This window comes from Paenilisteria newyorkensis (assembly GCF_000766145.1).
GTDB lineage: Bacteria > Bacillota > Bacilli > Lactobacillales > Listeriaceae > Listeria_A > Listeria_A newyorkensis.
This window is the reverse complement of the sequence record NZ_JNFB01000044.1, coordinates 1-57,671: the sequence shown is the minus strand read 5'-3', so window position 1 is coordinate 57,671 and position 57,671 is coordinate 1. Positions and strand designations below refer to the sequence as shown.

Below are 57,671 nucleotides of genomic sequence, written 5' to 3'. Positions count from 1 at the left end.
AAACCGATCATCATCATGATTGTTTTACAGTTTATTTTAGGATTTATCTTGCTGAACACGAGCGCAGGGAACTGGCTTATCGGCGGGATTGCAGACGGTTTCGGTAAATTATTATCGTACGCTGCAGAAGGTGTGAATTTTGTGTTCGGGGGAATTGTGAACACCGGTCAAATGTCCTTTTTCCTAAGTGTGTTATTGCCGATTGTCTTTATTTCGGCACTCATCGGGATCTTGCAACATTGGCGCATCCTTCCGTTTATCATCAAATATATTGGTCTCGCGCTGAGTAAAATCAATGGAATGGGGAAATTAGAATCCTATAACGCTGTTGCATCCGCGATTCTTGGTCAATCCGAAGTTTTTATTTCCGTGAAAAAAGAACTTGGTTTACTGCCAAAACATCGTCTATATACGCTTTGTGCTTCCGCGATGTCAACCGTTTCTATGAGCATCGTCGGCTCTTATATGGTACTCTTAAAGCCAGAGTATGTCGTCACTGCGCTAGTTCTTAACCTATTCGGTGGCTTCATTATCGCTTCGATTGTCAATCCATATGAAGTCACTGAACAAGAAGATATTCTCGAAGTCAAAGAAGAAGCGAAACAGAGCTTTTTCGAAGTGTTAGGCGAGTACATTATGGACGGTTTCAAAGTAGCGGTCACGGTTGCTGCGATGCTGATCGGATTCGTCGCAATTATCGCGATGATCAACGCGATTTTCAGTGGTATTTTCGGACTTTCATTCCAAGAATTACTCGGTTATGTTTTTGCACCATTTGCCTTCCTAGTCGGCGTACCGTGGGATGAAGCGGTCAAAGCGGGAAGCATTATGGCAACGAAAATGGTATCCAATGAATTTGTCGCGATGACTGATTTGAAGAATGGTAATTTCAACTTCTCAGGCAGAACAACCGCGATTGTATCCGTATTCCTAGTATCTTTCGCAAACTTTTCATCAATCGGCATTATCGCTGGAGCAGTCAAAAGCTTGAACGACAAACAAGGTATCGTTGTTGCCAGATTCGGCTTAAAACTGTTATTCGGCGCCACATTAGTTAGTTTTTTAACAGCCACAATCGTTGGCTTAATCTATTAAGGAGGTTTTTGAAAATGGCATTTAAAAGAATTCACGTTGTAGTTATGGACTCGGTAGGTATTGGGGAAGCGCCAGACGCGGCACAATTTGACGATTTCGACGTTGATACGTTAGGTCATATCGCACGCGAAAAAGGAGGGCTAAAAATGCCGAATATGGCGATGCTTGGCCTCTCGAATATTCGCGAAATCGAAGGCGTACCAGTTGCAGACAAGCCACAAGCCTACTTCACAAAAATGCAAGAAACGTCCGCAGGGAAAGACACGATGACAGGGCATTGGGAAATCATGGGGCTCTATATTGACACACCATTCCGCGTTTTCCCAGACGGATTTCCAGATGAATTGATCCAAAAAATTGAGGACTTCTCTGGTCGCAAAGTGATCGGGAATAAACCGGCGAGCGGTACGGAAATCATGGAAGAGCTTGGTGAAGAACAATTGGAAACAGGTGCTTTGATTGTCTACACGTCGGCGGATTCTGTTTTGCAAATTGCGGCGAACGAAGAACTGATTCCACTCGAAGAATTGTATCGTATTTGTGAGTATTGCCGAGAAATTACGCGCGATGAGCCTTATATGCTAGGCCGCATTATCGCTCGTCCTTTTGTTGGTAAAACGGCGAAAACATTCGAACGTACTTCCAATCGTCACGATTACGCGCTAAAACCATTCGACAAAACGGTGATGGATCACTTGAAAGATGGCGGTTTAGACTCGATCGCAATCGGAAAAATTTCAGATATCTTTGATGATGAAGGCGTTACGAGATCGATTCGCACGAAATCAAATATGGACGGTATGGATAAATTTATCGACCTGCTGACCGAAGATTTTCACGGCATGAGTTTCCTAAATCTAGTTGATTTTGACGCGTTGTTTGGACATCGTCGCGACCCAATCGGTTACGGTGACGCGCTAGAAGCATTCGACGCAAGACTTCCAGAAGTGTTCGCGAACATGCAAGAAGACGATTTGCTACTTATCACGGCCGATCACGGAAACGATCCAACATACCGCGGCACTGACCACACACGCGAATACGTGCCACTTTTAGCTTATTCGAAACAATTCAAAGACGGCGGCAAAGAACTTGATTTGCGCAAAACATTCTCAGATTTAGGCGCGACCGTCGCAGATAATTTTAAAGTGAAAATGCCTGAATACGGCACAAGTTTCCTAAACGACTTAAAATAAAAAAGGATTGGTGAACTAAAATGAGAATGGTAGACGTAATTTCGAAAAAGCGTGATGGTAAAGAGTTAACGACAGAGGAAATCCAATTTGTAGTCGATGGTTATACGGCTGGCAAGATTCCTGATTATCAAGTCAGCGCTTTGGCTATGGCGATTTTCTTTCAAGATATGACGGACCGTGAGCGCGCGGATCTAACGATGGCGATGGTCAATTCCGGCGAAACGATTGATTTGTCCGCGATTGAAGGCATCAAGGTAGATAAGCACTCGACTGGAGGTGTGGGCGACACGACGACGCTTGTATTGGCGCCACTTGTTGCAGCGCTTGACGTGCCCGTTGCGAAAATGTCTGGACGCGGATTGGGCCATACGGGAGGCACGATTGATAAATTAGAGGCGATCGAAGGTTTCCATGTGGAGATCACGAAAGAGCAGTTTATAGATTTGGTAAACCGTGATAAAGTCGCGGTTATCGGCCAATCGGGGAACTTAACTCCCGCTGATAAAAAATTGTATGCGTTGCGCGATGTAACTGGTACGGTCAACTCGATTCCACTTATTGCAAGCTCGATTATGAGTAAAAAAATTGCAGCAGGCGCCGACGCGATTGTGTTGGATGTTAAAACGGGCGCTGGTGCGTTCATGAAAACCGACAAAGATGCGGAAAACTTGGCGCACGCGATGGTTCGGATTGGGAATAATGTAGGTCGCCAAACGATGGCGGTTATTTCCGACATGTCGCAGCCACTAGGTTTTGCGATTGGGAACGCTTTGGAAGTACAAGAAGCGATTGATACGCTAAAAGGCGAAGGACCGGAAGATTTGACGGAATTAGTTTTAATTTTAGGAAGTCAAATGGTTGTTTTGGCTAAGAAAGCGAAGGACTTGGATGAAGCTCGCGAGATGTTGAAAGAAGTGATGGCGAACGGGAAAGCTTTGGCGAAGTTCAAGGACTTCTTGAATAATCAAGGCGGCGACGGTTCGATTGTGGATGATCCAAGTAAATTGCCGCAAGCGAAGTTCAAAATCGATGTGCCAGCGAAGGAAAGCGGCGTTGTGTCTGAGATTGTGGCGGATGAGATTGGCATTGCTGCGATGCTTTTAGGAGCTGGGCGCGCGACGAAAGAGGACGAAATCGACTTGGCAGTGGGCATCATGTTGCGTAAGAAAGTCGGGGATAAGGTGGCAGCAGGTGAGCCGCTTGTGACGATTTACGCGAATAAGGAAGATGTGAAAGCTGTTGAGGCGAAGATTTACGAGAATATTCGAGTGAGCGATAAGGCTGAGGCGCCGAAGTTGATTCATACGATTATTACGGAATAGTAGGAATGAGAAAAACCACCGATTGCAAAATTTGAATCGGTGGTTTTGCTTATTTAGGAGCTCAGTGTGTAGTGGAATGTAATGAGACTGCCTTCCTTGCTCTGCGTCATACTCCGGCGCCTTCGGATCTGGCTTCAACAGCCAGCCTCTCGGAAATTTCGTGGCCTCCGCAAAAACCAAAAGAGGGTTTTCGCTGCGCCCCCTAACAATTTCTGTCGAGGCTAACGGGCTGTTTCAGCACTTCGTCTATACAACATAAAATATAATGCAATCATCGCTCTGTGCGACTTTATTAAAAAATGTTCGCAAGGCTTGGAAATTTATTCGTAGTTCTTTCTCTAGCTTCTCTTTTTTGGTCCGCCAAGTTATCCCGTATAAACCGGCTTTTTTCAGTTCTTTAAAGCTGTATGTTGCGACGAATTCTTCTTCGGTGATGCTGAATAAGGCGTCTTTTGCCATGCGCACTTGTTCTGGATAGATGAAGTAAACGGTTGCTAGAGAGTCGCGAATTTCATTTTCGATTTTAAGTGGGACGATGTAGCCCCACGGAGATTTGCCGTTTTTGGTTTTCCCGCAAAAAATATAATGAATAATCTCCCAATATTCATCTAGTGACAGAAGCATCGGTAGCGTAAACACGGACTCATATCCCGCTTTTATTTCGCGCATTCCCGGCTCGTCAATATAATAGTAGTACCCATGTAATGCCATTTTGTCATTCCCCTTTCAAGTTGTCCCTTGTCTGTTTTATTGCTTGATAAAGAGTTACTTCACTGTGATAAAGTTTATTATGCGCAATTTTAGTTGATTTGTCAACGAAATGCTTAACTGTGTAATTTTGTAGTCGATAGTGGTAGAATTAAGAACAAATGTTTCTAGTTTTGAAAATTAGGGTAAGATAATAAACATGTTTTTAATGACAAAATGGAAGGGAAAGTGACCCATGATACGCTTCGAAAATGTAACGAAACAATATCAAAATGGTGAACATGCCGTCAAAAATATCGATTTAGACATAAAAGATGGCGAGTTTTTCGTATTGATTGGACCAAGTGGTTGCGGTAAAACGACGACGCTGAAAATGATTAATCGGCTTATTCCACTGACAACGGGCACAATTTATATCGATGAAAAGCGAATTAGTGATTATAACATTCATGAATTGCGCTGGAATATTGGCTATGTACTGCAACAAATTGCGCTTTTTCCACATATGACGATTGAGGAAAATATCGCGGTCGTGCCAGAACTGAAGAAATGGGAGAAGGAAAAAACGCATGATCGGATTACCGAATTGCTGAATAGCGTTGGACTAGACGCGGAAAGTTATCGGAATCGGAAACCGTCTGAGCTCTCCGGTGGGGAACAGCAACGTGTTGGCGTCGTTCGTGCTTTAGCGGCGGATCCTGAAATCATTTTAATGGATGAACCGTTCAGCGCGCTTGACCCGATTAGTCGCCAGAAACTGCAACAAGACATCATCGTTTTACAACGCCAAATCAAAAAAACCATCGTGTTCGTCACGCATGACATGCAAGAAGCGCTGATGCTAGGCGACCGAATTTGTATCATGAAAGATGGGGAAGTCGTGCAATGCGACACGCCAAACGAAATTTTGCAAAACCCAGCGAATGAATTTGTGCAGAATTTCTTGGAATCAGGCAACGTGAACAAACACGTATTGTCGTCTAAATTCACCGTACAAGACATGGTGGAACAAGGCTATTTCGAGGCGCAATCTATAGATGGAGAAGCCGATTTTGCAGAACGCATCGCGGTGGAAGTGTTACTACAACAACTAGCAAACCAGGCGTACGTATCCGTTGCGCGAGACGGCAAGCCAGTTGGAACCATCACACAGCAACACGTCATCCAATTCTTGGCGAAGCAACTAGAAAGGGAGGCTGAGCGCGTATGAGTCAATTAATCGATACGTTTCAGATACGACAGGACGCTCTCTGGGCCGCTTTAGTCCAGCACATTGAATTATCCTTTGTGTCGCTATTTATCGCCGTATTCATCGCTGTACCGCTTGGAATCTACCTAACGAGTCACAAGCGCGCGGCAGAACCAATCATCCAAGTGACCGCTATTTTACAAACAATTCCATCACTTGCCTTGCTCGGTTTACTTATTCCACTAGTCGGAATCGGCACAGTACCAGCGATTATCGCGCTTGTTATCTATGCCTTACTACCAATTTTGCGGAATACATATACTGGTATTAAAGAAATTGATCCAGTTTTGATGGAAGCCGCCGAAGCAATGGGAATGAACAAATGGAAAAAATTATATAAAGTCCAATTACCGCTTGCGATGCCAGTCATTATGGCCGGAATCCGTACAGCGATGGTCTTAATCATCGGAACTGCGACACTGGCTGCCCTCATCGGAGCCGGCGGACTAGGGGATCTGATTCTACTCGGAATCGACCGCAACGACAACAGCTTAATCCTACTCGGAGCTATTCCAGCAGCACTACTCGCGATCCTGTTCGACGTCATTTTGCGCTATATGGAAAAAGCAACGTTCAAACGCACACTCATCACGATTACCGGCGCACTCGTTATCACCGCGAGCATCATCATCGTGCCTTACTTCACCGGCCCGCAAAAAGAGCTTGTTATCGCCGGAAAACTAGGTTCTGAGCCCGAAATCCTAATCAATATGTACAAACAACTCATCGAAAATGATACCGACTTAAGCGTCACCGTCAAGCCAAATCTCGGTAAAACCAGCTTCGTTTACAACGCCTTAAAATCAGGCGACGTCGACATTTATCCAGAGTTCACAGGAACCGTTTTAGAAACCTTCCTCAAAGAACCAGCGAAAAATCACGACCCACAAGCCGTGTATGAACAAGCGCGCGACGGATTGGCGAAAGAGAATATGGCGTTCCTAAAACCGATGAAATACAACAACACATACGCCGTCGCGGTCGCACCAGAATTCGCAAAAGCCTACAACCTGAAAACTATTTCCGATTTAAAAGCCGTGCAAAACTCCGTCAAAGCAGGATTCACACTCGAATTTTCCGATCGTGACGATGGCTACAAAGGCTTGCAAAAACGATACGGTTTGCAATTCGACTCCCTAAAAACAATGGAGCCAAAACTGCGCTATTCCGCACTGAAAGCAGGCGACATCAACACACTCGACGCCTATTCCACAGACAGCGAAATCGCCCAATACAAACTCAAAGTACTAAAAGACGACAAACAACTATTCCCGCCATACCAAGGCGCACCACTCATGCTCAAGTCAACCTTAGAAAAATACCCAGAATTAAAAGCACCACTAGAGAAACTAGCAGGCAAAATCACCGACCAAGAAATGAGTGAAATGAACTACGAAGTCAACGTCCAAGGCAAATCAGCAGAAGAAGTAGCCAAAAACTACCTCCAAAAAGAAGGTTTGCTGAACTAAGCAAAAAGGAAGGCAGGAACTGGTGATAACTCACCGGTTTCTGCCTTCCTTTTTTGAATTAAAAGCCAGTTTCGACGGATGCATTCACGATATACATCAAATCATTCTTATCCGCTTTATCTGCAAGAAAAATCCCGCTCGTCGTCAACATTCCACCCGGCATCGTTTCCACCGTGACCGTCCCATAAGGAATAATCGCTCGAATCGCGTTCTCATCAAGCAATTCCGCGTCCGTCGGCAAAGCAAGCTTCACGTTGACAACCATATTATTCAAATCCTTACCCGGCAACAAATCCTCAATACCAGGCATCGAATTCGTAAAAATGGCATTTCTCACCGCTCGAATCGCGGCTTTCGTAATATCTTGGCCATGCACATCCACACCAAAACCAGTTTGGATAAACAATATTTTCTCCATCTCATCACGCTCCTATTTAAAGAATGCTAATCCTGGTCGTTCCTTTGCATACTGCTCTAAAATATGCGTCCAAACCTTACCTTCTGGATCATCACTCGCCGATAACGCAGCCGCCATCTGACGCCGTTGAGCCTCCCCAAGCTCAGCCTCAATCGCAGCTCCTGCCTCCGTCAAAAACACGCAACGCACACGCTTGTCCTTGGCAGACGGCTCCATGGTAATGTATCCCTTTTCCTTCAATTCTAACAACGGCTGATGTAGCGCCTGCTTCGAAACCTCGAGCAACGTCAACAACTCATTCATCTTAACACCCGGCGAATGCGCCACAAAAAATAAAATTCGGTGATGCGTCCGCGTAATGCCATACTTTCCAATGAGCCGATCCGCCGTTTCAACAAACGTCTTGTAAGCAAAATAAAATAGAGCGATCTGTTGATTTAATCGATCCTCTTTATCCATAATGTATCCCCTTTTTACTAAAATATAGATTCAGTATAGCACAGATTGCGCAAAGTAGGAATACACGAAACAGCGCCAGCTAACATCTCAAAACGATGCATAAAAACTGTAGTTTGCGGGTATTGTCGTAAGGAAGGAGTGGATGATGATGGGAAATAAATATCAACGTATTTTAGTAGCTTTAGATGGGTCAACACAAGCCGAAATCGCCTTTTTAAAAGCCGTAGAACTAGCCAAAGCAACAGATTCAGAACTTGGAATTGCAAGCATTGTAGACATCCGGTCATTCTCGCCGAACATCTCATACGATGGCGGACTAGAAAAAGCAGCACACGAAGAATCCACTGCCAGACTCGCCGAATACAAAAAACTCGCCGAAGAAGCCGGTATCGAGCAAGTACACACGTTCCTAGAAATCGGAAATCCAAAAACCCTACTCGCCCGCGATATTCCCGCCAAATTCGACGCAGATGTCCTCATTTGTGGCGCAACAGGCCTCAACCGTATCGAAAAAATCGTGCTGGGAAGCGTCTCCGCATACGTCCTACAACACGCAATCTGCGACGTCCTAGTCGTCCGCGAGAAGTAAAAAAAGCATGATACCAGCCAGCTCCGAATTTTGAGCTACTGCTATCATGCTTTTTAATCAATGCGTAATCTCTAAATCTTTCATTTTCTCAGGTTCATGTTTGTAGTGGAAGGTGAATTTGAAAACAATTGCCAGAATTAGCGTATAGGCCGCAAAAATCAGCCAGATAGTTTGCCAATCTTTCACGCCATCAATCGTATAATAATCGACAACCATACCGCTCAAAATCGCACCAACGTAGGCACCGACACCGTTTACCATCGTCATAAACAACCCTTGCGCACTCGCCCGAATATCCTTACTCACTTCTTGCTCCACGAAAATCGCGCCAGAAATGTTGAAGAAATCAAACGCACAGCCGTAAACAATCATCGAAAGTAGCAACAATACCGTACCAAATGGAGACGGATCGCCGAATGCAAACAGGCCAAAGCGCAACGTCCACGCAATCATGCTGACCAACATGACCGTTTTGATGCCGTAGCGTTTCAAGAAGAACGGAATCGCCAAGATAAACAGGACTTCCGCCATTTGTGAGACGGACAATAGAATCGACGGATATTTCACGACCAAGCTATCCGCAAACGCCGGATTCAAGCCGAAATCATGCAAGAACGGGTTACCAAACGTATTCGTGATTTGTAAAACCGCCCCAAGCAACATCGCAAATAGGAAAAATACCGCCATTTTTGGCTTCTTAAAAAGAACAAATGCATTCAAGCCGAGCATGCTGACCCAGCCTTGGTTTTTCTTTTTGTTCGCCGTCGGAATCGTAGGCATTGTCAGCGAATAAAGTGCAAGTAGGAGAGACGCGCCAGCCGCGATATAAAGCTGCACATTACTAAGCTCAAGTCCCGCAAAACTGATCGTCCACATCGCGATAATAAAGCCAACCGTTCCAAAAACCCGAATTGGCGGGAAGTTTGTCACCGTATCCATCCCAGCCTTTTCCAAACAATAGTAGGAAACCGTGTTCGACAAAGCCAAAGTAGGCATGAAGAACATCGCGTTCACTAGCATCACCCAGAACATCACAGTCGGATCCGACACAGTAGCCGCGTAAAACAGCGCCCCCGCACAGATAACATGGCAAGCGGTGTACAAATAATTCGCCTTAATCCATTTATCCGCTACAATCCCCATCAAGGTAGGCATAATCACGGCTGCGATTCCTTTAGAACTATAAACAATTCCAACCTCGACGCCCGAAAAGCCAAGCGTGTTAATCATATAAGAACCGAGCGTAATCAGCCAGCTCCCCCAAATAAAGTACTGCAAAAATGACATAAAGCGAAGACGCGTTTTAATCCCCATGATGTTCTCCCTCCAAAAACTTATTTTCAATATGATAAAAAGAAACCGTGATTAGAAACGAGAAATAATTTCGGTCACTAATTTTAAGAAAGTAGCTTTGACACGTTCTGCTGTCTCAATAACTTCATCGTGACTAAGCGGCTGATCCAAAATACCACAAGCCATATTCGTCAAACAAGAAATACCAACTGTTTCAATACCAGCATGGCGAGCAATCAAGGCCTCTGGAACCGTCGACATACCAACTGCATCCGCGCCAAAACCACGAATCATCCGAATTTCTGCTGGCGTTTCGTAAGTAGGTCCAGTCCACCAAGCGTAAACACCCTCACGCAAAGTCACATTTTGATCCGTTGCCACGTCTTTTACAATGGCGCGTAACCGCTTACTATACACTTCTGAAACGTCCAAGAAACGCACACCGAGATCTGGATTATTTGGCCCCATCAACGGATTGTTCGCCGTCAAATTAATATGATCCGTAATCAACATCAAATCACCAGGATTAAAGTCTGTATTCACCGCGCCACACGCATTCGTAATAATCAATTTCTCCACGCCAAGCGCTTTCATAACACGCACCGGGAAAGTCACTTCATCCAGCGGGAACCCCTCATAATAGTGGAATCTACCTTTCATCGCGACGATATTTTTGCCACCGATTTGGCCGATAACTAGCTCGTTCGCATGACCAACCGCAGCAGATTTCGCAAAATGAGGAATATCGTTGTACGGAATGTGAATCGCATCCTCAATTGTATCCGCAAAAGGCCCAAGTCCAGATCCTAAAATAATACCAATCGTTGGTTTAACCGCTGTCAACTGTTCAATGTAACGGACAGCCTCATTAATTTGTTCTGTTTTATGCATTGTCATTTCCTCCTCGAAATCATTAGGCATTTACAAAATTATATTGTAAAGCGCTTTCAGGATAATCTTAACACGGATGAAACGGAAAGTAAATAACTTTTTTTCATTTTGATAAAAAGAGTTGGAAATTGCTTTTTTGTTAGGTATTTGATACATTTTTACTATATAAGAGGGGGTCGTGGCCGTGGGAAGCAATATGTTGGAGGCGTTCCGAACAACGCAGAATTCAAAAATTAAGAAGTTGAAGATTTTATATAATTTGATACGAAAGCACGCGTCCATCACGGTAGAAGAATTGCTAGCTGAGACTGGCATGAAGCCGGCTACATGCGCGCGCTTGCTCGATGAACTGAGTAAAAGTGATCTGATTAACAGCGGCGAATTAGGTGCCTCAACAGGAGGAAGAAAACCGATTTTATACCGCATTAATCCCGAAAAAGCGTATTTGATAGGCATCGAAGTCACAAATATTTATTCTACGATTGTGCTTTCTGACCTCAATTTGAAAGAGATTGGACATAAGAAAATTCGCATGGGCACGCCAACCTCGATTTACAGGACGCTCGATATGTTTGTGGAGCAGTTGCTGGATTTGCTAAGCGAACACGAGAAACAGATTGCCGAAATTCTTGGGATTGGGATTTCCATCGATGATTTATTTGATCAGGTGAATCAGAATACGGATGTGACGCCGAGTGATATCGAGCATTATTTAGCCGCGAAAATCCCGACTTATATCATGGTTGGAAGTGGTGTGAATTTTGCGGCGCTCGCGGAATATCGCGTCCATTATTGGCAGACGAGTGAGCGCTTTTTGATGACGACGTGCGATATTGAAATTCGTAGCGCGGAGATTGTGGCAGGCGTTGTGACATCAGGAAGTAACGGCATGACGAACGCATTTGGGCACACGATTATCGACACGAACGGTTCGCGCTGTTATTGCGGCTCTTACGGTTGCCTTCATACATACAGTTCCTTGCCAGCGATTAAGGCAAAAATTCAGCATGATTTGAAGCAGGGAAAGGCATCCATGTTGACGAATCTCGTAGAAAATCCAGATGAAATCGATTACTTCACGATTTTCCAAGCGCTGGAACAGGACGACCCGATGTGCCACGAAATTCTGAAAAATGCGGCTTACTATTATGGTATCGCGCTATCCAATCTGATTTTGACGACCCAACCCGACACCGTTGTCTGCGGCGGAACCCTCGTTCCAAAAGCCACGTTTTTCGAGGACGTTAAAAACACCGTAGAAGAACGACTGAGAGCCTTTCCAAAAATAAAAACCACGATCCATCCAGCGAAAGAGTCCTATGAAATCGTGGCTCAAGGCGCAGGCGGCATGGTTTTAGAAAAATTCTTAAATGAATAGAGAATGGCGCTGCCTCGGATGCAGCGCCCAGCGTGTCGACAAACACTCATTTTCGTCGTTAAAAGCTCCGTTCCAGTGCTCTTGTACTCTAGTACACTCCGCGCTGGTACTCGCTTTTGCCTAGAAACTAAGTATTTGTCGACACGCTGAAGTTTGGAGAAATATCACATTAAGCATTTTTTTAACTGTGAGCAAGTTCGACTTCTTTCTTATCTCCCTTGTACGTATACAAAAACCAAGCCACTTTTTTCTGGATATCGGGGTTTGCAAACATCGTTCTGTGGTCATATTCGGCGCCTTTATAATAGCTTTCTAAGTACACTTTAGCGGTATCTTTAAAAATAAGGCGCGAACCCAAAGCACTCAGAACCGGGACGATATCATCCGAAAAACTCCCATCATCAATATCCGCAGCAATGGACAACACTAGCAAATTAGAATCCATTTTAGCGCGATTATCTTCGTATATTTTCAAAAGAGGCGTCGTCACAGGAACATCGTCAAACGCCAAATCCCCATCATTATCCTCTTCACCCAAATCATTATACGGCGCACCCATCGCAACTAAGCGCTCGAGTGTTGGTGTTGTCTTGGCATACTTCTGCGAGTAAGTCGACAAGACCAGCCCGCCATTCGAATGCCCAACACCATCAAACGTAGTCAAATGATACCGTTTTTCAAGATCCTGCATCGCGATACGAAGCCAATCCGTTTGTTGCTCAATGGACGCATCGATACTATCCTCAAAACCAATTTGAACGATAGGATGTTTGGCATTTTTAGTAAATACGCCATGATAAGTCAGCTTGCCATCCGTCCCAACCTCGAGTTTAATCCGCTCATTCGAAAGTTTGTAATCCTTGATAAACGTGTCGCTAAAGCCATCAAACGTATCGGTGCTACCGCCAGTTCCATGAACGAGAATGAGGGCGGTTTCCCCAGAGAGATTTGGCAAATTTTCGAGTTCTTTTTCCGAGGCCTTCGAATTCCCACATCCCGCCAAAACGAGAAGAAGTAATCCAAGCCCGAGTATCCATTTTTTCATGTGACTAAATCCTTTCTTTGGCGTGTTATTTCGCTTCACTATCCAGTTTTCGCCTGATTTCCCGCGCGATACATTCTACTGTATAAAGCGCCGGAAGTTGGGACGTAATATCAGCGCCTTGATACGTTTCGCGGTGAATATAATACGGGATATTAACGTCCGAAAGTCGCGCCACCGTTGACTTTTCGCTATTTGTGATCGAAAGAATTTTGCATTGGTGGGCGTTGATATGTTGAATGTATTTAATGACTTCACTCGTTTCGCCAGAGACCGAGACCGCGATGATGCACAGTTTCCCGGAAAGTCCTTTAGAAAGGTGATTGAATGGGTGGTTCAGCGGGTCCTCGATGTGCAAAGCGAGCGTGAATAACGAGGAAAAATAGAGCGCACCATACTCGGCGACAATGCCCGACGAGCCAACGCCGACAAATAAAACCAGCTCGGCATCCTTCAACAACTCGGCAGCCTGTGCAATCCGCGACTTAAATTCCGCCTGTGATGTCCGTTTTAAAAAATCAATATATGTTGTTTCATCCGCCAAGTCCACCTGCGTCGCACTCGATTGTTCCGCATACATCCGCAAACGCACCCGAAACTCCGAAAAACCACTGCATTCAAACTTACGGCAAAATCGTAAAATCGTCGCTGTACTAACATGTGTCGCATCCGCTAAATCACGAATCCGCATCAAACTAACCTTGTCCAAATTGGCGGTGACATACTTATAAATCATCATGTCCACATCGCTCAATTCAGGCGTCTTATCCAAAAATAGCACAACGTTTCGACCTCCTCTAGGAATCAACCTATATCAAAAGTCTAGCATATAACATCTAGCGTTACAACCTGTTACTTTCGCGACACAAGTTTCATCTTTGCAAACGCTTTTCTAAATGGCTATGCGCTATATCAATTCCAATGAGCAGCATCTATAATAAAGACAAGAAAGCGCTATCTTTTTTGAGGTCCTGTGAAGGAAACGAATTAGGGCCTCAATATGCAGAGAAACGAAGTGAGTCTGTAGTCATTTCAATTTAAAAAAAGGTGAGGAGAAAAGACAATGAATAAGTTTTACGCATTTTTGGAAAACCGTTTGGCGCCAGTCGCAGCGAAATTATCGGCGCAACGACATTTAGCATCGGTTCGTGACGGTATCATGCTAGCCATGCCATTTTTAATTATTGGTTCTGTTTTTATGATTATTCAATATTTACCGATTCCAGGTTATGAAGACTTTATGGCGAACATTTTTGGTTCCCAGTGGCAAGTGAAACTCGGGTATCCCGTCGAAGCTTCCTACAATATTATGGCGATTCTAGCCTGTTTTGGCGTCGCTTACCGGCTCGCTGAGAAATATAAAACCGCCGATCCCTTGATGAGCGGAGCGGTTGCCCTTGTTAGTTTTATCCTAACGATTCCACAAATCACGTCCTTCACACCAGAAGGTAGCAAAACGGCGTACGATGTTGGCGGTGTCATCCCAACGATTCTTACCGGGAGTCAAGGCCTGTTCGTCGCAATCGTTATAGCCCTAGGTGCCACCGAGATTTTTCGCGTGATTTTCGAGAAAAACTGGGTCATCAAAATGCCGGATGGTGTGCCCGAAGCCGTCGGAAAATCGTTTATTGCCCTGATTCCAGGATTTATCACGATTACAACGGTCTGGATTTTACGCCTGCTCATCGAGTTAACACCATTTTCGAGCATCAATGAAATTATCTCGACAGTCATCGGTATCCCTATGCATTATATTGGAAGCACATTACCTGGCATGATTGTAACCGTTATCATCATTGCTCTACTTTGGAGTATCGGCTTGCACGGCGACGCCATCATCGGCGCCTTCACCAATCCCGTTTGGCTTGCCAACATGGACGAAAATCGCGCCGCATTCCAAGCAGGCAAAGAATTACCGAACGTCGTTACGCAACAATTTTACGAATTATGGATTGTGCCCGGCGGAACTGGCGCCTTGCTTGGCCTCGTTATCCTGCTATTCTGGCGCGCGAAAAGTAAGCAAATGAAGCAACTCGCCAAAATTTCCGGACCAGCGAGCGTATTCAACATCAGCGAACCAATCGTATTCGGTGTCCCAATCGTTTTGAATCCCTATTTCATCATTCCATTCGTGCTCACACCAGTACTTCTCGTAATCATGACCTATTTCGGTATGGAATCCGGCCTTGTCGCAAAACCAGCCGGCATCGCGCTTCCATGGACCACACCGCCAATCATCAGCGGCTTCCTAGCAACCGGTGGCAAAATATCCGGATCGATCATGCAAATCATCAATATCCTCGTTGCCATGCTCATCTACTGGCCATTTTTCAAAGTCTGGGATGCGCAAAAATATAAAGAAGAACAAGCTTTAACAAATGAAGAAGTTGGGAGTCCTAAAGCATGAAAAAATCATTGAAAATCGCAACAATCGGCGGTGGATCAAGCTACACACCCGAACTAATCGAAGGCTTCATCAACCGCTACGACGAATTACCAATCAGCGAACTATGGCTTGTTGATGTTGAAGAAGGCCGCGAAAAACTAGAAATCGTCGGCGCGTTAGCAAAACGAATGGTGGAAAAAGCCGGCGTCCCAATCCAGATTCACCTCACGATGGACCGCGAAGAAGCCTTAAAAAACGCCGACTTTGTAACGACACAATTTCGCGTTGGGCGTCTCGAAGCCCGGATGCTAGATGAAAGCATTCCGCTAAAATACGATGTCATTGGCCAAGAAACAAACGGCCCCGGCGGACTTTTCAAAGGATTGCGGACGATTCCAGTCATCCTCGACATTTGCCGTGACATCGAGCGCCTATGCCCAGACGCCTGGCTTGTCAATTTCACCAATCCAGCAGGAATGGTCACTGAAGCCGTGTTGCGCTACAGCAATATCACGAAAGTCGTCGGATTATGCAACGGTCCAATCGGCATCGAAAAAGGCATCGCCAAAGAACTCGGCGTCGACACATCCCGCATCTACGTAGAATTCGCAGGCCTTAACCACATGGTCTTCGCGAAAAACGTCTATCTCGACGGCAAAAACGTCACGCCCACTGTCATGGAAAAAATGACAAAAAACGAAGACGGCATTTCCCTAAAAAATATCGCAGACGTCGGCTGGGACCCGCTATTCCTAAATACGCTCGGCATGGTCCCAATCGGCTATCTACGCTATTACTACCAAACATCTATCATGCTCGCTGAACAAAAAGCTGCTGTTGCCAAAGAAGGAACCCGAGCAGAAGTCGTGAAGCGCGTCGAAACCGAACTTTTCGAACTATATAAGAATCTTGATTTGGCCGAAAAACCGAAACAACTCGAACAACGCGGAGGTGCCTATTACAGTGAAGCCGCTTGCAATTTAATCCATTCCATTTATAATGATAAGCGAGACATCCAAACCGTCAATACACGCAACAATGGCGCGGTGGCAGGCATTGATCCAGATTCCGCCGTCGAAGTAAACTGTGTCATTACCAGTCAAGGCCCGATTCCGCTAACAACGGGCCCACTTCCAATCGCGGTAAACGGCCTCGTCCAGTCCATCAAGTCCTTCGAGCGCCTAGCTGCAGAAGCCGCCGTGACAGGCGATTACAACACAGCATTACTCGCGATGACCATCAACCCACTCGTGCCAAGTGATGCGGTCGCGCACCAACTTTTAGATGAGCTACTCGAGGCACACCAAGCGTATTTACCACAATTCAATAAATAAAGAGAGGAAGATGGAACCAAGATGAACGCATTAAATTTGAAAGTACTAGCAGATTACGAAACGATGAGCGACGCAGCAACAGCGCTTGTCATCGAAACATTCCAACGCGCACCAGAAGGCCTATACTGTTTTGCCGGAGGAGACACACCAGTTGGCACATTACGCCGACTCGTTGCCGCCCACAAAGCCGGTGAAATCGACTTGCAAAAAGCCTATTTTGTAGAGCTTGACGAATGGGTAGGACTAGACGGAGACGACGAAGGCAGCTGCCTGAACTATCTCGAAACCGAACTCTTCGGCCCAGCACAAATCGACCCGTCCCATTACCACTACTTCCACGCCAAATCCGCCGATCTCGAAGGCGAATGCCGCGCAGCAGACCTATTCATAAAACAACACGGCGGACTCGAACTCATCTTACTCGGCGTAGGCGTCAATGGCCATCTCGGCTTCAATGAACCAGGCGTCAGCTTCGAAAACTACGCCCACATCATCGACCTCGACAGCACAACACAAAACGTCGGCCAAAAATACTTCACAAAAGAAGTCGACCGCACAAAAGGCATTACACTGGGCATAAAACACATACTCGAAGCAAAAACGGCCATTCTAGTCGCAAACGGTGAGAAAAAACAAACTGCAATCACCCATTTAATAGAAGAAAAAGTCACCGCTGAATGGCCAGTAACCGTTCTCAGAGAACACACCAATGCCCACATCTTTATCGATAAACTAGCCCATTCCTAATAAGAGAACCTTGCGCTAATAAAAGCCGGCGCAAGGTTTCTTTATGTAAATATTGAGTATTCTCCTAATATGTAGTATTCTTAAGAAAGAAATGCTACATAAAAGCGTTATCAAATAAACAAATGTGAAAAGGGAGAAAAGATCGAAATGGAGAGAAAAGACAATCTAGATTTGTTAAGGTGTTTATCGATTTTAATGGTCATCGTTATCCACGTATCCGCAACACATCTACTTGGAAATGCTGCTAAAATGAACACAAATTTCGATATCGCCAATTTTTACGATTCGATATCGCGCACAGCTGTGCCATTATTCGTGCTATTAAGCGGCTACTTCACATTACGAAAAAGCAAAAACCTAAAAATGTACTTCAAAAAACTAACATTAGGCTTAATCATCCCGACACTCGTTTGGATGGTGCTCTACGAAGTATTCGAATTCCTAGATGCAGGCGGTTGGAACGGCTTCATTCAATTCGTAAAAGACGGCGGATTATGGGGCTCATTCGATAACCTATTCCTAAACAATCTCGGCAGACATCTCTGGTTTATGCCGATGTTCATCGGGTTACAGATTCTAGCGCCACTACTTATCTTTATCCGAAAACAAATCGGTGAAGTAGCTTTCTTCATTCTCGGTCTATTTTTCCTAGCAGTCGGACTACTCGAAGCCTTTTTCGCATTCCGAGGAACAGACATGATCATCGCCAACGTATTCAGCTGCGTACTCTATCTCGGCTACTTCATCCTTGGCTACAGCTTACCAAAAACCATCCTATCCCGATTAAAAAAAGTAATTTGGTTTGCATTTTTCGCGCTTAGCACAGCAGCCATCTACTTTCTCACCAACTGGGCTATGGAAAATCGCGCAGACATCAGCTTTAAACCACTCTACTTCTACGATTACCTATCAATAGTTGTCGTCATCGCAGCGTTTTCACTCTTCATGCTATTCACCAAGATCCAGATCCGCAACACCGGCTTACAAAAAATATCGCGTAGCATCACACCACACATCTTCTTCATCTATTTCGTACACCTCATCATTCTGCGCTACGTCACACGATTCTTCGCAGAAATAATGCCAGTAGAAGATCACTTATCGTGGGCCATTCCACTTATGAGCATCATCATTTTCATCCTATCCTACCTCATCAGCCTCCTATTCAGCACGCTAAAATCACTATTCGTAAAAAAGAAACAACCGGGACCACTAGATTTTAAAATGACGAACTCCCCGATCGAAAAAGTATAGCAAAAAGAGTTTGAGTATCGTTCCTAATCAGGACGCGTACCCAAACTCTTTGCTATTTCACCGTTACATAAATAGTTTTTTCCGTCGTCAATCCGTAAAAATTCGAAGCCGTATACGTTACGAAATATTTACCAGGAACATCCGAATTCAAATCACTGCTTTTCACGTGTAAGAAAATTCGAATATCGCCAGCAAGTTCATCAAACGCCGATACATTCGTCCAATAATCGAAAAAAGTTCCGCGAGTAATGCTTGCATCCTCCGCTTCGATAATCGGTCTAGCAACAACATTCACTTCGACGCGACGCTCTTTCCAACGACCGTCACCAGCAATGGCGCGATACGTCACGTGATACGTTCCAACTTTATGTGTATCCACATCATTTTCAGTCACGAAAATGGAATTTGTTAAATCCGTGTGATTATCATCATCATACGCAGTTAAAGAAATCGGTGGCATCATTGGGTCAAAATCGCTATGCTTCTCAATGAAATACCGGTGCGCATGCAAAGAAATACCTTTAATACGATCACTGCCAGAAATCGCAAGTTTATTCTTATGCGGAATTGTTTTCGCTTTTGCCGAGTGGTGGGCAAGACTTGCAGGAAGGACAAGCATTAGAGCGGATGTAACGAGGGCAGTTGTGGTCATTTTTTTATACATGTGTGTTCACTCCTAAGTTATCTTATACACTTATTATACAGCAAAATGGTATTAAATAGTGTTAACAAATTAACAAAATTGTGGCGATAATGTGTACTTTTCGACATAAAATAAAGACGCAGCGTTTTTACAAACGCCGCGCCTGGAATCATCTTATTTATTTTGGAAGAACAGTGGTAAATGCTCTTTGTGCGCTTCCAGTAACTCGTCAAGTAAAATACGAGCATCTGTATCGCTTGGTACGAGAGGGTTCACCGTCATAGCTAACAACGCTTTATCGTAATCGCCAGTTACCGCAGCATCGACAGTCAAACGTTCCACTGTCTTGATTTGCTGGATAATCCCGTTAATCGCAACAGGAAGGTGACCGCTTGCGAGTGGAATCGGACCTTGACGCGTAATCACGCAGTTCGTTTCAATCGCAGACTCAGGATCGATATCCAAAATCGCACCATTATTGCGCGTATTCACGATTTGAATATCCCGTTTATCATTATAAATCGAGTTAATCAAGTTACACGCCGCTTCACTATAATAAGCACCGCCACGTTGTTCCAATTGTTTCGGTTTATCCGTCAAATTCACATCTTTATACAACTCGAAAAGTTCCGCTTCGACATTTTTCACGACTTCGGCACGCGTGCCATGTTTTTCATACGCGGCTTGTTGATCTTCCAGCTGCGTACGTGTTTGCCAGTAATAACGCAAGTAATCGATTGGAATCATATTTAAAGTACGTAAGAACGTTGCATCCCAACCAGTTGCGTTAATATTTTTCAGCGTCGAGCCAGATTCGCCTTCCGTCATTTTCGTCACGACCTCAGCCGTTACATCTTCGCCATCTTTATAAACTGTTTTCGCGAAAACCATATGATTCAAGCCGACAAATTCCACATAAATTTCCGTATGATCTACGCCTAGAATATCCGCAATGTTTTTCTCAATGCCGATTGGACCGTTACACAAGCCAACCACTTTATTGATATTACTGTAACGCAACACCGCTTCTGTCACCATTCCCGCAGGATTCGCAAAGTTAATCAGCCACGCGTTCGGGCAAAGACGCTCCATATCCTTACAAATATCAAGAATAACAGGAACCGTCCGGAACGCTTTAAACATCCCACCAGGACCATTCGTTTCTTGACCAACAACACCGTGCGAGTTCGGAATACGCTCATCCTTCACACGCGCATCCAATTGTCCCACACGTAATTGCGTCGTTACGAAATCCGCGCCTTTCAATGCTTCCTCGCGATCCATCGTCAAATGAATTTCCATATCCACGCCAGCTTTTTCAACCATCCGTTTCGCTAAATTACCGACGATTTCGAGCTTTTCCTTACCAGCCGGTACATCCACAAGCCAAAGTTCACGCACTGGGAGTTCCTTTTGACGTTTGATGAAACCTTCAATTAATTCGGGAGTATAACTTGAGCCACCGCCGATTGTAGCGATTTTGATACCTTTAGACATCGATTTTTCCTCCAATATATTTAAGATTTGATTATGTTTTGTATAACGCTTTCTTCTTCCATAGTATAGGCTGAAAATGAAAAAATAGCTATTAATTCGCGAGCATTTGTTAAGGATTTTTGAAGTTGGAAATTGTTCCTTTTGTGTAACGCCTTGTCACATCGGATGGCATCGTGCTAAAATAGTGATATAAAGAAGATCGGGGGCATGAAAATGCTTTTTTTAGATAAAACGATTGAACTGAACGACACCGAAATGACTATTTATAATTATATCGCGACGAATTTAGACACCGTCACGTATATGCGGATTCGTGATTTAGCGGATGCGACACATGTTAGCACCACTACGATTCTGCGTTTTTGTCGCAAGTTTGACTGTAGCGGTTTTTCCGAGTTTCGGGTGAAGTTGCAGATGTATGCGCAAGAGCGGACGAAGATCAACGTCGACATGTCGGACGAAACAACGTATATCGATTTCCTGAAGCGAACGGCGCAACCAGAATTCAAAGCGAACATTGCTGCGACTGCGAAAATTTTGCGCGATGCCGAATTAGTCTTGTTTGTTGGCATCGGCTCATCAGGCATTATCGCGGAGTACGGCGCGCTCTATTTTTCTTCGTTGTTCACGTTGGCGCTCCACATCGAAGACCCGCTAAATCACCCATTTTACCACTTGTCGAGCAAATTATCCGATAAAATATGCATGATCGCGATTTCCGTTTCAGGCGAAAACGAGGACATCATTAAATACATCCACCAACTCAAAATGCAAAAATGCAAAATTATCACAATCACAAATAGCGCGAAGTCAACGATGGCGAAATTATCTGATGCGAATATTGCCTACTATATAAATAAAGAAATGTACCAAGAAGCGGACATCACCTCCCAGCTCCCAGCGATTTACACCGTGGAATGCATCGCGCGCGAAATCCGAACACAACTCGATCGCGAAGGTAAATAAGGGAAAACCCTGAGAGATTCGTGGGACATGGTATGGTATGATAAATGTTGTATACCATTTTTTAGGGGGGATTAAGAATGACGACAATGACAGAGGAACAAAAACAAATCGTGAAATCCACAGCACCAATTTTAAAAGAACATGGGAAAGAGATCACATCGATTTTTTATAAAAAGATGTTTGCGGCGCATCCAGAACTGCTGAATTATTTCAACCTTACGAATCAAGAAATTGGAACGCAGCCGTTAGCGTTGGCGAACACCGTTTATTTAGCAGCAGAAAATATTGAGCAATTAGAAGTGCTACTGCCACAAGTCAAAACCATCGCACACAAACACCGCAGTCTAACGATTAAAGCAGAACACTATCCAATTGTCGGCGAATACTTATTAAAAGGAATCGCGGAATATTTAGGCGACGCTGCAACACCAGAACTCTTGGACGCTTGGGGCGCAGCATACGGCATTATTGCTGACATTTTCATCGAAGTCGAGCAGGAGATGTACGACGCGCTGGGCGACGAGCGAAACCGTGATTTTATCGCCTTCAAAATTATTGAAAAACGCCAGATTGCACCGAATATTTTTACATTAAATCTAGCTCGAAATGATGGTAGCGAACTAGTCGATTTCACGCCAGGGCAATATATATCGCTACGTGTGAAACTGAATGAGTTATTTCACAATCGCCAATACAGTTTGACGAAAGCGTTTGATGGAAAAAGCTATCAAGTCGCGATCAAACAGGAAAATGAGAAAGATCCAGCTGGCGTCGTTTCCAATCATATTTTTGAGAATTACGAAGTTGGAGACACGATACTTGCGACGCTTCCAGCAGGAGATTTCGAATTAGATAAAACGGCGAGTAGCCACGTTTTCATCGCGGGAGGCATTGGGATAACACCGATTGCGGCGATGATTGACAGTTTAGAAGCAGCAAACGAGGCGCAGTTGATACATTGCGTGAGGTCGAAAGAGTACGCCGTATTTGCAGAAGAATTTCGCATGAAGCTAGGCGCGAAATATCACTTATTTTCCAATAGATATGTGACAAAAGCTGATTTAGTTGAAATGGTGAAACAAGGAGCGGCGATTTATTTATGCGGGCCTGTGCCTTTTATGAGTGCAGTTGAAAAGATTTTATTAGAATTAGGGCACAAGCAGTTGGATATTCATTTTGAAGCATTCCAGCCAATGTTGAGTTTAATAAGATAGATAAAATATAAGTCCCAATTTAAGCATTATCAAGCTATGACCTAGGCTGGATAATGCTTTTTTGTGTCTAATATTGTGTCAAGCGCTATGTGCTTTTTAAAGGGTATAGTTCTATACTCATTCATGAAGGTCATATCAATTTAAAGTATAATTGTGGTAATCTTATATTTTGGTCTTAGGGTTATCTTCGTTAAATTGCGGTATAAATTTATAAACAGAATAATTGTCGCTAAAAATACATATTTGAGGTCTCTTAAAGGGAAGTATAGTGTTTTTTGAAAATAGCATTATTGTTATGATTTGTTTATTGATACGAATTGCAAAGATACGTGTCCTGATAAATAAGGAGGAGTAAATAGTAATGAAATTAAAAAAAATAGGGGTAACAACTGTGGTGATGTTAGTATGCACTGTATTACCAATACAGCCTTTTGTTTCGGCATCAGAAAACCTAGCGATATATTCAACAAGAGGAGAGGATAAATTAAAAGAAATACAAAAAGCGGTTTCAAGTGCTACACTTCAAAGCAATCTTACCAAACCTTTAGAAATTCCCAAATTAGCTGCTGATAATGAAACTATTCAATTAGTCAATGGTAGCTTTGAGAATCCTGTTATTGATAAAACTTATGCGCTTTTAGACGCATCTCTAGTACCTGGCTGGAATACGACGGCTGTGAGTAATTTAATAGAGATACAGCGTAATTATGGAGGTGTTAAGGCAGCAGATGGTGATCAACATGCGGAATTAAACTCTGATTCTGTAGCGGCACTATACCAAGATGTAGAAACTATACCAGGAAAAACTATTCGCTGGAAGGTTTCACATAGAGGTAGAAGTGGTATTGACACAGCGGTTGTGAAATTCGGGGCCCCAGATAAAGACCTATCACTGATTACAACGATGAGCTCTGGTAATAAAGCATGGGTCAATTATCAAGGAACATATACAATTCCAGAAGGGCAGACCGTAACTCGCTTTGAATTTGAGGCTATTTCAACAGCTGATGGGAATAAAGGGAGCGGTAATTTTATAGACGACATTGTATTCTCGACGCCATCTGTTCTTAGGATGAGTGATTCAGTGGCACAAGCAAGTATCAAGAAAAATGATACAACAATATATGAGGTTAGTTTAAATAATACAGGTGGCATGGATGCGGGGAATGTCAAACTTGAAATTCCGTTACCAGAGCAACTCGCTTATATTCCAGATTCTGTGTCAGTGGATGGTAATGTGACAAATGACGTGACATATGATGCTTTATCTCATACGGTATCCGTTCATCTAGACAAAGTAAACGTGAATTCTACATCTGTCGTTAGCGTTGGTGTTAAGGCTTTAACCGTAACAAATAATGAAGTTAATATAAAAACAAAAGTTTTATATGAGGACGATGGATTTAAAGATGCAGAGTATTCTGCTAGTTCAACTGGTACAGACTTGATGATTGTTACTGGGGAATTTCCGGTAATCAGATGTTCTGATACGACAATAAAAAAAGGAAAATTATTTAATTCTCTTGCTGGCGTGAGTTCATCTGATTTAGAAGACGGCGATTTGACAAATAAAATCAAGATAGTCGAGAACACAGTTAATACTGCGGTAGTTGGAACGTACTACGTGACTTATAGCGTAACCGATTCAGACGATAACACAACAACAAAAACAATCGCTGTAACGGTGACAAGCAATGATGCGCCTACAATTTCAGCGACAGACAAGACCTTGAAAAAAGGTAGCATGTTTGATCCAAAAGTGGGCGTGACAGCAACCGATACAGAAGATGGCAATCTCACTCCAAAAATTTCAGTGATAGCAAACGATGTCAACACAAGCGAAGTCGGGACATATCACATAACCTATAGTGTCACAGACTCAGACGACAATACGACGACAAAAACAGTCACTGTGACAGTAACAAGTAATGATGCACCTATCATCGAAGCATCCGATGTTGTACAGCACATCCACAAGGCATATAACGTGAAAAAAGGTGTGACAGCATCCGATACAGAAGACGGTGATATCACTAATAAAATCATTGTTACGAGCAACGATGTCGATACAGAAAAAGTGGGTGTGTATCACGTGACGTATAGCGTGACGGATTCAGATGATAATACAACAACGAAGACGATTCAAGTGACCATTTTGACAAATGATGCACCGGTAATTACGACAAACGATGACTATTTGAAAGTTGGGGATATATTTAACCCAATGGTCGGCATCACAGCGAGTGATTTGGAAGATGGCGACTTAACAGATAATATTAGTATTATATCAAACAATGTCAACATGGAATCAGAAGGTCAGTATGCAGTGGTTTATTCTGTCACAGATTCTGATAACAATACAACAAGCGTTACGCGCCATGTCTATGTCAGAACGAACGATAAACCTGAAATTCACGTATCTGATCAGACCATCAAAGCAGGTTTGCCCTTTGACCCAAAAGCCATTGTTTCGGCGAGTGATTTAGAAGACGGAGACGTGACGCACTCTATAGAAATTGTTTCTAATGACGTGAATACAGCTGTTACAGGGACATATCACATTACGTATAGTGTGACAGATTCTGATAAAAACACAACGACCAGAACAATCAAGGTCACCGTTCTGACTAATGAAAAACCAATGATTATCGCCACAAATCGTATTGTCAAAGCACATTTTCCATTTGATCCAATGTTGGGTGTTTCAGCGAGTGATTTGGAAGATGGCGATCTGAGTCCTGCAGTTAAAATCATCGCAAACGATGTGAACATTGATGTACCAGGAGATTATCATATCACGTATAGCGTGCTCGATTCTGATGGCAACACAACGGAACAAACATACACGGTGACCGTTTTGACGAATGAAAAACCAGTCATCCATGCGAACGACATCACGCTAACATTTGGCCAAGCCTTCGATCCAATGGCGGGCATGACGGCAGAAGACTTAGAAGATGGCGACATTACCAGTCAAATCCAAGTCATCAGTAATGACGTCAATCCGAATGTAGCAGGCATCTACCACGTAACGTACAGCGTGACAGACAGCGACGGCAACGAAACACAGTTCACCATCACCGTCCTTGTTGGCGCGCAACCGATCGTACCGGTAGATCCAATCTCACCAGTGGCACCCGCTGTTCCAACAACACCAGCGAAACCAAGCCCAAGCGTGAAACCAGCACCATCCGCAAGCCCAGTTGTCCCAGTGAAAGTGGCACAACCAACGAAAGTAGCACCGACCAACGCATTACCAACAACAGGCGATAGCGACACCACATCCACTGTTCTTTTTGGAGGCTTACTAGCCGCACTTGGCGCGCTTTTCTTGCGTAGAAAAAAATAAGGATATAGCAAAAGTAGCACAAACACGATTCTAGACGTGTTTTGTGCTACTTTTTTGTTATTATAAGAAACCGCAATACACACTCAAGATTTTATTTTCAAAAAATTAGTGAAATTCAGCACGATAAGAAGTATAATAGAATCTATCAACTAAAAAAGGAGCTGGATTTATTGAAAGCAATTTTAACAGTTATCGGGAAAGACAACGTTGGTATCATCGCCGGCGTCAGCAATGAGCTTAGCGAGCTCGAAATCAATATTTTAGATGTATCGCAGACGATTATGGATGGCTATTTCACCATGATGATGATGCTTGACCTCAGCACGACGACAAAGGCATTTGACGAGGTAAAAGAGCAACTTGCAAAAAAAGGCACGGATCTACAAGTCAAAGTCAGCATTCAACGCGAAGAAATATTCAATTCAATGCATAAACTATAAGGAGGTGCGGATATGGAGACGAAACAAATCCTAGAAACAATTCGAATGATTGAAGAAGAAAAACTAGACATTCGAACAATAACGATGGGAATTTCACTGCTTGATTGCATCGATAGTGACGGCGAGAAAGCACGCGCGAAAATATACGAAAAAATCACTACATATGCAGAAAAACTGGTCGAAACAGGCGAACAGATTGAATCTGAATTCGGGATACCAATTATCAATAAACGGATATCTGTGACGCCAATCGCGATTATTGCAGGCGCTTCTGCGGACAAAGATTATGTTGCTTTTGCCAAAACACTAGATGATGCGGCGAAAAAAGTCGGCGTCAATTTTATCGGTGGATTCTCGGCCTTAGTGGAGAAAGGGTACACAAAAGGCGATGCGATTTTGATTGCGTCGATACCTGAGGCGCTTGCACAAACAGAACGTGTTTGCTCTTCGGTAAATATTGGATCCACACGAACAGGAATCAACATGGACGCCGTTCGAGACATGGGCGAAGTCATCAAGAAAACCGCCGAATTGACGATCGATACACAAGGCCTTGGCTGCGCAAAACTAGTCGTGTTCGCAAATGCAGTAGAAGATAATCCCTTCATGGCAGGCGCTTTTCACGGAGTTGGTGAGGCCGATTGCGTCATCAACGTCGGAGTTAGCGGACCCGGAGTTGTCAAGCGAGCGATTGAAAAAGTAAAAGGCGAGAGTTTTGATAAAGTTGCTGAAATGGTCAAACAAACCGCTTTCAAAATCACGCGAATGGGCGAACTCGTTGGACAAGAAGCATCCAAGCGTCTAGGCGTGCCATTTGGCATTGTAGACTTGTCCCTTGCACCAACCCCAGCCGTCGGAGATTCCGTCGCACACGTCTTGGAGGAAATGGGCCTCGAAACCGTTGGGACACACGGAACAACCGCCGCGCTCGCCCTTCTAAACGATGCCGTCAAAAAAGGCGGAGTTATGGCATGCGGTCACGTCGGCGGGCTGAGTGGCGCGTTCATACCCGTTTCAGAAGATATTGGCATGATCGAAGCGGTCAATAATGGCTCACTAAACCTAGAAAAATTAGAAGCGATGACAGCGATTTGCTCCGTAGGCCTTGACATGATTGCGATTCCAGGAGACACACCAGCAACCACCATAGCTGCCATGATTGCCGACGAAGCAGCAATTGGAGTCATCAATAATAAAACAACAGCCGTTCGGATCATTCCCGCAGAAGGAACAAAAGTTGGTGATATGGTCGAATTTGGCGGTTTGCTTGGAACAGCTCCCGTTATGAAAGTAAATAAAAATTCATCCGCCGAATTCATTGCACGTGGTGGGAGGATACCAGCGCCGATCCACTCCTTCAAAAACTGAGGCGGGAGCGAAGCGAGGAATGCTCACCTGCGTCGTTAAAGCCTGTGCTCCGGGGTTCTTCTTCGCAAGTGAGCTACGCATAACTTCTCACATGGTCGGAGATAAGACTTCCTCCCTGTTTTCAGTCAATGTACAAATCGTACGCTCCACTCCGGTGCTCGGCTTTGCCTAGTATCTGAACATTCCTCGCTTCGCTCTGGTTTGGTAGTGTATTCAAAGAATATTGGTTTTTCAATGTACCAAAACTCAAAGGTTGCATCTTATTCTAAAATAGTTCATGATAGAACTATACTGAAAGGAACTAATATTAAAGGAAGTGGTTTTTTGTCGAATTTACAACAAGCAGGAGATGTTATCAAGGCGGTCGTCAGCATCAACAATACACTTGTGCAAATCACAAGACAATATGAATCAGAGCTTGGTTTGACATTTTTGCAGTTGGCGATTGTGAATACCATTCGTTTTCATGAGGGTGGGACGTTGAAGCAAGTAACTGAGCAATTATCGCTGTCAAAAAGTACCGCGAGTACCCAGGTTGATCAGCTTGTCGTAAAGGGTGTGATTCACCGGGAAACTTCAAAAATAGATCGTCGAGAAACCGTGCTCAGCCTCACAGAACGAGGTGCTCATGCGGCGCAAAAAAGTATCACCATTTTACCGTTTTATCAAGTAACTACGGAACAACTTCGGGCAAAAGAGCCTGAGGATGTCCAGAGCCTCATCGAAACATTAGGGCAGCTACTGGAAGAGTTGCAACATTTGAAAGGGGAGAGGAAATAATGGCAATGTTAACTACTATTTTCATTCTAATCGTGGCGCTACTGCATTTCTATATTATGTACTTCGAAATGTTTGCCTTCACGAAACCAAGAACATTGAAAACCTTCAACATGACAAAAGAAAAAGCGGAAAATGGAAAAGAACTTGCGGCAAATCAAGGTTTGTATAATGGTTTTCTAGCGGCTGGCCTCGTTTGGAGTGTGCTATATCCAGACCCAGCTATCGGCCTGCAAATTGCGATTTTCTTCCTAAGTTGTGTCGTCATCGCGGCGCTTTATGGTGCGGCAACCGTGTCCAAACGCATCTTTTTTGCGCAAGGGATGCCAGCGATTATCGCGCTAATTTTGACAATCATCACGATGTGAAAAAAACGACATGAGACCAGCTCTCATGTCGTTTTTCGCGCCACCAATCGAAATTCCAGCTCCTGCAAAGGCTCATCCTTATCATCCAGTCGATTCGAAATAATCCGAAACGCATTCTCAGCCTGCAAATCAATCGGATAATGAATCGTCGTCATATCGAACAAGCGCGCCACATTATTCGTATCATCAAAACCAACGACCGCCACATCCTCAGGAACCCGAATCCCAATCCGCCGCGCCTCCGCAATGAATCCCGACGCCAAATAATCCGTCGGGCACAAAATCGCGTCAGCCTTCACATCCTGCGCCAACCACCAATGCGCAATCTCCTCGCCATGCGTAATCCGCCCCTTATTATAAAAATGCTCCATCTCATTCGCATCCAACCCATACTTCTCGCAAAAATCAGCAAAAGCCCGCATCCGGCCACGCGTATTTTTCCCAGACATCCGTCCATAAATATTCACAATGCGTCGATATCCTCTAGTATACAAATGTTCCAAACCGAGCATATAACCATCATATTGATCCATAAAAACCGACGCCACTTTTTGCAGTTCCACCCGTTCCCACGTCACAATCGGTCCATATTTCGCATAGCCCTCAATCACATCCCAAGGACTCACCCGCAACACAAAAACAAGCGCATCCAACTGCTTATGCCGCAACATTTCAAGTGCTTCCAGTTCCCGCGCCTGATCCCCATTCGTCACAAAAACAGTCACATTATAGCCTTCACTCTGCGCCGCCATCGAGAAACTCCGCAGAAAAACACCCATCGAACTATCAAACGTCAACGCCACAATCCCGAGCATCATCGTTTTTCCCTTTTTGAGAGAAACCGCATTTCGATTCGGCGCATAATCAAGCTGATCCACAATCTTTTGCACCCGCGCCCGCGTCTCATCACTCACATAGCCACGCCCACTCACAACCCGAGAAACAGTTGCGGCAGAAACCCCAGCTAATTTTGCGATATCCTGAATATTTGCCATTCCACCCAACTCCTTACCATCAGTTCCCCTCCAGTATACCGCAAATTTCTCCCTAATCAAAAAGTTTTTAAATAATCCTTGACCTGTAATGCATTACATAAACTACAATGAAGACGAGCAGAAATAAGAAAACGCTTTACAAAATTTCAGGAGGTATGTGTAAATGAAAAAAGGCGTAAAAATCGTTACCATTGGTGGAGGATCAAGCTACACTCCAGAACTAGTAGAAGGATTTATTAAACGTTTCGACGAATTACCAATCAGAGAATTATGGCTAGTCGACATTGAAGCAGGCCGTGAAAAATTAGAAATCGTTGGCGCAATGGCAAAACGTATGGTGGAAGCAGCCGGAATTGACTGCGAAGTACACCTGACACTCGATCGCCGTGCCGCGTTAAAAGATGCAGACTTCGTAACAACACAATTCCGCGTAGGCTTACTTGACGCACGTATTAAAGATGAAAGTATCCCATTAAAACACGGCATTATCGGCCAAGAAACAAACGGAGCAGGAGGCATGTTCAAAGCATTCCGCACAATACCAGTTATCCTAGGCATCGTAGAAGATATGAAAGAACTATGCCCAAACGCGTGGCTTATCAACTTCACCAACCCAGCAGGAATGGTAACAGAAGCCGTTCTTCGCTACGGAAAATGGGAAAAAGTCATCGGTCTATGTAACGTTCCAATCGGCGCCATCAAAAGTGCATCCGACGTCCTCAAAAAACCAGAAGAAGACCTATTCTTCAAATTTGCCGGAATCAATCACTTACACTGGCACCGCATTTTCGATAAAGACGGCACAGAGCTAACAGAACAAGTTATCGACGGCCTATACGCACCAGACGCAAACCCAGACAAAGTCGTAGAAAACATCAAAAATATGCGCTTCCTATATGAACAAGTTCGTAATCTAAAAATGTTGCCATGCCCATATCACCGTTACTACTATATGACAGACGACATGCTGGCAGAAGAACTAGAAGCATTCAAAACAGAAGGAAGTCGCGGCCAAGTCGTAAAACGCTTAGAAGAAAGTCTATTCGAACTTTACAAAGATCCAAATTTAGACCACAAACCAGAAGAATTATCCAAACGCGGCGGCGCCCATTACAGCGATGCAGCCTGCGAAATCATCAACTCAATCTACAATAATAAAGGCACGATGATGGTTGTATCCACACGCAATAACGGAGCAATCGACGACGTACCATACGATAGCGCCATCGAAATCACAAGCGTTATCCGCGCACACGGAGCAGAGCCAGTCAACTTCGGAAAGTTCCCACCAGCACAACGCGGCCTACTGCAAGTCATGAAAGCAATGGAAGAGCTGACAATCGAAGCAGCCGTAACAGGAAGCTACGATACAGCACTCCAGGCATTCACACTAAACCCACTAGTTCCAAGCGGCGACATCGCCCAAACGGTGCTAGACGAGTTACTTGAAGCTCACAAAGAACACCTACCACAATTCTTCACAAAAGTAGAAGCATAAAATAGTCATCAAAAACACACAAGTCATCGCGGCTTGTGTGTTTTTATGCAATTCAATTTCGCCATAAAATCAAGATTGTGAAATTAAATTACAAAATAGAAATATAGGTATCACATTAAAAGTCTATACATACCAAGTGTGTACAGCGTTTTTTCTCTTTACACAGAATGTTCCTATGTGTGTAAACGCTTCATATTCACAAAAGAATCCAGTCATATGAAGCGCTTCCAGTATATTTTATCCCTTTTAAAAACTTGGCACGCTTTTTGCATTATAGTTAAGTGAATCCATAAAACCTTAATCCGAATACGAGAGGAGGACATCCCTAGCCATTCACAGGTCGCATGGAGGTTGTTCGCATTCAGTCGCTAAAAAGCAGACAAAATCAATAAACTCGAAAAGCAAAAAAGGGTAGCAGTTTAAACGAGTTTATTTCGAGGAATGCCGATAAACCACAAATCGTTTCAAAATAGGGAGGATAATTATGAACGGACTAACTAATTTTTTAGAAAAGTATTTCGTACCAGTTGCAGCTAAAATCGGCTCGCAAAAGCATTTAGTCGCGTTACGTGATGCATTCATTTCAACAATGCCTATCACAATGGCCGGCTCAATCGCAGTTCTTTTAAATGCATTTTTCAGGGATTTCCCAACGTCATGGGGTTGGACAGGATTTGTCGAAGCCATGCAGCCACTTATTGGTGTCAATGGATATGTTTGGGCAGCGACTCTTGCAATCGTTTCCTTAGTGTTCTCGGTCTCATTAGGTTATAACTTATCGAAAGTGTATGAAGTTGACCGCTTAGCCGGTGCACTTGTTTCACTTGCAGCATTCGTTATGAACTTGTCACAAACAGTAGCAGTAGATCCAATCAAAAACGCGATCTTAGCAGCTAATCCAAAAGCAGACGTTTCGATGATTCAACCAGTTTGGGGATTCCTTGATTTAAACCAAGTGAACGGTACTGGTTTGTTTACAGCCATGTTATTCGGTTTTATTTCTACTATTATCTACGCAAAATTAATGCGTGCCAACATCACTATCAAAATGCCAGACTCCGTACCGCCAGCAGTAAGTAAAGCATTCGCAGCGATTATTCCTGCATTAGTAGCCCTTTACGTCTGTGCGATCATCGACTGGTCATTTGTAAAACTTACAGGTCTTGACGTTATCACTTGGATTTCTAAAACAATTCAAGAACCGTTACTTGCCTTGTCACAAGGTTACGGCGCAGTATTGTTAGTAACATTCCTAGTTCAATTACTATGGTTCTTCGGTATTCACGGACCAAACGTACTGGCTCCAGTTCTAGAATCACTTTGGGGTACAGCACAACTTAACAACATTAACGAAGCAGCAAAAGGTGTTGCAGGATCAGATCTTCCATACCAATGGGTTCGTGGTTCTTTCGACGCTTACGTATGGATGGGTGGTTCAGGTGGTACACTTGTACTTATCATCGCCCTACTCATGTTCTCTAAACGAGCGGACTCGAGAACCGTCGCAAAACTATCACTCGGGCCTGGTATATTCAATATCAATGAACCGATCATGTTCGGTTTACCGATTGTATTAAACTCTATCTACCTCATTCCATTTATCATTGCACCAATGGTGATGGTAACAGTAGCTTACTTTGCAACAACACTTGGACTCGTTGCCCCAGTTAAAATCGCCGTGGTATGGGTAATGCCACCGCTAATAAACTCATTCCTTGCAACCGGAGGAGACTGGATGGCACCTGTCATATCACTCATAAACATGGTCATAGCCTTCTTAATCTGGGTACCATTCGTTATCACAGCGAACAAGGTTGGTGTCCCCGAAGAAGAAATGAAAGCCTAATGTCTTTCCGCGGAACGACAAACGCTCATCTTCGTCGTTAAAAGTTCCGTTCCGATGCTCTCGTACAAGTCGTACACTCCGCTTCGGTACTCACTTTTGCCTAGAATCTAAGCATTTGTCGTCCCGCTGAGGTTTGGAGGCACGAAGTGGCTTTGTTTAGGAATAAGATCAAATATAAAAGATTAATTTTTAGTGAATTTGAGAATGTTTCAAGTTAGGTCGAAATATGGGAAATCTTGCTTTGAACGAAGAGCCTGAATTTAGACTTACGCAAATCGAGCGAAAGCGTTTGTATTCCGGGAGTTTTGTAGAAGCAGGAAGCGGAGCATACGACTGTATGTGAGAACCGGAAGTCTGCTAAACTCCCGGAATGCGAACGCTTGCCGCCGATTTATTAGGAAGATACTCAAAACTTCACCATTATGTGAAATCGTGTTTAGATGATTCTTTACACTCCACACACCGAAAAGTATAATAAAGGTAATACGTAGAAGGAGGTAATGAAAATGATCGTAATTAGTAGTCCTATGAAACGAGATTTTTTTGTAGAAACATTGGAGAATTATAATGAGAATGGTGTCACTTTTAAAAAGGTGGACGAAAAAGGGATTAAACTATACTTCGAAACGACTGCCGAAGATGAAGAAGCTGCGGTTAGAATCGCGAAGGATGTTATGAAAGCAACGGATATTGGCGCTGTTCTTTACTTCCAGGTTACTGTGGAGTAATGATGAAAAGCGCTGCAAACGGACTATTTATAATGAGCCTTGGCTTAATTATTATCGTGTTCAGTCCTACGATGGGCGGTAACTCGACTAATTTGCCAATGATGTTTACCGGAATTTTAGTAGTTATTCTTGGGGGCCTGATGGTTTTCCTGAAAAAGAAGAAAGACAAGAAATCATAAAAGGGAGATGGCGTTATGAACGTTTCCAAAAAGCTATACATCTCGCAAAAAGAATGTTTTCATACAATCGCAAAGTCTGTTATCTATGACGTCAAGCAAGCAACTGGAAAAAACCTGCCGATGCAAAAGTTAAAAGGGCTGAAGTATCGCAGAACGATGTCCAATGGAGCTGCAGTTGAAACCAAGATTACCGAGTTTCAATTTCCAAATGTCTACCAATTCGAAACAACAAGTCGCGTAAACCTTCATCGGACAACGTATACAGTCACTGAAATTAGTGATCATGTCTGTGAAGTCACTTATAAAGAAGAAATTGAAGCTGAGAAGTGGATGCAGAAAATGAACAATATGCTGGTAGGTACCATTTTCGCATTTTTGAGGAAAAAAAGGGTAACACGTTTGCTGAAAGCCATGGAAGATTCGGTGATTACAGCGAGCAAATAAAAGGGGATCATCAGGCGGTATTACCCCAATAATTGTGGTATCCCAAGTGCCATCAATAAGAAATATCGCTTTTTGATATAGAACAAGAGCAGTGAGGCATGTCTCACTGCTCTTGTTCGTGGCGTTTGTACTCTATTTTTCACTATAGTATAATACGTAAGAAAGATGAAAGCGGAAAAAACATAGCTTTTTAGGCTACAGAGGAGATTTTTTATTATGACTGCACCAGAAAAGAGGAAACAACCAAAGCATCCATATCTAGTTAGATCACTCAGAACACTAGGTCTTGGGCTCATCCTATCCGTTATTTTGCACGTGTTACTAGACGCATCGCTCAGTGGCTTCAACTTATCAGCCACCTTTGACATGATCAAAACCTATCCAATTCCATTTTTGCTAGGAATCTTAGTTCTTATGCTAGTCTACCTATTCCTTATTTCGCTTATCGGAAACGTGTGGGCGAGTAGCACGATTTTTGTCGGTACTTCCATCGTTGTAGCGTTCGCAAACAATCAGAAATTCTTGGAACGTGGTGAACCGCTTTACCCACAGGAATTCGAAATGATCACACAATGGCGTTTTATGCTTTCGATGCTCTCCACCTGGCTCGTGATACTCCTTTTCCTCGGAATCGCTATCATCATCGCCATCGCCTGGATACTCGACCGCTACTCCCGCAAAATTTCAGCCAAGTACTACGGCCGCGATTTCAAATACTGGGATCGGAAAACGCTTATTATTCGCGTAGCAGGGCTCATTTTCAGCGGGGTTCTCCTGTTCTCACTCACGAACTTCCAAAGCTCGGATAATTGGCTCAGAAAGGCGTACAACATCGATGCCCAGTGGAAAGACGTTGATCCGAAAGAAAGCTATCAACAATATGGCTTTGTTGGTGGCCTCATTTACAGTGCAACAGCAAATATTATGGACAAACCTGTCAACTACACCGAATCTCACATCAAAGATATCACGAAAAAATACAGTAAAATAGCAGACCAAATCAATGCAACCCGCAAAAATAAACCAATGGATGACGTCAATATCGTCTACGTTATGAGCGAAAGTTTCAGCGATCCGACACGATTACACGGCGTAACAACCTCATCAGACCCAATCCCAGAAACCCGCAAAATTATGGAGAAATACCCATCCGGATATAGTTTGTCACAAGGATACGGCGGCGGCACAGCCAACATCGAATTCGAAGCCTTAACAGGACTTTCTATGTATAATATTAACCCGCAAATCACATCACCATATCAGATGTTCCTATACCAAAAAGAAAATTTCCCATCCTTGGTGAGTTCGTTAAAACAAAATAACTATGAAACAATCGCGATTCATCCATTTAAACCATCTTTCTACAGGCGCACAGACGTATACAATGCATTAGAATTCAACAAGTTCATCAGTCGAGATGAAATGCAGCACACAGAGACGCTGGACGATAGCGAGTACATTTCAGACGCATCTGCATTTCAAGAAACATTAGACCAACTAAGAGCGCATAAAACATCAACTTTCATCCACCTTGTGACGATGCAAAATCACATGACATACTGGGATAAATACATCAATACAATCGGTGTAGAAGGCGTACCAGAGAAAAACAAGCAAACTGTAGAAACCTATCTTCAAGGCATCAAGTACTCCGATGACGCTCTGAGAGACTTCGTAACGGAACTCGACAACATGAAAGAAAAAACAATGGTCGTGTTCTGGGGAGATCATTTGCCAAGCGTATTTCCAGAAGAAATCGTGAACCAAAATACCGAGCGGACAATGCACGAAACACCGCTATTCATGTACGCAAACTTCGACATACCAAAGGAAGACTACGGTACAATCAGCCCGATTTATTTCGTGCCTAAAATGTTAGAACTGACAGATAGCAAAGTTTCGCCGTACTACGCATTACTGACAGAAATGAGCAAAGAAGTCCAAGGTTTAGAGAAGAATGTTTTAATTAACGGCGATAACCAAACCATCATTGAAGACCAATTATCCCCGAAAGCGAAAGAATATCTGGAAGACTACAAGCTAATCGAATATGATTTAGTAAGTGGAAAAGGCTACTCTAAGCCAGCTCTATTTAAAGATAAATAAACGAAAAGGGGATTTCAGTCTGAAATCCCCTTTTCGTTTACACAAAAAAAGAGACTCACAAAAGTGAGTCTCTTTTATCAGCTAAAATTACGCTTTTTCAACGTTAGCAGCTTGAGGTCCACGTTGACCTTCTTCTACGTCAAAAGTAACTTTTTGGCCTTCGTCTAAAGATTTGAAGCCTTCACCTTGGATAGCGCTGAAATGTACGAATACATCGTCACCGTTTTCGCGTTCGATAAAACCAAAACCTTTTTCGCCGTTAAACCATTTTACTGTACCTGTTTCCATATCTAAATTCCTCCTCGTGCACACTGGCACATAATATTACTATTCCTGCTTAGCGGTACGAAGTGGAAAGTTATTCACTAATCATTTCTTCACCAACAAAAATAAGTCTAGTTAAATATACCATGCTTTCTTTAATAAAGCAAACATTAACTCTTTATTATCTTCTTTATCATGAATTAAAATCCTAAAACGGTTCTGGTAAGCTATCTGCGCCTAATAATTCTTTCAGTTTTTTTACATCAGAAATAATCCAAGGCTTCTTGTTAGATATTAAAATTTTCTCTTCCCGCAGACCTAATAATACTTTGGACGTATAGCCCTTAGAAGTATTCGACAGCTCGGCCAATTGCTCATAAGTAAGGAATACCGGTAATTCCACGACATTCACATCTTTATGAAATCCTAAATCAATTAGAGATAATAAACTAAAGTAGATTCGCTCTTTTGAATTGAGGCGATCTTTTACAGCCAACGCATATAACTCCCTACGAGTGCGAGCGACATAATGTAATAAAATATAATTCCTAGGATCTTCAAGTAATAACATTTGTTTGAAAAAAGAAAAATCAATACGCCACCACCGGACATCGGTTAATGCTTCTAAACGCGATTTTGTAGGCACATCTTCGTTAAATAGCGGGAGGAACGGAAGATCTCCAGCTTGCACAAAAAAACTGAATTTTTTTCCAGTTTCACCTTCGTAAGTATATTTCACATAGCCACTAGCAATTAAGTAAATATGATCCCGTCTTTTGTCGAATAGCAAATCTTGCCCCATTGGAAATCTTTCTTCTATACAGTGGTGATTAAACTGCGCATCTTTTTTTAGTAGCTTTAAGATATTGGCACTCGTTGCGAAATTATCAATCGTTTCTTTCAGGTACATAGTGGTTACCCCCTCAATAGGAATGTTATACAAAAAGAACATTTAGTGTATGTATAGTCATCTGGAGCACTAATTTCATAAAAAGAGTACTAGTATCGTTGTTATCAAATTGTACATGATTGGCAAAAAAGAAGCCTAAATATAACATAATAGACATTTTAATATGAATCTAGAGGAATAAAATCGATAGGAATTAGTCGTTGAAGTAATGGATGGATGTAAGAAGTATTGCAACGGAAGCGTTATACTGAGGGTGTTAGAAAAACAGCAAAGCTAATGAAAACCGTGGAGTACTTAGCTTTAGAATAACATACAAGTGACTTTCATGTACATGAATTTACTCAAGCATGCGTTATTTCGGATAACTTGGACGATGGTGGCAGCATTAGTAAGAAAAATAGTCAAAAAATGCATTTTAGGCAATAATGTAACACAATGTACAATATTAGTGCCCATAAACAAGAAGTATTGTATTTTTTTTAAAAGTATTCAGTGATAACATACAGATATGGCACTGGATAAAACTAAGAGAGGTGAGCTTTCATGGCTACATTAGAAAAAGATATCAATTTACAACAGATTCTTACACAATATCATGATAACAACCAACATTCTAATAACATTCGAATGATGGATGTTAAAAAAGGAGATACCATATGGGATTTCTCAAGTAAGTCAGATGTATATTTGTTTAATATGAAAGGAATTGTATATTTCGAAGAGAAGATAGCTATCCCTACGAAAGAAAAGAGTATGCTAAATGCGTTTCTTCTATTCAAAAATCAATCATGTGATCTAGAATGGCTTTCCATCGACAAAAACGCAGAGAAATCTTTGACCGCTTTATCAGAGTGCAGAATTATACTGGTTAATAAAGTTTTCTTAAATCGATTACTTGAAAATATGTCGAGATCATCTGAGAAGTACCATATTAGATCACAACAAGAAATGTTTAAGCAATTATTACAAATTAAATCATACTGGATGTTGTTACCGGCAGAGCAACGAGTGTTTGAGGTTATTGCTTGGTGTATTACTTCAAATAATTCAGGCGCTTTACCGAATTGTATTACGCAGGAAATAATAGCAAAACTTAGCAACTCAAGTAGAGAGTATGTCAATCTAATATTGAGCAAATTCAAGAAACAAGGTGTGATCTCTCTAAAACCAATTGTTATAACAAAAGTTTTCTAAAGTTTTTGGAAGGAAGTAGTATACATGAGCACACTTTTTGCTGAGCTATATAATCGAGAGACTGTGGAAGGTCGGTTTAACGCTAATCGATTACTTGAGCTTCTGAAAGAAGATCCAGTTTATAGAGTAGCATATAAGAAAATGGAAATCCCAAAAAATACAGAGCTAAACGCAGCGCATATATTAGACGAGCATATTCATTTTTTGGAAAAAGGAATTGTTGCCTATGAGTATGAAGATCAGATTATATCCTTTTCAAGTGAAGGGGACATTCTTGGGATGAACGATATTTTTATACCAAAGGCAAATAAGTACAATGTTAGAACAATCACGAAAACTATAATATACACATTTTCGAAACAAGATGTGTTAAATAATATATTTAACATGCAAGAAGGGTGGCTTTTCCTGTATTTGAATAATCAAAATTATAACATCCTAGTGGCAGAAAAATATATGCTGATGCGCCAAATTGGAAAAACCAGGCTGAAAAATATTTTGATGGATATCGCTGAGAAGTATGGATATCAAGATGGAGATCGTATAAAGATACCAGGATGTTTTACAAGAAAAGACATTGCTAACTATGCAAATTTAAGTATGAATTCTATGTCTCAAATTTGCAAAATGCTAGAGAACGAGCAATTCTGTGTTATCAAAGCAAAGCAATTCATTCTATTAAATAAAAATACTAAAAACAGGAAAGCTTCCACGGATAACAGTAGTGTGAAGCAACGAAAGGACTAATCATGAAAAAATTAACTAAAATTACAAATACTGCAGCAATTTTAACTTGTTCAGCACTTCTTTTGACCGGATGTGGAAATACTAACGATTCATCATCACAAGCTACAAAACAGACAGAGACGAAAAAACAAGATCAAGCAGACCTTAATAAAATGAAAAGCACAAAACAATTAGAAATTACACCGACAAAGGTAAGCAACGAAGTGTCACCTGAAGAAAATAAAAAAGGAAATAAAATCGTAAAAATCCACTATAAGATTAAAAACACATCAGCTAAAGATTTCACGGTTGCGGCCAACGATTTCATTATTAATATTGGCGAGAACTACTACTACATGGGAAGTGGTATCAATTACGCAGATGCAATTAAGCCAGGCGCAACTTCGGAAGGTGACGGCTACTATGAAATTCCAAAAGATTATAACGAATTTAAATTAATGTATCAACCGCTTAGCATTGAAGAACGTGCTGCATGGGATATTATTGTTCCGCAAGACAAGAAATAAGGAGCGTTGAACTATTGAAAATATTATATCTTCATCAATATTTTGCTACCCGTAATTCACATACAGCAACGAGGTCCTATGAGTTTGCAAAGAAGCTCATCGAAAAAGGTCACGAAGTATGTATGCTTACGACAGATACATTTTTAACTGGAGATACACCATATAAAGAAGAAAAAAATGTGAAGTATTATCGTATTGATGGCATTGAAGTTATCGCAGTCAAAAATAACTACTCCAATTATATGGGACTAGTGAAGCGAGGGTGGTCCTTCTTTTCTTACATGCAACAAGCGTACAAAATTGGTAAGAAATTGACAGGAATGGACATCATGTTCTCGACTTCTACACCGCTAACCATCGCTATACCAACATTACGACTACAAAAGAAATTGAAAATCCCCTTTGTATTTGAAGTGAGAGATTTATGGCCAGAAGCCCCAAAACAAATGGGGGCCATCAAATCCGATTTTATTTTAAATAGACTCAGCAACTTAGAATCAAAAGTTTACCAAAAAGCAGACCATATTATCAGCCTCTCTCCAGGGATGACGGAAGGAATTATCGAAGCAGGTATAGATCCAAATAAGATTACGATGGTATCCAACTTATCAGATCTAAACCTATTCGATCCAGAAAAAGACTACGCGAATGAGAAGCAAGAATGGCTCGAGAAATTTCAGCTAGAAAACAAGTTCCTTCTATTACATCTAGGCGCAATGGGAGAAGCTAATGGATTGGATTATATAGTGAAAGCAGCGAAACTATTGAAAGAACAGAACCGCGAAGATATCAAAATTGTGATCGGCGGCGATGGGAAAAGTAAACCGAGATTAGAAGCATACTGCGCGGAGCATCAATTGACAAATGTCGTTTTCTTAGGACATGTTCCGAGAAGCGATGTTCCAATGATTACGAGTTTAGCCAATATTACGATGACATGTTTCAAACCGTTACCGATTTTGGCAACAAACTCACCGAACAAGTTCTTTGATTCGATGGCAGCTGGTAAACCAATTATTGTGAATTCGAATGGTTGGACAAAAGATATTGTTGAAAATTATGGTATTGGACATTACGTAGATCCAGAAAAACCACAAGATTTGGCGGATTTACTCATAGATTTAGAACAACATCAGGAAACATTGGGAGAGTTGCAACCGAGAATAAGGCAGATTGCAGAAGAGCATTACAGTGCAGAGAAACTTGCAAACAAGGTAGAACAAATTTTGGTAGGATCGCTTGAGAGGAGCAAATTATCGTGAATATAGTAGTTATTGGTACGGGATATGTTGGATTAGTTACAGGTGTGGCGCTGTCAGAAATAGGACATGACGTTTGTTGTATTGATATAGATGCGGATAAAGTAGCGAAACTTAAGAAAGCTATTTCACCGATTTATGAACCAGGTATTGAAGCCTTAATCGAAAAGAATATCGAAGCTGGCAGACTTTCATTCAGTACCGATTTAAAAGCGGCTGTGGCGGATAGTTCGGTTGTCTATCTGGCCGTTGGTACACCACAAAAGCAAGATGGTTCAGCAAATCTTGATTACATCGAAGCAGCAGCAGCAAACATCGCCCAATCGATTGTTCAAGATACGATAGTTGTCGTGAAAAGTACTGTCCCAGTCGGAACAAACCGTTATTTGAAAGAGTTTATACAGAATCAGACACCATATAGAATCTCGATTGTTTCCAATCCTGAATTTTTAAGAGAAGGCGTTGCAGTACATGACGTGTTCCATGGCGATCGGATTGTGCTTGGCGCAGATGATACGGCAGCACTTGAAAAATTAGAAATGATAAATCAAGGCTTTCAAATTCCGATTTTTAAAACGGCTCTGGAAAGTGCAGAAATGATCAAATACGCTTCCAATGCCTTTTTAGCAACTAAAATCAGCTTTATTAATGAAATTGCGAACATTTGTGAAAAAGCTGGCGGCGACATTCGTGAGGTTAGTGCAGGTATGGGAATGGATAGTCGAATTGGAAGTGCCTTCTTACAAGCGGGTATCGGATATGGCGGTTCTTGTTTCCCTAAAGATACGTTGGCGTTGAATCATATTGCTAAAAATGTTGGCTATGATTTCGGCTTAATCCAGTCAGTGATTGATGCAAATAAGGTGCAACAATTGAAGTTAGTGAAGGTTCTAAAAACGCATTATAGTAACTTAGTTGGGAAGCAAATTGCGCTTTTAGGAGTTGCATTTAAACCAGAAACAGACGATATTCGTGAAGCTGCATCCGAGGTTATTATTGAAGAGCTTTTACGTTGTGGCGCGAAAGTATCTATTTTCGATCCAGTTGCTTCTGCCAATATGAAAGCTGTATTTGGAAACGCGATTCATGTGGCTGACACCATTTCGGAGGTCTTGTATCAAGCAGATGCAGCATTAGTTGTGACAGAGTGGAATGAAATTAAGAACATCCAGTTGGCAGAATTCACATCGCAAATGAGTCATCCGGTTGTGTTGGACGGGCGACTAGTATTCGATAAGTCGGAAATGAAGCAAGCGGGTATTAGCTACTATTCTGTTGGAACTGGTGAGCTAGAAATCAACGAGCCAGTATATATTTGAGGGTGAGGTTAAAAAGTTATGTTGAGAATTAAGGCAATCATAGACATCATCGTAGCTGTCATTGCCATCGTTATCCTATGTATTCCGATGGCTGTATTAACACTAGTTCTTGCCATTTACTACAAAGGAAATCCGATTTACATGACGCAAAGGCCGGGGCTTTACGGGGAGGCATTCCGGTTGTACAAATTTAAATCGATGAAAGAATTATATGACGATGAAGGCAATCTTTTACCAGATGAACAGAGGCTAACACGGGTAGGGAGTCTCTTGCGAAAAACGAGCATTGATGAATTACCGCAATTAATAAACGTTGTAAAAGGTGACATGAGTCTTGTTGGACCAAGACCATTACTGCTGGAATATAACGATTTATATACCGAAGAAGAGCGCAAACGATTAGATATGAAACCTGGAATAACGGGCTGGGCGCAAGTGAATGGAAGAAATGAAATCGATTGGAAAACAAAATTCCGAATGGATGTTGCATATGTGACGCAATATTCTTTACTTTTTGACATAAAAATTATTTTGCTAACCATCAAAGTGATTATTAAGAAAGAAGGCGTTAGTCAGGATGGATTTGTTTCCGCAGAGCGATACAGAGGTTAGAAAGAAACTTGTTATTATTGGTAGCGGCTCCCAAGGAAGAATGATCCGTAACGTTATTGAGAACTACGGTTTAGGATATTATTTTTGGGGATTCTTAGATGAACAGTATGAATCGCTGTTTTTGGAAGATGGTGTCGAGCGAGGACCTATTTCGCTAGCCCAATCACTTTACCAAGATGAGAATACATCCTTCATCATTGCCATCGGAGACCCGGAAAATAAGTTCGAAATGGCTCAAAGTCTGGGTTTTCCAGAAGAACGATATGCGACAATTATTCATCCTTACGCGTATGTGGATCCTTCCACGGATGTTGGGTATGGTGTGTATGTATCGGCAAATGCAACAGTGATGCACCAAGGAACGATTGGAAATCATACATTTATTTTAGCGGGTGCAACATTGGAATACGAGACACGAGTTGCGGATTGTGTACTCATCGCCGCTAATACGACGATTTCAGGCAACGTAGCCATTCAAAATCAGGTGTTTGTAGGCGCTGGCTCTGTTATTACACAAGGAAGAAATATTGGTTCACATACAATTATTGGTGCTAGTGCGACTGTACTAAAGGACGTGCCTGAACACAGCATTGCCATTGGTACGCCGGCGGTAGTGAAAGTCAAAAGTAACGAGAAAAGTGCTGTGAATAAATTGGTTAAATCGACTACAAAAACACATGTTGTTCACGGTGAATAATGAGTAATAATACATTCCGATAGGTGAATAATTTTGCATAAAAGGTATCATTTTCTTTGTTCATTAAATGTCCATTATTCTATAAAAAAGCGTCGTATATATAATAATGGACATTTTAATGTATATCGAGAGGAATATCCAAGCGCAAAAGTTACTCTTATAGTAACAAAGGGCTGAAAGATGCATAAGTTACGAAGCGTTATACTTAGGGTGTTCAAAAAACAACGACACCAAAAAATCATCAAGTTAAATGAAATAATCGAGTAATAAATCAAATAAATTATTGGAGTGATACGCCGTGAAAAAAACAGTTTTAGTAACAGGTGGAGCGGGATTCATCGGCTCACATATTTGCCAAATGTACTTGGCTGAAGGATATCAAACAATTTGTGTAGATAATCTAATTTCAGGAAAAGAAGCAAATATTGCAGAGCTAATGAATCATCCAGCATTTCACTTTTATAAGGTAGATATAGGTAATGAAGCGGAAATGGAAGAATTGTTCATCAAGTTCAGACCGCAAGTAATCAATCATCACGCGGCTCAGAAATCAGTACCATACTCACTCGAAAATCCAATCTATGATTTAGATACAAACATCGGTGGGTTGCTGAGATTGCTAGCGCTGGTTCAAAAATATCCTATCGAAACATTGGTATTTGCGTCATCAGGCGGTGCGCTTTCGAAAAAACTAGAAGGCGACGAGCGGTCAGCCGAAAAAGATACACCGCAACTCATTTCTCCATATGCGCTAACGAAATACGCTGGGGAACAATATATTAATATGTACAGCGAAAAATATGGTTTTGATTATACGGTTTTACGTTACGCCAATGTATTTGGACCAAAGCAAGTTCCAGATGGAGAGAGCGGTGTAGTTCCTATTTTCTTGAAGAACTTAAATGAAAGTAAGAGATCGATATTGATGGCTTATCCAGACATGCCAAGAGGTTGTACACGTGATTATATTTACGTAGCAGATGTGGTAGAAGCTAATAAATTGGCGAGTCAAAAGCCGCTAAATAAAGTGGTTAACATTGGCTCGGGAACAGAGATTTCGATTCTAGATGTTTATGAACAAGTTCTTGATATATTCGGAAAGTCAGAACCGATTGAAATTGTAGGGCCGCGGCCTGGCGATATTAGAAGATCGATACTAGATACAAAAATTGCGACAGAAGAATTAGAATGGAAAGCAAACTATACATTACGACAAGGTTTGCAAGAATTATACGCATTTAATTTAGACCGGGATAAAGAACTTACATTCCGTTGAATAAACGAGGAGGAGCGAATATGAATATGATGAGGACATTAATTATTGGTGCAGGAGCTGGAGGGAAATTTGTTATCGAGCAGCTGCAGACAACTAAAAATAGTCGCTACCAGCCAGTTGTCATTTTAGACGATGCTAGTCATAAAGTGAATTTAGAATTGAGCGGAGTTCCAGTGAAGGGAAACTTAGCAGACTTAAGCAGGGTCATCACGAATGAAGACATCAAGCATGTTATTCTAGCTATCCCAACATTAGACACGATGATGCAAAGTAAGATTATCGACGAGCTAAGAGAATACGATGTTACGTTATTTGTTCTCCCATCTGTATTTTCGACGAGAGAAAGTCAAAAAGTAGCGATTCCAGAATTGGACTACAAAGATTTGATTCGAGATAGATCTGAATTTCAGCTAGACTACAATGATATAAAACGAAAAATTCGTCAAAAAACAGTTCTTATTACAGGTGCAGGCGGATCGATTGGTTCTGAAATAGCCCATCAAATTTTTAAGTGTCAGCCTGAAAAAATCATTTTATTGGGTCACGGTGAGGGCAGTATTTATCAAATTGATAGTGAGTTGCAGCAAGAAAAAATGATAAAGGCTTATGATATCGAGATTATACCAGTGATTGCAGATATTCGAGATGAGTTACGTATGACACAAGTTTTCAAACAGTACAAACCAAATATTGTGTATCATGCTGCAGCGCATAAACACGTTCCGTTGATGGAAAATAATATTTACGAAGCCGTCAAGAACAACATTATCGGGACATACAATGTCATCCAAGCTAGTAAGCAAAACGCTGCGGAAGAATTTGTGATGGTATCAACAGATAAAGCTGTTAATCCTAAGAACATAATGGGCGCTAGTAAACGATTGGCAGAGAAATTAACACTTGAAAATGATATGACAAGCAGAACAGTGTGTAATGTTGTCCGCTTCGGTAATGTATTGGGTAGTCGAGGTAGCGTCTTTCCAAAACTTTGGGCGCAAATTCATCAAGGTGTGCCGCTTACGATAACAAATCCAGAGATGAAACGTTATTTCATGACAATTCCTGAGGCAAGTAAACTGGTTATTTCGGCGAGTATGCTCAAACGAAGAAATGCTATTTTTGTGCTAGATATGGGTGACCAGCTTGGGCTTTCGGGTATGGTCGATCAGCTAATTGAACTTTCTGGGAAAAATAAACGTGACATCAGTATCCAATATGTCGGCGTTCGCCCAGGAGAGAAGATGGAAGAGGAATTATTTAATCAAGAGGAGCTCTCAAGTAAAGTGACCGACAAAATGTATGAAGGAAATTACTATACGAGTATCAGAGAGCTAGATAGTATCAAACATTTAATGAAAAATTATACAACGATTGAGCACGAAACATTACGCAGCTTGCTATTAACATTAGCTAATACGCATAACGCGTTACAAGAAACGATGTGAAGAAGATATGGAAGCATTGATTCGATTAAAACAAAAAAACTTAGCAGATTACGAGTATATGATTCTAACATCAACGGCTAACAAGACCAATACCAATCAACTTTTACCAGATCGTTTGAGTTCAGAAGGCTCTATATTAAATATTCAAGTAAGCACGGATGTATTTGCTATCGCTGTTTTACGACTAGTGGATGGTGTCATTCCTCATATCTTTGTTGATGTGGAGCGTAAACAAGCGATTAATCTGTGGGAAATCGCGAGTGAAATGTGTCATGACTCAGCGATTCATCCGTTGAAAGCCAACGATGTTACAGTCGATGCAGCTGCGAGCATTGTTATCAATGAACTACAAAATAATTTTGAACAATGTAGGGTCATGATATATGGAACGGGTAACTTGGCTACCAAAACAGCCCTGAAGCTTGCTGAACTAGGTATGCATGTCACACTTGCTGGCAGAAATGTTTCAAAAGTAACTCGAATTGTGCACGTCCTAAATGATATTTTACCGAGTCACACACCGTTGCCCATTCAAGTTTTTCAAGCGAATAGGACAGACAAGGTGGATGTATTGATATCCGCCATATCAGCCCAAAAGGTGTTAGATGAAACCTGGTTAAACTATTTACAGCCTGATGGTTTTGCGCTAGATATGGGTTTAAACAATTTTTCAGAGCAGTTCATCGACAAAATCTTGCTATCAGAACGTGCCTTATACCGCGTAGATATTCAAGCAAAGATTGGTACAGCTATTCTGGATTTGAAAACAGAAGATTACTTTTTCAGTAAAATTCGAGGAAAAATTAAATGGTTGGATCACACTGCTGTAGCGGGTGGCATTATTGGTAACGAGAATGATGTTGTTTTAAACAGAGTAACCCCGCCGTATGTGGTGATTGGGACTTCCAATGGTACCGGTGGATTGAAGTAGGACATAAAGATAATGAAGGAAGGCGAACAGGCGATGAGAAAGCAAGTTCCAGTACACACTATTGAAGAAGATTAGATTCTATCAGACTTTTTCTATTATTATCGTCCTTACGATGGTCGTCCAAGTTATCTCCCTGCTAAGGACGACCGCATTAGCCACGAACTTCGGGATAAGCAATGACATGGATGCTTTTAATTTTGCGAATACAGCGATGGTTTGCCTAGTTAATATTATGGGGCCATCGGTTGCAACGGTCCTGATTCCGTTTTTAGCGAAGATGAAAGACGGTATAGAAGATAGGAATATATTAAACACGTATATTACAGCAATCATGGCCATTACGTATATTCTACTTTTAACATATTTTATCATCGGTAGTATTTATTTCTTTGCTGGAAGTTCGAGTCATGGGCTTACCTTCCAAGAGCTAACGTTTATGCTGACTTTTATTTTAGGAATTGCCCAGTACACCAGGCTCATTTCATCCATTCAAACCGCTTTTCTACAAATGGACGGTAAGTTCATCATCATCAAAATAGTAGCGGTGGTTTCGGCGATACTTAGCTATATTTACATTATTATCACGCCAAACTTAAGTATTATGGAAGCCGCGGTATGCATTGGTTTATCTTATGTAGTGGAATGTATCGGCTTAATTTTTAGTAACAAAAACAAGAAATATAAATACCGAGCAAAATTCAAATGGGCCGATGCTGAATTTCGAAAATTGATGCGCTTAACGGTTCCAGTCACACTCAATTCTGTTATTTATCAAGTCACCGTATTGTTACCAAATATACTGGCTCGTTTTTTCGGAGAAGGTTACATCTCTACGATGGTTTACGCGAACCAAATTATTAGTATCATGCAGACCTTGATTATTATAAACCTAATCTCGATGCTCTATCCAACATTGACGCGCAGTTTTAATAGAAGCATTGAAGAGGCGAAGAAAAAGCTAGTTCTTTTTATAAATGGCTCGAATATGCTAGTAATACCAATGATTAGCGGCATGATGCTGCTGGGTGGATTAGTCATTAAAGTGCTGTTCGAACGAGGCAATTTCACACATGATTCTACTATTATAGTATGGCAGTTTCTTATTTTTCTAAGTTTAGCCTTACCATTCGTTGTCATCCGAGAGTTTATCTTTAAAGCATTTTACGCGATGGGTGACACAAAAACCCCCGTCAAAAATTCACTGATTGTCATCATTATCCAGATCATATTCTTGGCGGCAGGTTCGTTTTGGATTGGCGTCTATGCGATCATGCTTTCCCCATTACTCGCAGCCGTACTATCAACCGTACTTGGCTACAGAGATTTACGCAAAAAAATCGGACCGCTCAGTGAAAATAACGAGATGATAAAGCAACATGTACTCACCATCTTTAATTCGCTAGTCATGTGCGCCGGGATTTGGGGCGTCATGCAAGTCGTTCATTTCAATACAATCGTGAACCTGATTATCTACATTGGCGTTGGGATAGTGATTTATGGCATATGTGTCCTACTAACGCAAAGAAAGTATGTCAAAACACTACTAAATAATCGTTAAAAATAAAACTAATAGAGGATGAATCCAACTTGAAAGTACTATTTCTAATCTCTTCATTTCCTAAACTATCTGAAACATTCATTTTAAACCAGATTACAGGTTTTATCGATAGAGGTATTGATGTTGAAATCCTATCTTGGAATAAAGTTGATAATAAAAAAAATCATGCACAAGTATCTGAATACAATTTACTTGAGAAAACCCATTTTCTAAACTTTCCAGCAAGCAAATCCAAACGTTTAGCTGGCGGCATGAAAATATTTTTGAAACAAGTATGGCGTTCGCCGAAAGCGGTTTTTAACGCCTTAAACTATAAAAAATACGGAAAAATGATTTTTACAACGCGTTTCCTATATGCGCTACCTTACTTTATCGAGAAAGAACAACATGATGCGGTCATTTGCCACTACGGTCCCAATGGAAGCGTCGCAGCTTTTCTGAAAGATCAAGGATTACTTCCAGAGAAAACAGCGGTCTTTTTCCACGGTCACGATATTACTTCTTTCATAGAAAGCCGTGGCAGCGATGTTTATGACACACTGCTAAATTCAGATATCGACTTACTGCCTGTGAGCGAACTGTTTGCCGACAAACTTCTGCAAATTGGTGCTGATTCAAACAAAATTCGTGTGCATCATATGGGTATCAATTTGAACGAATACAGCTTGGTTTCACTAGCACCACCTGGCGACACCATGAAATTCCTCTCGATCGGACGTTTAACAGAGAAAAAAGGAATGGATGTAGCGATTCAAACGATAGGCGAGTTGAAAAAACGCGGTCATCAAGTTTCCCTAGACATCATTGGAGAAGGTGAATTACGCGCTGAAATGGAAGCTTTGATTGAGTCACAAAAACTAGAAAACGAAGTGAAACTCATCGGTTGGCAATCACAAGCAGAGATTAATCACGCGATTCAAGAAGCAGACATGATGCTTCAACTTAGCAGAACAGCAACAAACGGTGATAAAGAAGGTATCCCAGTTGTTTTAATGGAAGCTATGGGCCGAGGCAAGTTAATTCTATCGACAGAACATAGTGGTATCCCAGAGCTAATCACAGATGGTTTAAGCGGCTGGCTAGTACCAGAGAATAATGTTGCAAAATCAGTCGAAAAAATATTAGAAATCAAAAATAACCCAGATACTTGGCTTCCGGTATCACTTAATGCACGAGCAAAAATCAATGAACAATTTAATATCATGACGCTAAATGATCAATTAGCAGGATACTGTAGCACAAAATAAGATAATTAGGAGGGATTGGAATTAGAAATCCAAACAAAGTTATGATGGCTAGCTCCGTTCACGTATGGAGTGACACACGGATTTATTTTAAAGAAGCGAGAACACTTGCAGAACAAGGTTTAGAAGTTGATTTTTATGCTATAGATCATCTTAGCGAGAAGGCGGATATCCCGAATTTGACGATGCATTACATGAAGCCACAAAAAAGATACAACCGTTTTGTGCATTGGCGCTTTCTATATAAAGAAATGATCCAGTCTGATGCGATGTATTTCCACTTCCATGATCCCGAATTATTGTTTGTAGCGCGAGCATTGAAGAAGCGTTTAGGCGATGACATCAGAATTACGTATGACATGCACGAACATTTACCAGCAGCGATAAAAACAAAGCAGTGGCTCCCAGCTTTTATAAGACCGACATTGTCCAGCTTAGTAGAACGCGTGGAGAAAAAACTGATGAAGTACTGCGATACCGTTATTTTTGCAGAGTTGTCCTACAAAGAGAACTACACAGAGTTAGGTTTAAATAAAGTAGATGTATTAAACTATCCAATTCTGCCGAAAAGCGATGCCGCACCAGCAAAAGAAGAAGTTTTCACCCTTATCTATGTGGGTGTTTTGATTGAACAACGTGGCTTATTCAATATGTTGGAGTTAGCGAAAGCGTTGAAAGAGAAGCAGACCATCGATTTTCATTTTAAATTAATAGGCCCTATTTTTACGAATGAAGAAGTGGTGAAGCAATTTATCGAGGACAATGATTTAAGCGATAATATCACCTTATATGGAAGAATGCAGTACAAGGATATTTGGGAGCACTATGCAACGGCGCATGTTGGTGTATGTCTGCTTCATCCAACGCCGAATAATCTCAACTCGCATTCCACGAAATTATTCGAATATATGGCCGCAGAATTACCGATTATCGCATCTGACTTCCCAGATTTCACTGCCATGTTAGCCGAGCACCAATGCGGTAAGACGAGCAATCCAGACGATTACGAAAACATGGTCCGTATTGTTCAAAGTTACATCGCAGACCCAGAAGGCAATAAAGTAATCGGCTCAAATGGAAGAACAGCATTCGACACGTACTACAACTGGAATCACGAAGGAGAAAAGCTACTAGCCATTTACTCAAATGAAAATTAGTATCCCATTACTAGTTAATAAGGAGCAATGAATATGAAATTAAAGAATCTCACGTTAGGAAATCTATGGAAAACTTTCAAAAAAAGCTTCGTATGGTTGATACTAATTGTTTGTTTGGCGCTGGCAAGTGTCTACACCTATAGTAATTATGTTGCAAAACCTGAGTACACCTCGTCTTTCCAAATCCTATTAAACGCAGAACAAACAGATGCACAAGCGAAATCATCAGAAGGTGTCCGAAATAATATCCAGTTAATTAACACCTTCACATCCGTTTTACAAAGTGGAAAAATAATGGACTTAGTCAAAGAGAATGTAAAAACAGACGATTCTTCGGCTAAACTTTCTAGCCAGACTAAGATTACCTCTAATGAGAACTCACTAGTATTAACGATTAACTATACAGATACGGATAAAAAGAAAGTATCAGAAATATCGACTGCAATGCAAAGTGTTGTAAGCAAAGAAATACCTAGCATTTTTAAAGGAACAACAGTTACAGTCTTAGAAAAATCATCTATACCCACAACTCCAAGCAATAATTCTATGTACATTCTAGCAATTATGGTCGGGTGCTTACTGAGCGCTACGCTATTATTTGTCTTGTGTTCCATGGATACAACCGTTCAAAACGTGGAGCAATTAGAAACTATTGGCTTACCTTTCCTTGGCGATATACCAAAATTTAAGAGTTCAGAGCTCTAAAATAGAGAGGATTATTTTACATGCTTATTAAAAGAAAAGAAAAAAACACCATCATTACGGATGGTAATGAGATGACAATGCAAAAAAATTCGGTAGCCTATGAGAAATTCAGTTCCATTCAAACGAACATCCAATTTATGGAGCGCAAGGCAGGAAGCGTACAAACAATCGCAGTTACATCGGCAAATAAAGGAGAAGGTAAATCGTTCTTCATCACCAATTATGCGAACACATCCGCTTTATATAAGCAGAAAACCCTGTTAATCGATGTAGATTTTTACAATCCAAAAATCTCAAAACAATATAAAACAAAGCTTATGCCAGGATTATCTAATGTATTGGTAGACATGATTAGTTTTGAAGAGGCAGTCATTCCTTTAGAAAATAAATACCTATCTTTCTTACCTATCGGGACATTACCACCAAATCCACTGGAATTATTACGTTCAGATGAGTTTAAGGCGTTATTGACCGATTTGAAAGAAAAATTCGATGTCATTTTACTAGATTGCCCGCCTATCAATTTGTTTACGGATGCTCGAGTAGTCGCGGCAGAGAGCGATGGTGTTATTCTATTGATCAACAGCCAAACAACAAGTGAAGAGGATGTCAGGAAATCCAAGTCATTACTCAATCAAGTAGATGCAAACATTTTAGGCGCTGTGTTAAATAATAAGCGTTACAACCAAAAACAGATGGCGTCTTACAACTATTATTAAATAAATCCATGAAGGAAGTAGTGTATCTATTATATGAAAGTAATGATGAATAAAGTATCTCAAAATAGGGTTACATTTCGCGGGATAGTTATCGCAGCCATGATTCTACTGAGCATCCTATCACCGATATTCCCCTTGTTACTTATTGTCCCAGTACTAGTCATTGGACTTCTCTATGTTAATAAAATCAATGTGGATAAATGGATGTATGGCCTCTTTATAGCTGTTATTATGGCAGGCTTTTGGGGGGCATATGCATCGCTCCCGCAACTTCCGAGTCTGTTCTTATTCCGAATACTAATAGCCATCCATTTCATTCTATTCCTGTTTAGCAAAAAAGATTTCTCGACTATCAAATTACTTAAAGTGCCGCTCATTTGTATGGCAGTTTGGATACTTTATTCTGTGCTAACTTTGCTCTGGACAGCGGATTCGTCACTTAGTTTGAGCGCTATTTACTTTCAAATAGAAACCTGCTATATCGTTTTTATGTGCGTCTACTACATTACATCATGGGAAAAAATGCGCCAAGTTCTTCTATATATATCATGTAACTATGTTGTCTCACTTGGAATCGGATTATATGAAGTTATTTCAGGGAAACATTTACGTTTTTCAGCAGGTACTCTGTTGAACTACGAAGACTCAAGACCAACAGGCTGGTTAGTTAACACGAATGACTACGCGTCGTATCTTGTTATTTATTTTGGCTTGGCCTCCCTTTATTTACTGTCTTCAAAAAAGAAATGGCATTTTGCGCTCTGGCTAGTAATGCTCGCCATTGTCACCTTGTTAGTCATCGAGTCACATTCCAGAACAGGTTTCTTGGGATTGGTAGCCATAGTCGCATTGGTACTTTTCAAAGTATTACGGATACAATATTTTCTATTAGCTATATTTGCTGGTGCAGTCGCATTTTGTAGTAAGACTATCTATTCCAGCTTCGTAAGTTCAGATCTGACATCACAATTAGTCGATTCTTTTACAGGAAAAGGCGATTCAACCGAAGAAAGAATGTTCATGTATAAATTTGTTATCCAGCTATGTAAAGACCATCATTTTCTCGGAGTAGGCGTTGGGAATACACCACGATTTCTGTTCGAAGCGCTATATGGCACTGCAAATGTTGACATTACAGGCTCACAAACGATGGCAGCCCACAATTTTTGGCTCAGTATTATATCGGACATCGGTCTCATAGGCTTCATTCCGATTCTGATTTTCTTCCTCTACTATCTCTATCAAGCAGCGACAATCTACATTACAAACAGTAATTTAAAAGGCGCTATCCCCGCCGCAGTGCTTTTAGGATTTATCGGCGTATCTGTCGGAAGCAGTAGTATTTTTGAAATGCGCGTTATTTGGATCGCCCTTGGTCTAGGCCTGGCAGTCATTTGCTTACTCCAACGCGAGAAAAAAGCAAAGCAGATCGAATGAAATTTTTAGAAAATTAATTAGATAATCGGAGTGTTAACCATGAAAAAAAGTATCGCAAAAATATATTTCAAACTGAGAAGTCGGGTTTACAAAGCGCCAAACAAGCAAAAACTAAACTATATATTAGAAAAAAGTAACCAAGAAGATGCTCCGTTACTCGTTATTTTTAGCGCATTTCCAAGAACCGGAATGAAAGCAACCTACAATTACTTGCGAACGCTTAAAGATGTAGATACGCATAAACTATTCATTCTAGATAATTTTGGCTTTCAACAAAGAGGCGCGTATTATTTAGCTGAAAACGGCGATTTCAAGATTCGCACTGCAGTAGAATCGATTATTGCGGACGTTCAAAATAAGCTAAAGTCTAAAAACACTATTTTTATAGGGACAAGTAAAGGTGGTTTTGCAAGTCTGTATTTCGGCATAAAGATGAGGGCAGACTACATTATTAGCGGTGCACCACAATATAAACTAGGCAATTATTTAAGCGACATCCCAGAAAAAGCCCCAGTCCTATCAAGCATCATGGGAAACACAGATAAGAGTAGCATTGACCACCTCAACGCCCTATTACCTGCAAAAATTAAGCAAGCGAACGGCTCATTGCCCAAAGTCTACGTTCATTATTCCGAACAAGAACACACCTATGAAGAGCATGTAAAAGACTTGATACAAGATTTGAGTGTTGCCAACTACGATCTCACATTAGACATTTGTGACTACAAAATACATCAAGAAGTAAGTCAATTTTTCCCACCATTCCTGATTCAATCACTTAGCCAGATCATCACCAAACTAAAAGCAGAACAGTAATCCCGTTCGAAAATAAGAGCTAACCGAGATCCGATGGGCAAATTCTTGGCGAAAATAGAAGGGCGCATGATATAATGAAGTAAGCGCTTATATTTTCGTCAGGTAAATCCATAGGGGGCAAATTTATGCTAAACGAACAACAAATCACAAAATTATTAGAACGTATATTAGATCCAGTATTAGAGTTCACGCTACAAGAAACTGGAGGCATCATGGAAGTAAGTGTCACAAATAATAGTGTGGCATTACAAATCGCGTTAGCAGATCCAGAGCTTCACACAGATCAGTTCACTGCAAACATAACAGAACTACTAGGAGAATTCGGATGTGAGGATATCCATTTTGAGCTTGCCTACTTACCAGTTTCCAAGATAGAACAACTACTAGCAGCAAAGAATAATATACTGTCTCCCGAAAGCAAAACCCAATTCATAGCGATTGCTAGCGGTAAAGGTGGCGTAGGCAAATCAACAATCGCAGCCAATCTGGCAGTAGCTCTAAAACGCACTGGGAAAAAAGTTGGCTTGCTAGATGCTGACATATACGGATTCAGCTTGCCTATTTTGATGGGAACAAAAGATGTCCCAAAAACAGTAGATGAAAAAATTATCCCAGTCACTACATATGGCGTACAACTAATTTCGATGGATTCCTTTGTTGAAGATGGCGAGCCTGTCATTTGGCGTGGACCAATGCTTGGAAAAATGATTAAAATGTTTTTAGAAGATGTCCATTGGGATGCCCCCGATTATCTAATTATTGATTTACCTCCTGGCACAGGAGATATCGCACTAGACATCCATACGCTGCTACCAACGTGCAATGAACTCATTGTCACAACACCCCATCAAGCAGCCGCGACAGTTGCAGCAAGAGCGGGAATCATGGCTATAAAGAATGAACATCATATTTTGGGGGTTATTGAGAATTTATCCTATTATCAAACAGAAACAGGCGCGAAGGCATATTTATTTGGAGAAGGCGGCGGAAAAAAAGTAGCCACAGAACTAGAAACAGAATTATTAGGAACATTCCCGATAGAGCAACCAGAACACAACAAGAATGGCTATCTATCAGGCATTTACGAAGCAGAGAGCATACAAGGTAAACGCTTTTCGGAACTAGCAATAAAAATAAATCACTATTTATAAAAAAAATATGCAAAAAACTATTGACGAATGGATAAATAGTTGGTATATTTATAAACGTTGCTGATGCACATAACGCAAAACGCAACACGAGAGATTGACCTTTGAAAACTGAACAGAAACAAAGATAAAACCAATAGAGACAGTGATGTTTCTAGGTAAGAATCGCAGGGCGGAAATAGAAAGCTATTTCCAAAAGTAATACTAGTAAAGTAATTTGCTAGCGAAGTCAATTTGACGCAAGGATCTTATTCACGGTGTTGAATAAGTATTCAGATTCATCTTTATTTTAAAGAGAGTTTGATCCTGGCTCAGGACGAACGCTGGCGGCGTGCCTAATACATGCAAGTCGAACGAACCGACGAAAGAGCTTGCTCTTTCTGACGTTAGTGGCGGACGGGTGAGTAACACGTGGGCAACCTGCCTGTAAGTTGGGGATAACTCCGGGAAACCGGGGCTAATACCGAATAATAACAAGC

The 57,671-nt window shown here is 41.7% G+C and carries 54 protein-coding genes and 1 rRNA gene (1 of these 55 running past the window's edge); 43 read left to right on the top strand and 12 right to left on the bottom strand.

Features of this window, described 5'->3' with window-relative positions; translation table 11 throughout:
- The 3 genes in view from EP58_RS14545 to EP58_RS14535 are tightly spaced (at most 20 nt apart) and all read left to right on the top strand, a layout consistent with a single transcriptional unit that may run on beyond the window.
- Nucleotides 1–1,095: the 3' portion of a NupC/NupG family nucleoside CNT transporter gene (locus EP58_RS14545; RefSeq protein ID WP_036094544.1), read on the top strand. Its footprint begins 87 nt before the window's first position; only the last 1,095 of its 1,182 coding nucleotides appear in the window; the start codon falls outside the window, past its left edge; its stop codon occupies nucleotides 1,093–1,095.
- Nucleotides 1,096–1,109: 14 nt separating this feature from the next.
- The gene (deoB, locus tag EP58_RS14540; RefSeq protein ID WP_036094543.1) at nucleotides 1,110–2,291 is read left to right on the top strand and encodes a phosphopentomutase; all 1,182 of its coding nucleotides are present in this window, start codon (nucleotides 1,110–1,112) and stop codon (nucleotides 2,289–2,291) included.
- 20 nt (nucleotides 2,292–2,311) lie between these two features.
- The gene (locus EP58_RS14535; protein WP_036094542.1) at nucleotides 2,312–3,613 is read left to right on the top strand and encodes a pyrimidine-nucleoside phosphorylase; all 1,302 of its coding nucleotides are present in this window, start codon (nucleotides 2,312–2,314) and stop codon (nucleotides 3,611–3,613) included.
- Between the two features lie 246 nt (nucleotides 3,614–3,859).
- Here EP58_RS14535 and EP58_RS14530 read toward each other — a convergent pair whose 3' ends face one another.
- Complete coding sequence (locus EP58_RS14530) at nucleotides 3,860–4,324, bottom strand: DUF1877 family protein (RefSeq protein ID WP_036094541.1); 465 nt, start codon at nucleotides 4,322–4,324, stop codon at nucleotides 3,860–3,862.
- Nucleotides 4,325–4,556: 232 nt separating this feature from the next.
- Between EP58_RS14530 and EP58_RS14525 the strand changes: the two genes are divergently transcribed.
- Both EP58_RS14525 and EP58_RS14520 read left to right on the top strand, forming a co-directional pair.
- Nucleotides 4,557–5,531 carry an ABC transporter ATP-binding protein gene (locus EP58_RS14525; protein ID WP_036094539.1) on the top strand — a complete coding sequence of 325 codons (975 nt, stop codon included), beginning with the start codon at nucleotides 4,557–4,559 and terminating at the stop codon, nucleotides 5,529–5,531.
- On the top strand, nucleotides 5,528–7,039 hold the full coding sequence (locus tag EP58_RS14520; protein WP_036094536.1) for an ABC transporter permease/substrate-binding protein: 1,512 nt from the start codon (nucleotides 5,528–5,530) through the stop codon (nucleotides 7,037–7,039). The genes EP58_RS14525 and EP58_RS14520 overlap by 4 nt, the downstream gene beginning before the upstream one ends.
- A gap of 58 nt (nucleotides 7,040–7,097) precedes the next feature.
- Here EP58_RS14520 and EP58_RS14515 read toward each other — a convergent pair whose 3' ends face one another.
- Together EP58_RS14515 and EP58_RS14510 are read right to left on the bottom strand one after the other, a co-directional pair.
- A complete protein-coding gene (locus EP58_RS14515; protein ID WP_036094535.1) occupies nucleotides 7,098–7,457 on the bottom strand; it encodes a Lin0512 family protein in 360 nt (119 codons plus the stop codon).
- A 12-nt stretch (nucleotides 7,458–7,469) separates the two neighbouring features.
- Entirely contained in the window at nucleotides 7,470–7,916 is a 447-nt protein-coding gene (locus tag EP58_RS14510) for a MarR family winged helix-turn-helix transcriptional regulator (protein ID WP_036094534.1), read from the bottom strand.
- A 148-nt stretch (nucleotides 7,917–8,064) separates the two neighbouring features.
- Between EP58_RS14510 and EP58_RS14505 the strand changes: the two genes are divergently transcribed.
- Entirely contained in the window at nucleotides 8,065–8,505 is a 441-nt protein-coding gene (locus EP58_RS14505) for a universal stress protein (protein WP_036094532.1), read from the top strand.
- Nucleotides 8,506–8,562: 57 nt separating this feature from the next.
- Here EP58_RS14505 and EP58_RS14500 read toward each other — a convergent pair whose 3' ends face one another.
- Both EP58_RS14500 and EP58_RS14495 read right to left on the bottom strand, forming a co-directional pair.
- Complete coding sequence (locus tag EP58_RS14500; RefSeq protein WP_036094531.1) at nucleotides 8,563–9,819, bottom strand: nucleoside permease; 1,257 nt, start codon at nucleotides 9,817–9,819, stop codon at nucleotides 8,563–8,565.
- 51 nt (nucleotides 9,820–9,870) lie between these two features.
- Nucleotides 9,871–10,689: a purine-nucleoside phosphorylase gene (locus EP58_RS14495; RefSeq protein WP_036094530.1), complete on the bottom strand. Its 819-nt coding sequence runs from the start codon at nucleotides 10,687–10,689 to the stop codon at nucleotides 9,871–9,873.
- Between the two features lie 184 nt (nucleotides 10,690–10,873).
- Between EP58_RS14495 and EP58_RS14490 the strand changes: the two genes are divergently transcribed.
- A complete protein-coding gene (locus EP58_RS14490) occupies nucleotides 10,874–12,067 on the top strand; it encodes an ROK family protein (protein ID WP_174428846.1) in 1,194 nt (397 codons plus the stop codon).
- A gap of 181 nt (nucleotides 12,068–12,248) precedes the next feature.
- Here EP58_RS14490 and EP58_RS14485 read toward each other — a convergent pair whose 3' ends face one another.
- Together EP58_RS14485 and EP58_RS14480 are read right to left on the bottom strand one after the other, a co-directional pair.
- A complete protein-coding gene (locus EP58_RS14485; RefSeq protein ID WP_036094529.1) occupies nucleotides 12,249–13,112 on the bottom strand; it encodes an alpha/beta hydrolase in 864 nt (287 codons plus the stop codon).
- Nucleotides 13,113–13,137: 25 nt separating this feature from the next.
- Complete coding sequence (locus EP58_RS14480) at nucleotides 13,138–13,890, bottom strand: MurR/RpiR family transcriptional regulator (protein ID WP_036094528.1); 753 nt, start codon at nucleotides 13,888–13,890, stop codon at nucleotides 13,138–13,140.
- A gap of 282 nt (nucleotides 13,891–14,172) precedes the next feature.
- Here EP58_RS14480 and celB point away from each other — a divergent pair, with 282 nt between their 5' ends.
- The 4 genes from celB to EP58_RS14460 all read left to right on the top strand — a co-directional run bounded on the left by celB (nucleotide 14,173) and on the right by EP58_RS14460 (nucleotide 18,830).
- Nucleotides 14,173–15,516: a PTS cellobiose transporter subunit IIC gene (gene celB, locus EP58_RS14475; RefSeq protein WP_036094527.1), complete on the top strand. Its 1,344-nt coding sequence runs from the start codon at nucleotides 14,173–14,175 to the stop codon at nucleotides 15,514–15,516.
- A complete protein-coding gene (locus tag EP58_RS14470) occupies nucleotides 15,513–16,829 on the top strand; it encodes a 6-phospho-beta-glucosidase (RefSeq protein ID WP_036094526.1) in 1,317 nt (438 codons plus the stop codon). Before celB ends, EP58_RS14470 begins: the two co-directional genes overlap by 4 nt.
- Before the next feature lie 21 nt (nucleotides 16,830–16,850).
- Nucleotides 16,851–17,576, top strand: coding sequence for a glucosamine-6-phosphate deaminase (locus EP58_RS14465; protein ID WP_036094524.1), 726 nt, complete (start codon nucleotides 16,851–16,853; stop codon nucleotides 17,574–17,576).
- 147 nt (nucleotides 17,577–17,723) lie between these two features.
- Nucleotides 17,724–18,830, top strand: a complete 1,107-nt coding sequence (locus tag EP58_RS14460; RefSeq protein WP_036094521.1) for an acyltransferase — start codon at nucleotides 17,724–17,726, stop codon at nucleotides 18,828–18,830.
- Nucleotides 18,831–18,882: 52 nt separating this feature from the next.
- On the opposite strand, the gene EP58_RS14455 is transcribed toward EP58_RS14460, so the two are convergent.
- Nucleotides 18,883–19,494, bottom strand: coding sequence for an immunoglobulin-like domain-containing protein (locus EP58_RS14455; protein WP_036094520.1), 612 nt, complete (start codon nucleotides 19,492–19,494; stop codon nucleotides 18,883–18,885).
- 153 nt (nucleotides 19,495–19,647) lie between these two features.
- On the bottom strand, nucleotides 19,648–20,970 hold the full coding sequence (locus EP58_RS14450; protein ID WP_036094519.1) for a 6-phospho-beta-glucosidase: 1,323 nt from the start codon (nucleotides 20,968–20,970) through the stop codon (nucleotides 19,648–19,650).
- A 213-nt stretch (nucleotides 20,971–21,183) separates the two neighbouring features.
- On the opposite strand from EP58_RS14450, the gene EP58_RS14445 reads away from it, so the two are divergent.
- The 7 genes from EP58_RS14445 to EP58_RS14415 all read left to right on the top strand — a co-directional run bounded on the left by EP58_RS14445 (nucleotide 21,184) and on the right by EP58_RS14415 (nucleotide 29,452).
- On the top strand, nucleotides 21,184–21,936 hold the full coding sequence (locus tag EP58_RS14445) for a MurR/RpiR family transcriptional regulator (RefSeq protein WP_036094663.1): 753 nt from the start codon (nucleotides 21,184–21,186) through the stop codon (nucleotides 21,934–21,936).
- 77 nt (nucleotides 21,937–22,013) lie between these two features.
- Nucleotides 22,014–23,150 (top strand): globin domain-containing protein, encoded by a 1,137-nt coding sequence (locus EP58_RS14440; protein ID WP_052171461.1) that lies wholly within the window; start codon nucleotides 22,014–22,016, stop codon nucleotides 23,148–23,150.
- A 361-nt stretch (nucleotides 23,151–23,511) separates the two neighbouring features.
- A complete protein-coding gene (locus EP58_RS14435; protein ID WP_036094518.1) occupies nucleotides 23,512–26,499 on the top strand; it encodes an immunoglobulin-like domain-containing protein in 2,988 nt (995 codons plus the stop codon).
- Nucleotides 26,500–26,669: 170 nt separating this feature from the next.
- Nucleotides 26,670–26,939, top strand: a complete 270-nt coding sequence (locus EP58_RS14430) for an ACT domain-containing protein (protein WP_036094517.1) — start codon at nucleotides 26,670–26,672, stop codon at nucleotides 26,937–26,939.
- A gap of 12 nt (nucleotides 26,940–26,951) precedes the next feature.
- Nucleotides 26,952–28,307 carry a PFL family protein gene (locus EP58_RS14425; protein WP_036094516.1) on the top strand — a complete coding sequence of 452 codons (1,356 nt, stop codon included), beginning with the start codon at nucleotides 26,952–26,954 and terminating at the stop codon, nucleotides 28,305–28,307.
- Between the two features lie 324 nt (nucleotides 28,308–28,631).
- The gene (locus tag EP58_RS14420) at nucleotides 28,632–29,087 is read left to right on the top strand and encodes a MarR family winged helix-turn-helix transcriptional regulator (protein ID WP_036094515.1); all 456 of its coding nucleotides are present in this window, start codon (nucleotides 28,632–28,634) and stop codon (nucleotides 29,085–29,087) included.
- Nucleotides 29,087–29,452, top strand: a complete 366-nt coding sequence (locus tag EP58_RS14415) for a DUF1304 domain-containing protein (RefSeq protein WP_036094514.1) — start codon at nucleotides 29,087–29,089, stop codon at nucleotides 29,450–29,452. The genes EP58_RS14420 and EP58_RS14415 overlap by 1 nt, the downstream gene beginning before the upstream one ends.
- Nucleotides 29,453–29,475: 23 nt before the next feature.
- On the opposite strand, the gene EP58_RS14410 is transcribed toward EP58_RS14415, so the two are convergent.
- A complete protein-coding gene (locus EP58_RS14410; RefSeq protein ID WP_036094513.1) occupies nucleotides 29,476–30,447 on the bottom strand; it encodes a LacI family DNA-binding transcriptional regulator in 972 nt (323 codons plus the stop codon).
- Between the two features lie 163 nt (nucleotides 30,448–30,610).
- On the opposite strand from EP58_RS14410, the gene EP58_RS14405 reads away from it, so the two are divergent.
- The 6 genes from EP58_RS14405 to EP58_RS14380 all read left to right on the top strand — a co-directional run bounded on the left by EP58_RS14405 (nucleotide 30,611) and on the right by EP58_RS14380 (nucleotide 37,248).
- Nucleotides 30,611–31,945, top strand: a complete 1,335-nt coding sequence (locus EP58_RS14405; protein WP_036094511.1) for a 6-phospho-beta-glucosidase — start codon at nucleotides 30,611–30,613, stop codon at nucleotides 31,943–31,945.
- A gap of 484 nt (nucleotides 31,946–32,429) precedes the next feature.
- Nucleotides 32,430–33,791: a PTS sugar transporter subunit IIC gene (locus EP58_RS14400; RefSeq protein ID WP_036094509.1), complete on the top strand. Its 1,362-nt coding sequence runs from the start codon at nucleotides 32,430–32,432 to the stop codon at nucleotides 33,789–33,791.
- A gap of 506 nt (nucleotides 33,792–34,297) precedes the next feature.
- Nucleotides 34,298–34,519 carry a hypothetical protein gene (locus EP58_RS14395; protein ID WP_036061190.1) on the top strand — a complete coding sequence of 74 codons (222 nt, stop codon included), beginning with the start codon at nucleotides 34,298–34,300 and terminating at the stop codon, nucleotides 34,517–34,519.
- Nucleotides 34,520–34,551: 32 nt separating this feature from the next.
- Nucleotides 34,552–34,698, top strand: coding sequence for an LPXTG cell wall anchor domain-containing protein (locus EP58_RS17375; RefSeq protein WP_241481022.1), 147 nt, complete (start codon nucleotides 34,552–34,554; stop codon nucleotides 34,696–34,698).
- A 15-nt stretch (nucleotides 34,699–34,713) separates the two neighbouring features.
- Nucleotides 34,714–35,142 (top strand): DUF3284 domain-containing protein, encoded by a 429-nt coding sequence (locus EP58_RS14385; RefSeq protein WP_036094506.1) that lies wholly within the window; start codon nucleotides 34,714–34,716, stop codon nucleotides 35,140–35,142.
- Between the two features lie 216 nt (nucleotides 35,143–35,358).
- Nucleotides 35,359–37,248, top strand: coding sequence for an LTA synthase family protein (locus EP58_RS14380; protein ID WP_052164907.1), 1,890 nt, complete (start codon nucleotides 35,359–35,361; stop codon nucleotides 37,246–37,248).
- 87 nt (nucleotides 37,249–37,335) lie between these two features.
- Here EP58_RS14380 and EP58_RS14375 read toward each other — a convergent pair whose 3' ends face one another.
- On the bottom strand, nucleotides 37,336–37,536 hold the full coding sequence (locus EP58_RS14375; protein WP_036061193.1) for a cold-shock protein: 201 nt from the start codon (nucleotides 37,534–37,536) through the stop codon (nucleotides 37,336–37,338).
- Between the two features lie 184 nt (nucleotides 37,537–37,720).
- A complete protein-coding gene (locus tag EP58_RS14370) occupies nucleotides 37,721–38,422 on the bottom strand; it encodes a Crp/Fnr family transcriptional regulator (RefSeq protein ID WP_036094505.1) in 702 nt (233 codons plus the stop codon).
- A 543-nt stretch (nucleotides 38,423–38,965) separates the two neighbouring features.
- Between EP58_RS14370 and EP58_RS14365 the strand changes: the two genes are divergently transcribed.
- From EP58_RS14365 to EP58_RS14275, 19 genes are all read left to right on the top strand, one after another.
- Nucleotides 38,966–39,616, top strand: coding sequence for a helix-turn-helix domain-containing protein (locus tag EP58_RS14365; protein ID WP_036094503.1), 651 nt, complete (start codon nucleotides 38,966–38,968; stop codon nucleotides 39,614–39,616).
- 24 nt (nucleotides 39,617–39,640) lie between these two features.
- Nucleotides 39,641–40,363 (top strand): Crp/Fnr family transcriptional regulator, encoded by a 723-nt coding sequence (locus tag EP58_RS14360; protein ID WP_052164906.1) that lies wholly within the window; start codon nucleotides 39,641–39,643, stop codon nucleotides 40,361–40,363.
- A 2-nt stretch (nucleotides 40,364–40,365) separates the two neighbouring features.
- Entirely contained in the window at nucleotides 40,366–40,869 is a 504-nt protein-coding gene (locus tag EP58_RS14355) for a DUF4352 domain-containing protein (protein ID WP_036094500.1), read from the top strand.
- A gap of 14 nt (nucleotides 40,870–40,883) precedes the next feature.
- Nucleotides 40,884–42,131 (top strand): glycosyltransferase family 4 protein, encoded by a 1,248-nt coding sequence (locus EP58_RS14350; RefSeq protein WP_052171460.1) that lies wholly within the window; start codon nucleotides 40,884–40,886, stop codon nucleotides 42,129–42,131.
- A complete protein-coding gene (locus EP58_RS14345; RefSeq protein WP_036094498.1) occupies nucleotides 42,128–43,447 on the top strand; it encodes a UDP-glucose dehydrogenase family protein in 1,320 nt (439 codons plus the stop codon). The genes EP58_RS14350 and EP58_RS14345 overlap by 4 nt, the downstream gene beginning before the upstream one ends.
- A 21-nt stretch (nucleotides 43,448–43,468) precedes the next feature.
- Entirely contained in the window at nucleotides 43,469–44,059 is a 591-nt protein-coding gene (locus EP58_RS14340; protein WP_373862727.1) for a sugar transferase, read from the top strand.
- Nucleotides 44,025–44,756, top strand: a complete 732-nt coding sequence (locus EP58_RS14335; RefSeq protein ID WP_052164904.1) for a NeuD/PglB/VioB family sugar acetyltransferase — start codon at nucleotides 44,025–44,027, stop codon at nucleotides 44,754–44,756. The genes EP58_RS14340 and EP58_RS14335 overlap by 35 nt, the downstream gene beginning before the upstream one ends.
- A gap of 298 nt (nucleotides 44,757–45,054) precedes the next feature.
- Nucleotides 45,055–46,032 (top strand): SDR family NAD(P)-dependent oxidoreductase, encoded by a 978-nt coding sequence (locus EP58_RS14330; RefSeq protein WP_036094493.1) that lies wholly within the window; start codon nucleotides 45,055–45,057, stop codon nucleotides 46,030–46,032.
- 20 nt (nucleotides 46,033–46,052) lie between these two features.
- The gene (locus tag EP58_RS14325; RefSeq protein ID WP_052164903.1) at nucleotides 46,053–47,477 is read left to right on the top strand and encodes a polysaccharide biosynthesis protein; all 1,425 of its coding nucleotides are present in this window, start codon (nucleotides 46,053–46,055) and stop codon (nucleotides 47,475–47,477) included.
- Nucleotides 47,478–47,535: 58 nt separating this feature from the next.
- On the top strand, nucleotides 47,536–48,408 hold the full coding sequence (locus tag EP58_RS14320) for a hypothetical protein (protein ID WP_159106227.1): 873 nt from the start codon (nucleotides 47,536–47,538) through the stop codon (nucleotides 48,406–48,408).
- A 112-nt stretch (nucleotides 48,409–48,520) separates the two neighbouring features.
- Nucleotides 48,521–49,966, top strand: coding sequence for a lipid II flippase MurJ (locus EP58_RS14315; RefSeq protein ID WP_255309577.1), 1,446 nt, complete (start codon nucleotides 48,521–48,523; stop codon nucleotides 49,964–49,966).
- Between the two features lie 29 nt (nucleotides 49,967–49,995).
- Complete coding sequence (locus EP58_RS14310) at nucleotides 49,996–51,213, top strand: glycosyltransferase (protein ID WP_036094489.1); 1,218 nt, start codon at nucleotides 49,996–49,998, stop codon at nucleotides 51,211–51,213.
- A 41-nt stretch (nucleotides 51,214–51,254) separates the two neighbouring features.
- A complete protein-coding gene (locus EP58_RS14305) occupies nucleotides 51,255–52,367 on the top strand; it encodes a glycosyltransferase family 4 protein (RefSeq protein ID WP_077917938.1) in 1,113 nt (370 codons plus the stop codon).
- Between the two features lie 33 nt (nucleotides 52,368–52,400).
- Nucleotides 52,401–53,072 carry a YveK family protein gene (locus tag EP58_RS14300; protein WP_036094485.1) on the top strand — a complete coding sequence of 224 codons (672 nt, stop codon included), beginning with the start codon at nucleotides 52,401–52,403 and terminating at the stop codon, nucleotides 53,070–53,072.
- 20 nt (nucleotides 53,073–53,092) lie between these two features.
- The gene (locus EP58_RS14295) at nucleotides 53,093–53,791 is read left to right on the top strand and encodes a CpsD/CapB family tyrosine-protein kinase (RefSeq protein WP_052164900.1); all 699 of its coding nucleotides are present in this window, start codon (nucleotides 53,093–53,095) and stop codon (nucleotides 53,789–53,791) included.
- A gap of 630 nt (nucleotides 53,792–54,421) precedes the next feature.
- Nucleotides 54,422–55,228 (top strand): O-antigen ligase family protein, encoded by an 807-nt coding sequence (locus tag EP58_RS17565; RefSeq protein WP_159106226.1) that lies wholly within the window; start codon nucleotides 54,422–54,424, stop codon nucleotides 55,226–55,228.
- Nucleotides 55,229–55,267: 39 nt separating this feature from the next.
- Nucleotides 55,268–56,044, top strand: coding sequence for an accessory Sec system protein Asp2 (locus EP58_RS14285; RefSeq protein WP_036094481.1), 777 nt, complete (start codon nucleotides 55,268–55,270; stop codon nucleotides 56,042–56,044).
- Between the two features lie 125 nt (nucleotides 56,045–56,169).
- On the top strand, nucleotides 56,170–57,195 hold the full coding sequence (locus tag EP58_RS14280) for an Mrp/NBP35 family ATP-binding protein (protein WP_036094479.1): 1,026 nt from the start codon (nucleotides 56,170–56,172) through the stop codon (nucleotides 57,193–57,195).
- Between the two features lie 285 nt (nucleotides 57,196–57,480).
- A 16S ribosomal RNA gene (locus tag EP58_RS14275) occupies nucleotides 57,481–57,671 on the top strand; the annotation flags it as partial.

Coding starts and splice junctions, on each gene's coding strand:
- deoB (WP_036094543.1), top strand. CDS start 1,110: ATGGCATTTAAAAGAATTCACGTTGTAGTTATGGACTCGGTAGGTATT.
- EP58_RS14535 (WP_036094542.1), top strand. CDS start 2,312: ATGAGAATGGTAGACGTAATTTCGAAAAAGCGTGATGGTAAAGAGTTA.
- EP58_RS14530 (WP_036094541.1), bottom strand. CDS start 4,324: ATGGCATTACATGGGTACTACTATTATATTGACGAGCCGGGAATGCGC.
- EP58_RS14525 (WP_036094539.1), top strand. CDS start 4,557: ATGATACGCTTCGAAAATGTAACGAAACAATATCAAAATGGTGAACAT.
- EP58_RS14520 (WP_036094536.1), top strand. CDS start 5,528: ATGAGTCAATTAATCGATACGTTTCAGATACGACAGGACGCTCTCTGG.
- EP58_RS14515 (WP_036094535.1), bottom strand. CDS start 7,457: ATGGAGAAAATATTGTTTATCCAAACTGGTTTTGGTGTGGATGTGCAT.
- EP58_RS14510 (WP_036094534.1), bottom strand. CDS start 7,916: ATGGATAAAGAGGATCGATTAAATCAACAGATCGCTCTATTTTATTTT.
- EP58_RS14505 (WP_036094532.1), top strand. CDS start 8,065: ATGGGAAATAAATATCAACGTATTTTAGTAGCTTTAGATGGGTCAACA.
- EP58_RS14500 (WP_036094531.1), bottom strand. CDS start 9,819: ATGGGGATTAAAACGCGTCTTCGCTTTATGTCATTTTTGCAGTACTTT.
- EP58_RS14495 (WP_036094530.1), bottom strand. CDS start 10,689: ATGCATAAAACAGAACAAATTAATGAGGCTGTCCGTTACATTGAACAG.
- EP58_RS14485 (WP_036094529.1), bottom strand. CDS start 13,112: ATGAAAAAATGGATACTCGGGCTTGGATTACTTCTTCTCGTTTTGGCG.
- celB (WP_036094527.1), top strand. CDS start 14,173: ATGAATAAGTTTTACGCATTTTTGGAAAACCGTTTGGCGCCAGTCGCA.
- EP58_RS14470 (WP_036094526.1), top strand. CDS start 15,513: ATGAAAAAATCATTGAAAATCGCAACAATCGGCGGTGGATCAAGCTAC.
- EP58_RS14465 (WP_036094524.1), top strand. CDS start 16,851: ATGAACGCATTAAATTTGAAAGTACTAGCAGATTACGAAACGATGAGC.
- EP58_RS14460 (WP_036094521.1), top strand. CDS start 17,724: ATGGAGAGAAAAGACAATCTAGATTTGTTAAGGTGTTTATCGATTTTA.
- EP58_RS14455 (WP_036094520.1), bottom strand. CDS start 19,494: ATGTATAAAAAAATGACCACAACTGCCCTCGTTACATCCGCTCTAATG.
- EP58_RS14450 (WP_036094519.1), bottom strand. CDS start 20,970: ATGTCTAAAGGTATCAAAATCGCTACAATCGGCGGTGGCTCAAGTTAT.
- EP58_RS14445 (WP_036094663.1), top strand. CDS start 21,184: ATGCTTTTTTTAGATAAAACGATTGAACTGAACGACACCGAAATGACT.
- EP58_RS14440 (WP_052171461.1), top strand. CDS start 22,014: ATGACGACAATGACAGAGGAACAAAAACAAATCGTGAAATCCACAGCA.
- EP58_RS14435 (WP_036094518.1), top strand. CDS start 23,512: ATGAAATTAAAAAAAATAGGGGTAACAACTGTGGTGATGTTAGTATGC.
- EP58_RS14425 (WP_036094516.1), top strand. CDS start 26,952: ATGGAGACGAAACAAATCCTAGAAACAATTCGAATGATTGAAGAAGAA.
- EP58_RS14415 (WP_036094514.1), top strand. CDS start 29,087: ATGGCAATGTTAACTACTATTTTCATTCTAATCGTGGCGCTACTGCAT.
- EP58_RS14410 (WP_036094513.1), bottom strand. CDS start 30,447: ATGGCAAATATTCAGGATATCGCAAAATTAGCTGGGGTTTCTGCCGCA.
- EP58_RS14405 (WP_036094511.1), top strand. CDS start 30,611: ATGAAAAAAGGCGTAAAAATCGTTACCATTGGTGGAGGATCAAGCTAC.
- EP58_RS14400 (WP_036094509.1), top strand. CDS start 32,430: ATGAACGGACTAACTAATTTTTTAGAAAAGTATTTCGTACCAGTTGCA.
- EP58_RS14395 (WP_036061190.1), top strand. CDS start 34,298: ATGATCGTAATTAGTAGTCCTATGAAACGAGATTTTTTTGTAGAAACA.
- EP58_RS17375 (WP_241481022.1), top strand. CDS start 34,552: ATGAGCCTTGGCTTAATTATTATCGTGTTCAGTCCTACGATGGGCGGT.
- EP58_RS14385 (WP_036094506.1), top strand. CDS start 34,714: ATGAACGTTTCCAAAAAGCTATACATCTCGCAAAAAGAATGTTTTCAT.
- EP58_RS14380 (WP_052164907.1), top strand. CDS start 35,359: ATGACTGCACCAGAAAAGAGGAAACAACCAAAGCATCCATATCTAGTT.
- EP58_RS14375 (WP_036061193.1), bottom strand. CDS start 37,536: ATGGAAACAGGTACAGTAAAATGGTTTAACGGCGAAAAAGGTTTTGGT.
- EP58_RS14370 (WP_036094505.1), bottom strand. CDS start 38,422: ATGTACCTGAAAGAAACGATTGATAATTTCGCAACGAGTGCCAATATC.
- EP58_RS14365 (WP_036094503.1), top strand. CDS start 38,966: ATGGCTACATTAGAAAAAGATATCAATTTACAACAGATTCTTACACAA.
- EP58_RS14360 (WP_052164906.1), top strand. CDS start 39,641: ATGAGCACACTTTTTGCTGAGCTATATAATCGAGAGACTGTGGAAGGT.
- EP58_RS14355 (WP_036094500.1), top strand. CDS start 40,366: ATGAAAAAATTAACTAAAATTACAAATACTGCAGCAATTTTAACTTGT.
- EP58_RS14335 (WP_052164904.1), top strand. CDS start 44,025: ATGGATTTGTTTCCGCAGAGCGATACAGAGGTTAGAAAGAAACTTGTT.
- EP58_RS14325 (WP_052164903.1), top strand. CDS start 46,053: ATGAATATGATGAGGACATTAATTATTGGTGCAGGAGCTGGAGGGAAA.
- EP58_RS14320 (WP_159106227.1), top strand. CDS start 47,536: ATGATTCTAACATCAACGGCTAACAAGACCAATACCAATCAACTTTTA.
- EP58_RS14315 (WP_255309577.1), top strand. CDS start 48,521: ATGGTCGTCCAAGTTATCTCCCTGCTAAGGACGACCGCATTAGCCACG.
- EP58_RS14305 (WP_077917938.1), top strand. CDS start 51,255: ATGATGGCTAGCTCCGTTCACGTATGGAGTGACACACGGATTTATTTT.
- EP58_RS14300 (WP_036094485.1), top strand. CDS start 52,401: ATGAAATTAAAGAATCTCACGTTAGGAAATCTATGGAAAACTTTCAAA.
- EP58_RS14295 (WP_052164900.1), top strand. CDS start 53,093: ATGCTTATTAAAAGAAAAGAAAAAAACACCATCATTACGGATGGTAAT.
- EP58_RS14285 (WP_036094481.1), top strand. CDS start 55,268: ATGAAAAAAAGTATCGCAAAAATATATTTCAAACTGAGAAGTCGGGTT.
- EP58_RS14280 (WP_036094479.1), top strand. CDS start 56,170: ATGCTAAACGAACAACAAATCACAAAATTATTAGAACGTATATTAGAT.